This window comes from Lysobacter sp. P5_C4 (assembly GCF_054049695.1).
Window position 1 is genome coordinate 331,534 of the sequence record NZ_JBFULX010000004.1, and the last position, 55,659, is coordinate 387,192.

Annotated in this window: 55 protein-coding genes (2 of these 55 cut by a window edge); 20 read left to right on the forward strand and 35 right to left on the reverse strand. The window is 67.6% G+C overall.

Annotation, left to right across the window (positions count from 1 at the left end; all coding sequences use genetic code 11):
* A protein-coding gene (locus ACXJJ8_RS11950; RefSeq protein ID WP_499030287.1) for an efflux RND transporter permease subunit crosses the window boundary here: on the reverse strand, nucleotides 1-254 show its beginning. Its footprint begins 2,887 nt before the window's first position; 254 of the gene's 3,141 nt are visible here — the first part of the coding sequence; the start codon lies at nucleotides 252-254; its stop codon lies off the left edge, out of view.
* Nucleotide 255: 1 nt separating this feature from the next.
* Nucleotides 256-1,338, reverse strand: a complete 1,083-nt coding sequence (locus tag ACXJJ8_RS11955) for an efflux RND transporter periplasmic adaptor subunit (RefSeq protein WP_499030289.1) — start codon at nucleotides 1,336-1,338, stop codon at nucleotides 256-258.
* A gap of 221 nt (nucleotides 1,339-1,559) precedes the next feature.
* Here ACXJJ8_RS11955 and cysK point away from each other — a divergent pair, with 221 nt between their 5' ends.
* Nucleotides 1,560-2,513 carry a cysteine synthase A gene (gene cysK / locus ACXJJ8_RS11960; RefSeq protein ID WP_499030291.1) on the forward strand — a complete coding sequence of 318 codons (954 nt, stop codon included), beginning with the start codon at nucleotides 1,560-1,562 and terminating at the stop codon, nucleotides 2,511-2,513.
* A gap of 3 nt (nucleotides 2,514-2,516) precedes the next feature.
* Here cysK and ACXJJ8_RS11965 read toward each other — a convergent pair whose 3' ends face one another.
* Nucleotides 2,517-3,047: a hypothetical protein gene (locus tag ACXJJ8_RS11965; protein WP_499030293.1), complete on the reverse strand. Its 531-nt coding sequence runs from the start codon at nucleotides 3,045-3,047 to the stop codon at nucleotides 2,517-2,519.
* A 191-nt stretch (nucleotides 3,048-3,238) separates the two neighbouring features.
* On the opposite strand from ACXJJ8_RS11965, the gene ACXJJ8_RS11970 reads away from it, so the two are divergent.
* A complete protein-coding gene (locus ACXJJ8_RS11970) occupies nucleotides 3,239-3,757 on the forward strand; it encodes an O-acetyl-ADP-ribose deacetylase (protein ID WP_499030295.1) in 519 nt (172 codons plus the stop codon).
* Nucleotides 3,754-4,419, forward strand: coding sequence for a DUF6498-containing protein (locus ACXJJ8_RS11975; RefSeq protein ID WP_499030298.1), 666 nt, complete (start codon nucleotides 3,754-3,756; stop codon nucleotides 4,417-4,419). Before ACXJJ8_RS11970 ends, ACXJJ8_RS11975 begins: the two co-directional genes overlap by 4 nt.
* A 7-nt stretch (nucleotides 4,420-4,426) precedes the next feature.
* Here ACXJJ8_RS11975 and ACXJJ8_RS11980 read toward each other — a convergent pair whose 3' ends face one another.
* The 3 genes from ACXJJ8_RS11980 to pyk form a co-directional block, all read right to left on the reverse strand.
* Complete coding sequence (locus ACXJJ8_RS11980) at nucleotides 4,427-5,440, reverse strand: class I fructose-bisphosphate aldolase (protein ID WP_499030300.1); 1,014 nt, start codon at nucleotides 5,438-5,440, stop codon at nucleotides 4,427-4,429.
* 70 nt (nucleotides 5,441-5,510) lie between these two features.
* Complete coding sequence (locus ACXJJ8_RS11985) at nucleotides 5,511-6,065, reverse strand: hypothetical protein (RefSeq protein ID WP_499030302.1); 555 nt, start codon at nucleotides 6,063-6,065, stop codon at nucleotides 5,511-5,513.
* 111 nt (nucleotides 6,066-6,176) lie between these two features.
* Complete coding sequence (pyk, locus tag ACXJJ8_RS11990; RefSeq protein ID WP_499030305.1) at nucleotides 6,177-7,649, reverse strand: pyruvate kinase; 1,473 nt, start codon at nucleotides 7,647-7,649, stop codon at nucleotides 6,177-6,179.
* Between the two features lie 32 nt (nucleotides 7,650-7,681).
* On the opposite strand from pyk, the gene ACXJJ8_RS11995 reads away from it, so the two are divergent.
* The gene (locus tag ACXJJ8_RS11995; RefSeq protein ID WP_499030307.1) at nucleotides 7,682-8,191 is read left to right on the forward strand and encodes a GNAT family N-acetyltransferase; all 510 of its coding nucleotides are present in this window, start codon (nucleotides 7,682-7,684) and stop codon (nucleotides 8,189-8,191) included.
* Here ACXJJ8_RS11995 and ACXJJ8_RS12000 read toward each other — a convergent pair.
* The 3 genes from ACXJJ8_RS12000 to gap form a co-directional block, all read right to left on the reverse strand.
* Nucleotides 8,170-9,366, reverse strand: a complete 1,197-nt coding sequence (locus ACXJJ8_RS12000; protein ID WP_499030309.1) for a phosphoglycerate kinase — start codon at nucleotides 9,364-9,366, stop codon at nucleotides 8,170-8,172. The genes ACXJJ8_RS11995 and ACXJJ8_RS12000 overlap by 22 nt on opposite strands.
* 74 nt (nucleotides 9,367-9,440) lie before the next feature.
* Nucleotides 9,441-11,174, reverse strand: a complete 1,734-nt coding sequence (locus ACXJJ8_RS12005; protein ID WP_499030311.1) for a sensor domain-containing diguanylate cyclase — start codon at nucleotides 11,172-11,174, stop codon at nucleotides 9,441-9,443.
* A gap of 157 nt (nucleotides 11,175-11,331) precedes the next feature.
* The gene (gene gap / locus ACXJJ8_RS12010) at nucleotides 11,332-12,336 is read right to left on the reverse strand and encodes a type I glyceraldehyde-3-phosphate dehydrogenase (protein WP_499030313.1); all 1,005 of its coding nucleotides are present in this window, start codon (nucleotides 12,334-12,336) and stop codon (nucleotides 11,332-11,334) included.
* 94 nt (nucleotides 12,337-12,430) lie between these two features.
* Between gap and ACXJJ8_RS12015 the strand changes: the two genes are divergently transcribed.
* From ACXJJ8_RS12015 to ACXJJ8_RS12025, 3 genes are read left to right on the forward strand one after another with little or no spacing between them, the layout of a single operon-like run.
* Complete coding sequence (locus ACXJJ8_RS12015) at nucleotides 12,431-13,318, forward strand: S1/P1 nuclease (protein ID WP_499030316.1); 888 nt, start codon at nucleotides 12,431-12,433, stop codon at nucleotides 13,316-13,318.
* A gap of 19 nt (nucleotides 13,319-13,337) precedes the next feature.
* On the forward strand, nucleotides 13,338-14,201 hold the full coding sequence (locus ACXJJ8_RS12020; protein ID WP_499030319.1) for an MBL fold metallo-hydrolase: 864 nt from the start codon (nucleotides 13,338-13,340) through the stop codon (nucleotides 14,199-14,201).
* 14 nt (nucleotides 14,202-14,215) lie between these two features.
* Nucleotides 14,216-14,968, forward strand: coding sequence for a sulfite exporter TauE/SafE family protein (locus tag ACXJJ8_RS12025; RefSeq protein ID WP_499030322.1), 753 nt, complete (start codon nucleotides 14,216-14,218; stop codon nucleotides 14,966-14,968).
* Between the two features lie 15 nt (nucleotides 14,969-14,983).
* Here ACXJJ8_RS12025 and tkt read toward each other — a convergent pair whose 3' ends face one another.
* From tkt to ACXJJ8_RS12090, 13 genes are all read right to left on the reverse strand, one after another.
* Nucleotides 14,984-16,975 carry a transketolase gene (gene tkt / locus ACXJJ8_RS12030; protein WP_499030324.1) on the reverse strand — a complete coding sequence of 664 codons (1,992 nt, stop codon included), beginning with the start codon at nucleotides 16,973-16,975 and terminating at the stop codon, nucleotides 14,984-14,986.
* Nucleotides 16,976-17,060: 85 nt separating this feature from the next.
* Nucleotides 17,061-18,368, reverse strand: a complete 1,308-nt coding sequence (locus ACXJJ8_RS12035) for a dicarboxylate/amino acid:cation symporter (protein ID WP_499030326.1) — start codon at nucleotides 18,366-18,368, stop codon at nucleotides 17,061-17,063.
* A 55-nt stretch (nucleotides 18,369-18,423) separates the two neighbouring features.
* Nucleotides 18,424-20,076, reverse strand: a complete 1,653-nt coding sequence (locus ACXJJ8_RS12040; protein ID WP_499030328.1) for a BatD family protein — start codon at nucleotides 20,074-20,076, stop codon at nucleotides 18,424-18,426.
* Complete coding sequence (locus tag ACXJJ8_RS12045) at nucleotides 20,076-21,863, reverse strand: vWA domain-containing protein (RefSeq protein WP_499030330.1); 1,788 nt, start codon at nucleotides 21,861-21,863, stop codon at nucleotides 20,076-20,078. Before ACXJJ8_RS12045 ends, ACXJJ8_RS12040 begins: the two co-directional genes overlap by 1 nt.
* Nucleotides 21,860-22,870, reverse strand: coding sequence for a vWA domain-containing protein (locus ACXJJ8_RS12050; protein ID WP_499030332.1), 1,011 nt, complete (start codon nucleotides 22,868-22,870; stop codon nucleotides 21,860-21,862). Before ACXJJ8_RS12050 ends, ACXJJ8_RS12045 begins: the two co-directional genes overlap by 4 nt.
* On the reverse strand, nucleotides 22,858-23,304 hold the full coding sequence (locus ACXJJ8_RS12055) for a DUF4381 domain-containing protein (RefSeq protein WP_499030335.1): 447 nt from the start codon (nucleotides 23,302-23,304) through the stop codon (nucleotides 22,858-22,860). The genes ACXJJ8_RS12050 and ACXJJ8_RS12055 overlap by 13 nt, the downstream gene beginning before the upstream one ends.
* Nucleotides 23,305-23,311: 7 nt before the next feature.
* Nucleotides 23,312-24,226 (reverse strand): DUF58 domain-containing protein, encoded by a 915-nt coding sequence (locus ACXJJ8_RS12060; protein ID WP_499030337.1) that lies wholly within the window; start codon nucleotides 24,224-24,226, stop codon nucleotides 23,312-23,314.
* 2 nt (nucleotides 24,227-24,228) lie between these two features.
* Nucleotides 24,229-25,233 (reverse strand): AAA family ATPase, encoded by a 1,005-nt coding sequence (locus ACXJJ8_RS12065; RefSeq protein WP_499030340.1) that lies wholly within the window; start codon nucleotides 25,231-25,233, stop codon nucleotides 24,229-24,231.
* Between the two features lie 122 nt (nucleotides 25,234-25,355).
* A complete protein-coding gene (locus ACXJJ8_RS12070; protein ID WP_499030342.1) occupies nucleotides 25,356-27,248 on the reverse strand; it encodes a type IV pilus secretin PilQ in 1,893 nt (630 codons plus the stop codon).
* Nucleotides 27,249-27,260: 12 nt separating this feature from the next.
* Nucleotides 27,261-27,794 (reverse strand): pilus assembly protein PilP, encoded by a 534-nt coding sequence (locus ACXJJ8_RS12075; protein ID WP_499030344.1) that lies wholly within the window; start codon nucleotides 27,792-27,794, stop codon nucleotides 27,261-27,263.
* Nucleotides 27,794-28,480, reverse strand: a complete 687-nt coding sequence (locus ACXJJ8_RS12080) for a type IV pilus inner membrane component PilO (RefSeq protein ID WP_499030347.1) — start codon at nucleotides 28,478-28,480, stop codon at nucleotides 27,794-27,796. Before ACXJJ8_RS12080 ends, ACXJJ8_RS12075 begins: the two co-directional genes overlap by 1 nt.
* Complete coding sequence (locus ACXJJ8_RS12085; RefSeq protein ID WP_499030349.1) at nucleotides 28,477-29,145, reverse strand: PilN domain-containing protein; 669 nt, start codon at nucleotides 29,143-29,145, stop codon at nucleotides 28,477-28,479. Before ACXJJ8_RS12085 ends, ACXJJ8_RS12080 begins: the two co-directional genes overlap by 4 nt.
* On the reverse strand, nucleotides 29,145-30,203 hold the full coding sequence (locus tag ACXJJ8_RS12090) for a pilus assembly protein PilM (protein WP_499030351.1): 1,059 nt from the start codon (nucleotides 30,201-30,203) through the stop codon (nucleotides 29,145-29,147). Before ACXJJ8_RS12090 ends, ACXJJ8_RS12085 begins: the two co-directional genes overlap by 1 nt.
* A gap of 220 nt (nucleotides 30,204-30,423) precedes the next feature.
* Between ACXJJ8_RS12090 and ACXJJ8_RS12095 the strand changes: the two genes are divergently transcribed.
* Nucleotides 30,424-32,916, forward strand: coding sequence for a penicillin-binding protein 1A (locus ACXJJ8_RS12095; RefSeq protein ID WP_499030353.1), 2,493 nt, complete (start codon nucleotides 30,424-30,426; stop codon nucleotides 32,914-32,916).
* Between the two features lie 95 nt (nucleotides 32,917-33,011).
* Entirely contained in the window at nucleotides 33,012-33,659 is a 648-nt protein-coding gene (locus ACXJJ8_RS12100) for a hypothetical protein (RefSeq protein ID WP_499030355.1), read from the forward strand.
* 44 nt (nucleotides 33,660-33,703) lie between these two features.
* On the opposite strand, the gene ACXJJ8_RS12105 is transcribed toward ACXJJ8_RS12100, so the two are convergent.
* From ACXJJ8_RS12105 to ACXJJ8_RS12145, 9 genes are all read right to left on the reverse strand, one after another.
* Entirely contained in the window at nucleotides 33,704-34,993 is a 1,290-nt protein-coding gene (locus ACXJJ8_RS12105) for a citrate synthase (RefSeq protein WP_499030358.1), read from the reverse strand.
* Between the two features lie 247 nt (nucleotides 34,994-35,240).
* On the reverse strand, nucleotides 35,241-35,486 hold the full coding sequence (locus ACXJJ8_RS12110) for a type B 50S ribosomal protein L31 (protein WP_499030360.1): 246 nt from the start codon (nucleotides 35,484-35,486) through the stop codon (nucleotides 35,241-35,243).
* Between the two features lie 119 nt (nucleotides 35,487-35,605).
* Nucleotides 35,606-36,535, reverse strand: coding sequence for a nucleoside hydrolase (locus ACXJJ8_RS12115; protein ID WP_499030362.1), 930 nt, complete (start codon nucleotides 36,533-36,535; stop codon nucleotides 35,606-35,608).
* 18 nt (nucleotides 36,536-36,553) lie between these two features.
* Nucleotides 36,554-38,662, reverse strand: a complete 2,109-nt coding sequence (gene recG, locus ACXJJ8_RS12120; RefSeq protein ID WP_499030365.1) for an ATP-dependent DNA helicase RecG — start codon at nucleotides 38,660-38,662, stop codon at nucleotides 36,554-36,556.
* A gap of 17 nt (nucleotides 38,663-38,679) precedes the next feature.
* A complete protein-coding gene (locus ACXJJ8_RS12125) occupies nucleotides 38,680-39,063 on the reverse strand; it encodes a RidA family protein (protein WP_499030367.1) in 384 nt (127 codons plus the stop codon).
* Nucleotides 39,064-39,110: 47 nt separating this feature from the next.
* The gene (locus ACXJJ8_RS12130; RefSeq protein ID WP_499030370.1) at nucleotides 39,111-41,294 is read right to left on the reverse strand and encodes a RelA/SpoT family protein; all 2,184 of its coding nucleotides are present in this window, start codon (nucleotides 41,292-41,294) and stop codon (nucleotides 39,111-39,113) included.
* Between the two features lie 70 nt (nucleotides 41,295-41,364).
* Entirely contained in the window at nucleotides 41,365-41,664 is a 300-nt protein-coding gene (gene rpoZ / locus ACXJJ8_RS12135; RefSeq protein ID WP_498961106.1) for a DNA-directed RNA polymerase subunit omega, read from the reverse strand.
* 105 nt (nucleotides 41,665-41,769) lie between these two features.
* On the reverse strand, nucleotides 41,770-42,387 hold the full coding sequence (gene gmk, locus ACXJJ8_RS12140) for a guanylate kinase (RefSeq protein ID WP_499030550.1): 618 nt from the start codon (nucleotides 42,385-42,387) through the stop codon (nucleotides 41,770-41,772).
* Nucleotides 42,388-42,392: 5 nt separating this feature from the next.
* Entirely contained in the window at nucleotides 42,393-43,253 is an 861-nt protein-coding gene (locus ACXJJ8_RS12145) for a YicC/YloC family endoribonuclease (RefSeq protein WP_499030372.1), read from the reverse strand.
* A gap of 86 nt (nucleotides 43,254-43,339) precedes the next feature.
* Between ACXJJ8_RS12145 and rph the strand changes: the two genes are divergently transcribed.
* From rph to ACXJJ8_RS12170, 5 genes are all read left to right on the forward strand, one after another.
* The gene (gene rph, locus ACXJJ8_RS12150; RefSeq protein ID WP_499030375.1) at nucleotides 43,340-44,071 is read left to right on the forward strand and encodes a ribonuclease PH; all 732 of its coding nucleotides are present in this window, start codon (nucleotides 43,340-43,342) and stop codon (nucleotides 44,069-44,071) included.
* A gap of 5 nt (nucleotides 44,072-44,076) precedes the next feature.
* Complete coding sequence (gene rdgB / locus ACXJJ8_RS12155) at nucleotides 44,077-44,670, forward strand: RdgB/HAM1 family non-canonical purine NTP pyrophosphatase (protein WP_499030378.1); 594 nt, start codon at nucleotides 44,077-44,079, stop codon at nucleotides 44,668-44,670.
* 14 nt (nucleotides 44,671-44,684) lie between these two features.
* Entirely contained in the window at nucleotides 44,685-45,845 is a 1,161-nt protein-coding gene (gene hemW, locus ACXJJ8_RS12160) for a radical SAM family heme chaperone HemW (RefSeq protein WP_499030380.1), read from the forward strand.
* Between the two features lie 137 nt (nucleotides 45,846-45,982).
* On the forward strand, nucleotides 45,983-48,496 hold the full coding sequence (locus tag ACXJJ8_RS12165; protein WP_499030382.1) for a DUF1631 domain-containing protein: 2,514 nt from the start codon (nucleotides 45,983-45,985) through the stop codon (nucleotides 48,494-48,496).
* On the forward strand, nucleotides 48,493-48,843 hold the full coding sequence (locus ACXJJ8_RS12170; RefSeq protein ID WP_499030384.1) for a PilZ domain-containing protein: 351 nt from the start codon (nucleotides 48,493-48,495) through the stop codon (nucleotides 48,841-48,843). Before ACXJJ8_RS12165 ends, ACXJJ8_RS12170 begins: the two co-directional genes overlap by 4 nt.
* 35 nt (nucleotides 48,844-48,878) lie before the next feature.
* On the opposite strand, the gene ACXJJ8_RS12175 is transcribed toward ACXJJ8_RS12170, so the two are convergent.
* Both ACXJJ8_RS12175 and ACXJJ8_RS12180 read right to left on the reverse strand, forming a co-directional pair.
* Complete coding sequence (locus tag ACXJJ8_RS12175) at nucleotides 48,879-49,238, reverse strand: helix-turn-helix domain-containing protein (protein ID WP_499030386.1); 360 nt, start codon at nucleotides 49,236-49,238, stop codon at nucleotides 48,879-48,881.
* Entirely contained in the window at nucleotides 49,235-49,537 is a 303-nt protein-coding gene (locus tag ACXJJ8_RS12180; protein ID WP_499030388.1) for a type II toxin-antitoxin system HigB family toxin, read from the reverse strand. Before ACXJJ8_RS12180 ends, ACXJJ8_RS12175 begins: the two co-directional genes overlap by 4 nt.
* Before the next feature lie 98 nt (nucleotides 49,538-49,635).
* Between ACXJJ8_RS12180 and pepQ the strand changes: the two genes are divergently transcribed.
* The 3 genes from pepQ to hemE are packed head-to-tail and all read left to right on the forward strand — an operon-like array spanning nucleotide 49,636 to nucleotide 52,344.
* A complete protein-coding gene (gene pepQ, locus ACXJJ8_RS12185) occupies nucleotides 49,636-50,970 on the forward strand; it encodes a Xaa-Pro dipeptidase (protein WP_499030390.1) in 1,335 nt (444 codons plus the stop codon).
* A 29-nt stretch (nucleotides 50,971-50,999) separates the two neighbouring features.
* Complete coding sequence (locus ACXJJ8_RS12190) at nucleotides 51,000-51,257, forward strand: WGR domain-containing protein (RefSeq protein WP_499030392.1); 258 nt, start codon at nucleotides 51,000-51,002, stop codon at nucleotides 51,255-51,257.
* 37 nt (nucleotides 51,258-51,294) lie between these two features.
* Nucleotides 51,295-52,344 carry a uroporphyrinogen decarboxylase gene (gene hemE, locus ACXJJ8_RS12195; protein WP_499030552.1) on the forward strand — a complete coding sequence of 350 codons (1,050 nt, stop codon included), beginning with the start codon at nucleotides 51,295-51,297 and terminating at the stop codon, nucleotides 52,342-52,344.
* Here hemE and ACXJJ8_RS12200 read toward each other — a convergent pair.
* A complete protein-coding gene (locus ACXJJ8_RS12200; protein WP_499030394.1) occupies nucleotides 52,341-53,444 on the reverse strand; it encodes a M23 family metallopeptidase in 1,104 nt (367 codons plus the stop codon). The genes hemE and ACXJJ8_RS12200 overlap by 4 nt on opposite strands.
* Nucleotides 53,445-53,621: 177 nt before the next feature.
* Between ACXJJ8_RS12200 and ACXJJ8_RS12205 the strand changes: the two genes are divergently transcribed.
* Genes ACXJJ8_RS12205 through ACXJJ8_RS12215 form a run of 3 tightly spaced genes read left to right on the forward strand, consistent with a single transcriptional unit; the run spans nucleotide 53,622 to nucleotide 55,544 of the window.
* On the forward strand, nucleotides 53,622-54,341 hold the full coding sequence (locus tag ACXJJ8_RS12205) for a YceI family protein (protein WP_499030396.1): 720 nt from the start codon (nucleotides 53,622-53,624) through the stop codon (nucleotides 54,339-54,341).
* Between the two features lie 47 nt (nucleotides 54,342-54,388).
* A complete protein-coding gene (locus tag ACXJJ8_RS12210) occupies nucleotides 54,389-54,994 on the forward strand; it encodes a cytochrome b (RefSeq protein ID WP_499030398.1) in 606 nt (201 codons plus the stop codon).
* Complete coding sequence (locus ACXJJ8_RS12215; RefSeq protein WP_499030400.1) at nucleotides 54,987-55,544, forward strand: YceI family protein; 558 nt, start codon at nucleotides 54,987-54,989, stop codon at nucleotides 55,542-55,544. Before ACXJJ8_RS12210 ends, ACXJJ8_RS12215 begins: the two co-directional genes overlap by 8 nt.
* Here the strand turns inward: ACXJJ8_RS12215 and ACXJJ8_RS12220 are convergent, their stop codons facing one another.
* Nucleotides 55,545-55,659: the 3' portion of a glutaredoxin family protein gene (locus ACXJJ8_RS12220; protein ID WP_499030401.1), read on the reverse strand. The gene runs 110 nt beyond the window's last position; only the last 115 of its 225 coding nucleotides appear in the window; its start codon lies off the right edge, out of view; the stop codon is at nucleotides 55,545-55,547. It lies immediately after the preceding gene.

The window sequence follows — 55,659 nt, forward strand, 5'->3', positions numbered from 1 at the left end:
ACGCTGCTCGACTGGATGGTCTCCACGCCCTCGATGCCCGACAGCGCATCTTCCAGGATCTGCGTGACGCGGGTTTCGACCACCTGCGCCGAGGCGCCGGTGTAGTTCACTTCGACCGAGACGATGGGCGGATCGATGGCGGGCAGTTCGCGCAGCGTCAGGCGCGTGAACGCCATGATGCCGAGCACGATGAGCAGCAGGCTGATGACGGTCGCGAAGACCGGCCGCTGGATCGAGATATCGGAAAGCCGCATGTCAGCGTTGCGCCGTCGCAGGGGCCGCGGCGGCCGTGTCGGCGATCTTCGCGCCGGGGCGCAGCTTGCCGGTGCCATCGACGACGATGCGGTCGCCCGCGCGCAGGCCCTTCAGGATTTCCGCCTGGCCATCGGTGCGCGTGCCGATCGAGACGTCGACCTGTTCGACGCTGCCATCGGGCTTGACGCGATACACGAACGTGCGGTCGCCCACCTGCACCACGGAGATCTCCGGCAGCAGCAAGGCGGTGCGTTTTGCGCGTTGCAGTTCGACGTTGACCAGCATGCCGGGGTGCAGCTTGCGTTCGCCGTTCGGGAAATCGGCGCGCACGGTGACCGAACGCGTGGTCGGATCCACGCGCGCTTCCACCGTCGTCACCGTGCCGGCCAGGCGTGCGTCGGGATACGCGGCGGTGCGGCCGAACACCTGCTGGCCCGTTGCAAGTTGCGAGAGCGCGGCTTCGGGCACCGGGAAGTCGACGTACATGTGGGCCAGGTCGTCGAGGGTCGCGATGGGGGTGCCGGGCGTGACCAGCGCGCCGGGGCTGACCTGGCGGATACCGAGTACGCCGGCGAACGGCGCGCGAATCGAACGATCGGCGAGCTGCGCGCGCACCTGGTTCACCTGCGCCTGCGCCTGGTCGCGCGTGGCGCGTTGCGTGTCCAGTTGCGAGGTGGCGATGAGCTGCTGTTGCGCGAGCCCCTGCTGCCGCGCGTACATCGACTGCGCTTCCTTCGCCGCGGCTTCGGCTTGCGCGAGCGCGGCTTGCTGCTGCTGCCCGCTGAGCGTGACGAGCACGGCGCCCTTGCCGACTTCCTCGCCGCTGTCGAAATGCACCGCCTGCACGATCTCGCTCACCTTCGCGGTGACGGTGATCGAATCGCGCGCACGCGCCGTGCCGATGGCGACGATCGAATCGGCGAAGGACCTGGGTTGCAACACCGTGGTGGTCACGATGACCGGCGCGTTGGCCGCGTCCTTGCCGCGATTGGAAGCGGCGGCTTCGTCCTTGCCGCAGGCCGACAGGCCGGCCGCGAGCGCGAGCAGGGCGATGAGCGGGAGGGAACGAGGGAAATGCGTCATGCGCGAATTCTAGGCCGTCCGGTGCGAGGGTTCGGTTACCGCGGGCACGAATAGTGCGTGCTTTCCCGCGAACCCGTCGGGAACGCTTGCGCGGGCCCCGGGTTGACCCGGGAAGGGCATCGATGTTCCATGACCAATGCCAGTGGCGCGCGGCGTTCGAGCGGCCTGCGGTGCGTGATCTTCGCGTTGTCCTTTCCATCCCCCGACGAGAGTCCGACCCCATGCGCCATGACAGCATCCTCGACACCATCGGCCACACGCCGGTCGTCCGCCTCCACCGCATCGCGCCGAAGAACGTCACGTTGTACGCGAAGGTGGAGTCGTTCAATCCGGGCGGCTCGGTCAAGGATCGCCTCGCGATCGCGATCATCCTCGACGCCGAAGCGCAGGGCTTGCTCAAGCCCGGCGACACGGTGATCGAAGCGACGTCGGGCAACACCGGTGTCGCGCTCGCGATGGTGTGCGCAGCGCGCGGTTACAAGTTCGTCGCGGTGATGGCCGATTCGTTTTCGATCGAACGCCGCAAGTTGATGCGCGCCTACGGCGCGAAGGTGATCCTGACGCCGGCCGCCGAACGCGGCAGCGGCATGGTGCGCCGTGCCGAGGAACTCGCGAAGCAACATGGTTGGTTCCTCGCGCGCCAGTTCACCAATCCGGCGAACCCGGCCTATCACCGCCAGACGACCGCCGCGGAAATCCTGCGCGATTTCGCCGGCGACCGCCTGGATCACTTCGTCACCGGTTGGGGCACGGGCGGCACGCTCACGGGTGTCGGCGAAGTGCTGCGCGTGGCGCGCCCGGAAGTGAAGATCACGACGTGCGAACCGGCGGGCGCTGCGTTGTTGCAGGGCGCGGAGTTCGTGCCGCACAAGATCCAGGGCTGGACGCCGGACTTCGTGCCGGAAGTGCTCAACCGCGATGTCGCCGGTTCGCTGATGAAGATCGACGAGATGCTCGCGCGCGATGTCGCGCGGCGCCTGGCGCAGGAAGAAGGCTTGTTCGTCGGGCTTTCGGCCGGCGGCACCGTGGCCGGTGCGTTGGAAGTGGCCAAATCAGCGAAAGACGGCGACGTGATCCTGGCGATGCTGCCGGATACGGGCGAACGCTATTTCTCGACGATCCTGTTCGAAGGCGTCAACGAGGGATCGGACGACGAGTGGCTCGCCGGCCTCTGACGGTCAGGCGACGAAGGTCCCGCCCTCGGTCGCATGCGGATCCACCCGCCCCTGGCAGATCGCCATGACGCGTTTGCGCATGCGGCGCGGGTTGTCGAAGGACTGGATGGCGAGCGCGGCCATGCTCATCGCGACGGTGAAGTTGGCCAGCGCGGTTTCGCCGTTGGCGGCGAGCATGCTCGGCGTCAGGGCGGCGGCGACGGTCAGCGCGACGGAGACGAAGACGTACTTGCGGATCGCCGACCAGGCACTCTGGTCGACACCCTTGCCGTGGAACCCGCGGCGATACGGCAGGCCCATGACCTTGGCGAGCGAATCGGCCAGGCGGATTTCGTACAACGTGCCCGCACCCTTGATGATGAAACCGAGCAGCGTGGCGCTGAACCCCGCGAGCGKGACCCACGAGGGCAGCCCCATGCCCTTCGGCATCGTGACGCAGACGCAGGCCACGACGAACAACACCATGCCGAGGCGATGGAAACGTGCGGCGACATCCACCTTCGATTGCAGGCGGTCGACGTTGAGGAATGTCATGGGCGACTTCATGGAAGGACTGACGTGTTGAGCGCGCGCGCGGTTGCAGGGGCGAGGTTCGCAGCGATGCCGGCGCGCCGCCGGGCGGCGCGTCACAGCTCGGAATTTCCCCACGTGGCGCGCATTCCACCACGATTTCACGCCATCCTCATGAATGCGCTGGTAGCGGCCGTTCGGCCCGGGGTGGCGGCATGAAGATCGAAGTGCTGGAAGGCGACATCACCGCCCTGGCGGTCGATGCCATCGTCAACGCGGCCAACCACGCCCTGCTGGGCGGCGGCGGGGTGGACGGCGCGATCCATCGCGCCGCAGGCCCGGGATTGCGTGAGGAATGCGAGGCCCTGCCCGCCTACGTGGCGGGCATGCGCTGTCCCACCGGCGAGGCGCGCATCACGCACGGGCACGACCTGCCGGCGAAATTCGTGATCCACACCGTCGGTCCGGTCTGGCGCGGCGGCCGCGGCGGGGAGCCGGCGCAGCTGGCCGCCTGCTACAACGCCAGCCTCGCACTGGCGGCCGATTACGACGTCGCGTCCATTGCCTTCCCGGCGATCAGCTGCGGCGTGTTCGGTTATCCGGTCGAACTCGCGGTGCCGATCGCGGTGCGCACCGTGCGCGCGTGGAAAGGCGGCAACCCCTCGCGCGTGGTGTTCGCGTGTTTCGATCCCGGCATGGCGGCGCGCTACCGAGCGATGCTCGCGCTCGCATGAGTCCGTCGACGCGCGCGCTGCTGCTGTCCAATGTCGCGACGCTGGTCGCGGCGTTGATGTTGCATTGGCCGCCGGGCTGGCTGCTGTGGCCCTACTGGATCCAGAGCGTGGTGATCGGCTGGTATGCGCGCAAACGCATGCTCGGGTTGTATCGCTTCAGCACCGAGGGGTTCACGTCGAACGACAAGCCCGTCCCGGAAAACGCGCAGGGAAAACGCTCCACGGCGAACTTCTTCACCCTGCACTACGGGTTCTTCCACTTCGGTTATCTGATCTTCCTGTGCGCCGAACATCCGCTGGCCGCGCGCTGGGACCTGCTCGTGCTTGGCGCGTGCGCAGCGTCGTTCGTGCTGTCGCAGCGGCAGACGTACGCGGTGCAGCACGACGCCGACCTGCGCGGCAGGCCGAACCTCGGAACATTGATGTTCACCCCTTACCTGCGCGTGTTGCCGATGCACCTGTCGATCATCATCGGCACGGCGATCGGGGGCGGGACCGGGTTGCTGGTGTTGTTCACCGTGTTGAAGACGGCGAGCGACGTGGGGATGGATGTCGTCGATCGGCGCATGGCGGAAAAGCACGCCGATCGCGTCGAAGCGGAGGAAGGGGTGTCGGACACCGGACCCTCTCCCCAACCCCTCTCCCACAGGGAGAGGGGCTAAAGCGGAGTTACGCGGCTTTCTTCGACCACTGGCCCAGCGCGGCCAAACCGTTGTCGCGGGCGCGGGCGTAGACCGTTTCCTGCGCCTTGCGCACGTTGTTGACCAGGTCCTGCGACCAGATCTTCAGCGCGGCCGACTGCATCGCGCGGCCGTAGGAGAACGACAGCGGCCACGGGTTCGGGCCCATGCGGTTCATCGCGTCGAGGTGCGCGGTGGCGGCCTCGTCGCTCTGGCCGCCGGAGAGGAACACGATGCCCGGCAGGATCGCCGGCACGGCGGTCTTGAGGCACATCAGGGTGTTCTCGGCGACGTCTTCGACCGACACGTCTTCACCGCTGTCCTTGCCCGGCACGATCATCGAGGCCTTGAGGATGGTGCCTTCGAGCATGACGTTCTGGTTGTACAGCGCGTCGAACAGCGAGCGCAGCGTGACTTCGGTGACTTCGTAGCAGGTCTGGATGTCGTGGCTGCCGTCCATGAGGACTTCGGGTTCGACCATCGGCACGATGCCCTGTTCCTGGCACAGCGCGGCGTAGCGCGCGAGCGCGTGGGCGTTGGCTTCGATGCAGGTGCCCGAGGGGATGTCGTCGCCGATGTTGATGACCGCGCGCCACTTCGCGAAGCGGGCGCCGAGCTTGTAGTACTCCTCCAGGCGCGCGCGCAGGCCGTCCAGGCCCTCGGTGATCACTTCGCCCTGGAAGCCGGCGAGCGGGAAGGTGCCCTTGTCGACCTTGATGCCCGGGATGATCCCGTTGTCCATCATGACCTTGGTGAAGGGCACGCCGCCCTTGGTCGACTGGCGCAGCGTTTCGTCGTAAAGGATCGCGCCGGAGATGTAGTCGCCGAGCTTCGGCGTGGTCAGCAGCATCTCGCGGTAGGCGCGACGGTTTTCCTCGGAGTTCTCGATGCCCACGCCGGCGAAACGCTTGGCGATGGTGGCATTGGATTCGTCGATCGCGATGATGCCCTTGCCTGCGGCGACCATGGCCTGGGCGGTTTCGGCAAGCTGTTCGATGCTCATTGGCGTCCTGACGGCGTTGGGGAAAGGCGGAATTATACCGCCCCTCCCCCGTGACGCCGGCGCCGTGGTCCTAGTACGTGTTGGCGCCGCCGTCCAGGTCGAGGTCGTCGAGCACATCGCCGGTCGCGGTGCGGCGGTCGCGCGAGGCCTTCAATTCCCGCAGGCGCGCGACGAGATTGGGAACCGCGCATTTCGAACGCTGCTGTGCCGCCGCGCCCGGGCCGTTGCCGAAAACGAACGTGGCCACCGTGTAGACGGGCTTGGCCTGCGCGACTTCGGGGCGTGGTTTGAAGCGCCATTGTTTCAGCGCGTCGGCGGCCGCTTCGGCGAACGCGGACCAATAGCCGGCCTCGGGTTCGCCGGCGCCTGCGCTGGTCCAGCCTTTGAGCAAGGCGAAGTCGGCGGTCGTGCCGTCGGGTTTGAGCAGGTAGCCCACGCCGATGCACACGGCGTCGTGCCGATGCGCGAATTGCGCCGGATATTGCGGCACCGCGAGCGGAACCCCCGGTGCCAGCATCCAGTGGTCCCGGATGCCCCCTTCGTTCACCACTTCGATGCGATCGACCGCGCTCGCGGGCCACGCGAGGGCGAGCATGAACAGGACCGAGAATCGGAAAGCACACATGGCCGAACTCCCGTCGGAGTCTGCGTGCGTCCGGAATAGCACCGGCGGTTGCGGCCCACAACGACCGCCTGTCGGGAACCCGCTGGAGCCACGCTCCCGGGGGATTGCCGTTCAGAGATCGCCGAGGCCCTCGGCGCTGCCGTCCGGCCCGACCTTGAGGATGCGCAGCGTGTTGGTCGCGCCGTGGTGTTCCATGTGGTCGCCGCTGGTGAACATCACGCGGTCGCCGACGTCGAGGTGGCCCTGGTCGTACAGCAGCTTCAGCGCCTTGCGGGCCGCGTCGCGCGAGGCGAGCCCGCGGCTGTCGAAGGCCACCGGGAACACGTCGCGCATCATCGTCATGCGGCGCCGCGCGCGCACGAAGCGCGACAACCCGTAAACCGGCGCCGGCGACCGGAAGCGCGAAAGGAAGCGCGCGGTGCCGCCCGATTCGGTCATCGCGATGATCGCGCGCAGGCCGATGTGTTCGGACAGGAACATCGCCGCCATCGCGATGGCCTGGTCGACGCGCTCGAGGTTGCGCGGCGCCTTTTCGAAATCCGTGTCCATTTCGAACTGGCGCTCGGCGCCCAGGCAAATGCGCGCCATCGCCTCTACCGCACGCAGCGGATACGCACCGGCCGCGGTTTCCTGCGAAAGCATCACCACGTCGGTGCCGTCGATGACGGCATTGGCGACATCGAGCACTTCGGCGCGCGTCGGGATGGGGCTTTCGACCATCGATTGCAGCATCTGCGTCGCGGTGATCACCACTTTGTTGCGCAGCAGCGATTCGCGAATGATCTTCTTCTGCAGGCCCGGCAGTTCGGCGTCGCCGATTTCCACGCCGAGGTCGCCGCGCGCGACCATCACCACGTCGCTCGCATCGACGATCTCGGCGAGGTTCTCGATCGCTTCGGCGCGTTCCACTTTCGCGACCAACGCGGCATCGCTGCCGTGGCTGCGTGCAATGGCGCGCGCCTCTTCCATGTCGGCGGCATTGCGGCAGAACGAGACGGCGATGAAATCCGCTTCGATCTGCGCGGCCACGGCGATGAGTTCGCGGTCGCGATCGGTGAGCGCGCCCAGCGACAGGCCACCGCCCAGGCGATTGAGCCCCTTGCGATCGGAGAGCGCGCCGTCGTTGAGGATCGTCGTGCGGATGCGATCGCCTTCGATCGCGTCCACGCGCAACTGCAGCAAGCCGTCGTCGAGCAGCAGCGTATCGCCGGCGTGCACGTCGTTCACCAGGCCGAGGTAACTGATGCCGACTTCGCGCGCAGTGCCGGGCGGCGCGTCGGCGCGTGCGACCAGGTCGAACGGCGCGCCGGCCTTGAGCTGCACGCGGCCTTCGGCGAAGCGCTCGATGCGCAGCTTCGGGCCCGGCAGGTCGGCGAGCAGGCCGACCTCGACGCCGACGCGTTGCGCGGCCTCGCGCACGGCCTGCGCGCGTGCCACCTGGCTGGAGGGATCGCCGTGCGAGAAATTCAGGCGTACGACGTCGACGCCGGCCTTCAGCAGCGCATCGAGTACGCCCGGCGGATCGGTGGCGGGGCCGAGGGTGGCGAGGATGCGGGTGCGGCGACGTTGTGTACTCTGGGTCATACCGTGTTCTACCACAGCCACCCGAAGCGGCCATGGCGTTGCATACGTTTTCCACCCCGGGCTTTCCCGTCGTGAAAGGGCAACGCGTCCGCTTGCGTGCGCCGGCCCCCGACGATGCCGCGCCGGTCTTCGCGCTGTTCTCCGATCCCGAAACGATGCGCCACTGGCCGCGTGCGCCGATGCAGGGCATCGATGAGGCGGCGGCGTACATCGCCGAGTGCGCGGGGCATTTCGAAGGCGGCGGGCGCATCGACTGGATCGTCACCCTGCCCCACGCCGACGGGGCGATCGGTACGTGCACGCTGTACGACATCGAAGGCGGGCGCAGCGCGTGGATCGGATACGCGTTGTTGCCCGAACATCGCGGACGCGGGCTCGCGACCGATGCGGTGCGCGCGGCCACCGCGTGGGCCTTCCGCGCGCTGGCCGTCGAACGGATCCAGGCCACGGTCGCACCCGCGAACGTCGCCTCGCAACAATTGCTGGCGCGCGCGGGGTTCGCGCGCGTCGCGCAGGATCGTTACTGCTTGTCGGCGCCCTGAGCGCCGCGCGCCTGCAGCGCCGCGACCGCAGGCAAGGGCTTGCCTTCCAGGAACTCCAGGAACGCGCCGCCGCCGGTGGAGATGTAACCGACCTGGTCGGCGATGCCGTACTTGTCGACGGCCGCCAGCGTGTCACCGCCGCCGGCGATGGAGAACGCATCGGACGCGGCGATCGCGCGCGCCATCGTTTCGGTGCCCTTGCCGAACGCATCGAATTCGAACACGCCCACGGGGCCGTTCCACACCACGGTGCCGGCCTGCATGATCAGCGCGGCGTAGCGCTGCGCCGTTTCCGGCCCGATGTCGAGGATCATCTCGTCGGCGCCGACCTGGTCGACCGGCTTCACCGTCGCCGGCGCATCGGCCGCGAACGCGGGCGCGACGACGACGTCGCTTGGCAGCGGGATGTCGGCGCCGCGCGCCTTCGCATCGGCCATGATCTTGCGCGCGGTGTCGATGAGGTCGGCCTCGAACAGCGACTTGCCGACGCCGTGGCCCATCGCGGCGATGAAGGTGTTGGCGATGCCGCCGCCGACGATGAGTTGGTCGACCTTCTGCGCGAGCGAGCCGAGTAGTTCGAGCTTCGTCGACACCTTGCTGCCGGCGACGATCGCCAGCAGCGGACGCCTGGGCGCTTCGAGCGCTTGCGCTAGTGCGTCGAGTTCGGCCATCAGCAGCGGACCACCGGCGGCGACCTTGGCATGTTCGATCACGCCGTGCGTGGAGGCCTGCGCGCGATGCGCGGTGCCGAAGGCATCCATGACGAACACATCGCACAGCGCCGCGTACTTCTTCGCGAGCGTCGGATCGTCCTTGCCTTCGCCCATGTTCATGCGGCAGTTCTCGAGCAACACGATCTGCCCCGGCTTCACGTCGAAATCCGCGCTGAGCCAATCGCGCACCAGGCGCACTTCGCGGCCCAGGCGTTCGGACAGGCGTTGCGCGACGGGCTTGAGGGAATCGGCTTCGGTGAAGTGCCCTTCGGTCGGGCGGCCCAAGTGGGACATGACCATGACCGCGGCGCCCTGGTCCAGCGCGGCGACGAGGGTCGGCAGCGCGGCGGTGATGCGTTGTTCGGAGGCGACCTGGCCGTCCTTGATCGGCACGTTGAGGTCTTCGCGGATCAGGACGCGCTTGTTGCGCAGGTCGATCTCGGACATCCGGACGATGGGCATCTTGGCGCCTTGGCGTATTGCGGGGGCGCACATTGTAGCGGGGCCGGTGAAGGCGTTCCCGACAGCCCGGGCGCTCAAAGCGATACGCGGTTTCGCCCCGCATGCTTGGCGCGATACAGCGCCGCATCGGCGCGCGCCAGCATCACCTCCGGGTCGTCGCCATCCTCCGGCAGGTTGGTCGCCACCCCGATGCTCACCGTCAGCACGCCCATCGGCGAACCGGCGTGCGCGATGTCGGCATGCAGCACGCTGGCGCAGATGCGTTCGCCGACGCCGATCGCCTGCTCGAGCGTCGTGTCGGGCAGGAAGACGATGAACTCCTCGCCGCCCGGACGCACGATGACGTCTTCACGGTGATAGAGCGCGCTGCGCACAGCGCCGGCGAAGCGCTTGAGCGCGTTGTCGCCGCGCGGATGGCCGTAGCGGTCGTTGTAGGCCTTGAAGTGGTCGATATCGAGCGCGAGCGCCGACAACATGCCGCCCTCCCCGTGCGTGTCGCGCCACAACTGGTTCGCCACTTCGCGGAAACCGCGATAGTTGAGGCAGCCGGTCAGCGCGTCGGTCCGGCTGAGGCGGTCGAGTTCGGCGACGGCGTTGCGCAATTCGGCCGTGCGCTGCGCAATCTCGCGCTCGCGCGCATCCACGACCTGTTCCAGCGATGAACGCAGGCGGCGTTGTTCCTCCAGGCTGCGGCTGGTCGCGCGATATGCATCGGCCATGCGATCGCTGAGCTGGTTCATCGCATCGGCCAGCGGCGCCAGTTCCTGCGGCATCGATTCGGCGGAGATCGGCGAGGACGCGTGCTCGAGTGCGAAACGCTGCATCTGCACCAGCAAACGGTGCACGCTCGTGGAGAGCCGGCGCATCTGCCACCACGCGATGCCGAGCACGCCGGCGGCGACGGCAATGAGCAGGCCGAGCATCGTGGCGATGGTGCGGAACAGTTCGGCATCCAGCGTCGACTTCGGCATCAGCACCAGCAGGCGCCAACCGGTCGCGAGCGGCATCGCGATCGCGTAGGCGCCTTCGCCGTCGTGCAGCACGCCGTCCACGCGTTGCCAGCCGTTGTCCGATGCGCCGGGTTCGACCGCGCGCAAGGCTTTGCCGCCGGGCGTTGCGTCCAGCCTATCCATCGGCGCGAGCGACAGGCCGCTGCTGGCATAGGCGACCTGGCCCTGGCGATCGACCAGCACCGCTTCATAACCGTGCATGCGCAACCAGGCGATGCGCTGGCCGGATTTCTCCACGCGCATCGCGCCCTCGACGATGCCGGCGAAGCGCCCGTTCGCGTGCAGGGGCGCGGCTACGCAGGAGCGCGGGGGCGTGTCGGGCGCCGTGCGGTACACATCCGACATCGTCGGCGCATCCTGGCCTTGCGCGGTGGTGAAGCACGGGCCCGGGTCGGGCGCGCCGCGCTCGGCCGGATCGGTGGCGATGAGGCGCCCTTGCGCATCGAGCACCCGCATCGCAGCGAAGCCCGGGTAGTTTTCGCGCAGGCGACGCAGGTCGTCGGACCAGCGTGCCCGGTCGCCGAGCGTGTTTTCGCTGCTGCGGCGCGCGGCGAGGACCGCGACGACCGCGCCGTGCACGCGCAGGAAATCATCGAAGTCGCGCGCGGTGACCTCCGCGGCCGAGTGCAGGTTCGCGGCGGCATGGGCGCGTTGCGAAGTGGACTGGCTCCAGGCCAGCAGGGCGCACAGGATCAGCGCGGGAAGCACCACCGCCACGACCAGGAGACGCGCAAAGTCTCGCCGCAGCGCCCAGTCGGGGCCTGCCGACCGGATTTCGATGGGAAGCGCCGCCGCCATAACCCTGCAAGCTACCGGGGCCGCGCGGGGTCGGCAACGGGGAAAGCCTCGCCGGGGGCGGCACTACGTCGCAGAAATGCGCGACCCCGCAAAGCGGGGTCGCATGTGAAGACCGGTCCGTGACCCCGTCCGCAGGACGTGAGTCACTGCAGGGCGATCAGCCCTTGGCGATGACCTTGACCATTTCCAGGCACTTGTTCGAATAGCCCCACTCGTTGTCGTACCAGCTCACGAGCTTGACGAAGGTCGAATCCAGCGCGATGCCGGCATCGGCGTCGAAGATCGAAGTGCGCGCGTCGCCGCGGAAATCGGTGGCGACCACCTTGTCTTCGGTGTAGCCGAGGATGCCCTTCAGCGCGCCTTCCGATTGCGCCTTCATCTCGGCGCAGATCTCGGCGTAGGTCGCCGGCTTCTCGAGTTCGGCGGTCAGGTCGACGACCGAGACATCGGAGGTCGGCACGCGGAACGACATGCCGGTCAGCTTCTTGTTGAGCTCCGGGATCACCACGCCCACGGCCTTCGCCGCACCCGTGCTCGACGGGATGATGTTCTCGAGAATGCCGCGGCCGCCGCGCCAATCCTTGTTGGACGGGCCGTCGACGGTCTTCTGCGTGGCGGTGGCCGCATGCACGGTGGTCATCAGGCCGCGCTTGATGCCCCACTTGTCGTGCAGCACCTTGGCCAGCGGCGCGAGGCAGTTGGTGGTGCATGAAGCGTTCGAAACGATCGCCTCGCCCTTGTATTTCTGGTGGTTCACGCCAAAGACGAACATCGGCGTGTCGTCCTTCGACGGCGCCGACAACAGCACCTTCTTCGCGCCGGCATCGATGTGCTTCTGCGCGGTGGCCTTGTCGAGGAACAGGCCGGTCGATTCGATGACGACATCGGCGCCGACCTCGTCCCACTTGAGGTTGGACGGATCGCGTTCCTGCGTCAGGCGGATGGTCTTGCCGTTGACGACGAGCGCGCCGCTTTCGACTTTCACGTCGCCCTTGAAGCGGCCGTGCACGGAGTCGTACATCAGCATGTAGGCCAGGTAATCCGGCTCCAGCAGGTCGTTGATGGCCACGATCTCGATGTCGTTGCCGAAGTTCTGCACGGCAGCGCGCAACACGTTGCGGCCGATGCGGCCGAAGCCATTGATGCCAACCTTGATCGCCATTTCGACTCCTGGAGCTGGGGAAGGGTGCGTCCGCGGTGGCCCGCGTCCGGGAAAGCCCGGTATTTTAGAGGAACCCTCCCCCACGGCTACCGTGATGCCCCGACTTCCGCACGCCCTGCTCCCCCTCACCCTGCTCGTGGGTGCCCTGCTCGCGGCCCCGCAGGCCCGGGCCTGGAGCGCGCTGGGGCACCGGATGGTGGGGGAATTGGCGCAGCGCCACGTCCAACCGGCCACGCAGGCGCAGATCGACGCGCTGCTGGCGGGAGAGAAAGACCCGACCCTCGCCGGCGTGGCCACCTGGGCCGACGACCTGCGCAACAGCGACGGTGCGCGGTTCAAGGCCACGTCGCGCTGGCACTACATCAACACGAACGACGGCACCTGTGACTTCGACCTGGCGCGCGACTGCCCGGACGGCCAGTGCGTCGTCGGTGCCATCGACACGCAGCGGAAAATCCTGGCCGATCGCACGCAGCCGCTCGCGGCGCGCCGCGAAGCGCTGAAGTTCCTTGTCCACTTCGTCGGCGACGTCCACCAGCCGATGCATGCGTCCAACCATCCCGACAAGGGCGGCAACGATTACCAGATCAGCCTGTCGACGAAACTCGAGCCTGAGGCCTATGCAAAGAAGAACTACGTCGACGGCGTAATGGGCACCAACCTGCATTCGATCTGGGACTACTACATCCTCGGCGAGGTCGGCGTGGACCGGAAGGGCCATCCGGGCCTCGGGCTCAAGGGCTACGCCGATCGCCTCGATGCATTGCCGTGGCCGCCGGAATCCGGCCCGGTGAGCCCGCCGATGGCGTGGGCCGGCGAGTCCTGCCGCGCCGTCGATGGCCGTTCGTTGTATCCGAGCGGACACAAACTGGATCGGACCTACCTCGACGCGATGCGCCCCTTCGCCGAACAACGCGTGCGCCAGGCCGCATGGCGGCTCGCGCACCTGCTCGATGAAACATTGGGCACGCCCACGCCCTGACTTTCGCAGGAGCATTCCCATGCGCCCCGACGTCGCCCCGTTCCACGACCCCGCCACCGGCACGTGGACTTACGTGGTATCGGACCCGGCGACGCGCGTGGCGGCGATCATCGACCCGGTGCTCGACTTCGACGCGAAGTCCGCGCGCACGACGCACGCCTCGACGCAGAAGCTGCTGGATCACGTGCAAGCCAACGCGCTCGACGTGCGCTGGCTGCTCGAAACGCATGCGCACGCCGATCACCTGTCCGATGCGCAGTGGCTGCTCGAACACTGTCCGCGCGCGACCCTCGGCATCGGCAGCGGGATTGCGCAGACGCAGCGCAGCTTCGCGCCGGTGTTCGGGTTCGGCGACGAGGTTGCGCTGGATGGCTCGCAATTCGGACGCCTGTTCGAAGCCGGCGACAGGTTTGCGATCGGCGAGATCGACGCCCACGTGATGGGCGCACCGGGCCACACGGCCGATTGCGTGGCCTATCGCATCGGCGATGCGCTGTTCTGTGGCGATACGCTGTTCATGCCCGACGCAGGCACCGCCCGGACGGACTTCCCGAACGCGGACGCGGCCACGTTGTATCGCACCATCCAATCGTTCTATGCACTGCCCGACGACACGCGCGTCTTCGTCTGCCACGACTACGGCCCGGACGGCCGCGCCGTTGCCTGCCAAACCAGCATCGGCGCGCAGAAACGCGACAACATCCACCTGCGCGCCGACACCAGCGAAGCGGCGTACGTCGCGCTGAGAAAAGCGCGCGATGCGACATTGCCGATGCCTGCGTTGATCCTGCAGTCGTTGCAGGTCAATCTTCTCGCCGGCGCGATGCCGCCACCATCGGACAATGGCGTGCGTTACCTGCGTATTCCGCTCAACTGCGTGTAAGGAAACCTCCAGGCATGACGTCAGTCGAATGGGTCGCAGCGGCCCTGTTGTTCATCGTCGCCACGCTCTATTCCTCGGTCGGGCACGCAGGCGCAAGCGGCTACATCGCATCGATGGCGCTGCTCGGTTTCGCACCCGCGCAATTGCGGCCCACGGCGCTTGCGCTGAACCTGCTGGTCGGCGGGATCGGGCTCGTGCGTTTCTGGCGCGGCGGACAGGTGAAGTGGCGCAACGTGTTGCCCTTCGTGCTCGCGTCCGCACCGGCTGCATTCTTCGCCGCGCAAATCAAGTTGCCGAAGGAAACCTACTCGGCGCTGCTCGGCGTCGTCCTGCTGGTTGCGGCGGTCGGGATCTTCCGCAGCGCCTCGCATGCGACGCAGGAAGATGCGTCCGCCGAAGGCCGGCGCGTGCCCTGGATTCCAGGGCTGTCGATCGGTGCCGCGATCGGTGTGTTGTCGGGGCTCACGGGCACGGGTGGCGCGATCTTCCTCACGCCGTTGCTGTTGTTCGCGCACTGGATGCCGACGCGCGAAGCGAGTGGTACGTCCGTTGCTTTCGTCTGGATCAACTCGCTGACCGGTCTTGCGGGATTGCTGCATGCCACGGGAACGCTGCCTGCAGCGTTGCCCGCATGGTTGGTCGCAGTCGCGATCGGCGCCCTGCTCGGCACGCAACTCGGATTGCGCTGGCTGCCCGTCCATCGATTGCGCCAGGCTTTGGGCGTGGTGTTGTTGATCGCGGCAGGAAAACTGTTGTTCGCTGCCTGACCAGGCGCGCGCGACTTACGCGAGCGCCTGCGCCACCTTTACCACGTTCTCCACCGTGAACCCGAAGTGCGGGAACAGCTTCTCCGCCGGCGCGCTCGCACCGAAGCGGTCGATGCCGACCACGGCGCCATCCAGGCCGACGTACTTGCGCCAGAAATCGCTGACGCCCGCTTCGATCGCCACGCGGCGGCGGCAGGCATTCGGCAGCACCGCTTCGCGATACGTCGCGTCCTGGCGATCGAACACATCCGTGCTCGGCATCGAGACCACGCGCACGCCGTCGCCGAGTTGCGCGGCGGCCTGCATCGCGAGTTCGACTTCCGAACCGGTGGCGATGAGGATCAGCTGCGGTGCGCCCTTGCTGTCGCGCAGGATGTAACCGCCGCGTCGGATGTCGGCGACCTGCTGCGTCGTGCGCGGCTGGTGCGCAAGGTTCTGGCGCGTGAACACCAGGCACGAGGGGCCGTCGTGTTGTTCGATCGCCGCGCGCCAGGCGACGGCGGATTCGACCGCGTCGCACGGGCGCCACACGTCGTTGCCCGGGATGTAGCGCAGGGATGCGACGTGTTCGATCGGCTGGTGCGTCGGGCCGTCTTCGCCCAGGCCGATCGAATCGTGCGTATAGACGTGGATGGCGTGCGCACCCATCAGCGCGCTCATGCGCACGGCGTTGCGCGCGTAGTCGCTGAAGACGAGGAAGGTCGCGTCGTACGGAATGAAACACTCGTGCAGGCCGAGACCGTTGCTGATCGCGGTCATCGCGAACTCGCGCACGCCGAAGTAGATGTAGTTGGCGTTGGCGTCGTCGCTGGTGACGGACTTGCTGCCCTTCCACAACGTGAGGTTGGAATGCGCGAGGTCCGCCGAGCCGCCGATCAATTCCGGCAGCAGCGGGCCGTACGCTTCCAGCGCCATCTGCGACGCCTTGCGCGACGCGACCACCGGGCCTTCGGCCTGCAGTTTCGCGATGTAGGCATCGGCCGCGGAGGCCCAGTTGTCCGGGAGTTCGTTGCGCGCGCGGCGCACGAGTTCGTCGGCGAGTTCGGGGTAACGCGAGGCGTACTGATCGAACAGCCGATTCCACTGGTCTTCGCGCACGAGGCCCGCGTTGCCGGCGCGCCAGCCGTCGCGAATGTCCTGCGGGATGTCGAATGCTGCGTTCGGCCAGTTCAACGCGGCGCGCGTTGCGACGATTTCATCCTTGCCCAGCGGTGCGCCGTGCGCCGATTCCTTGCCGGCCTTCGCCGGCGAACCGAAACCAATCGTCGTACGTGCGCAGATCAGCGTCGGCTTGTCGTTCGAGGCGAGCGCTGCATCGACCGCGCGCTTGATCGCGTCGGCGTCATGGCCGTCGACGCCGCGCACCACGTTCCAGCCATAGGCCTCGAATCGCTTGCCGGTGTCGTCGGTGAACCAGCCCTGCGTGTCGCCGTCGATGGAGATGTGGTTGTCGTCCCAGATGGCGATGAGCTTGTTCAGGCCCCACGTGCCGGCGAGCGACGCGGCTTCGTGCGAGATGCCTTCCATCAGGCAGCCATCGCCCAGGAACACCCACGTGTGGTGGTCGACGACTTCGAACTCGGGGCGGTTGAAGCGCTGCGCGAGGAGTTTTTCGGCGAGCGCCATGCCGACGGCGTTCGCGAAGCCCTGGCCGAGCGGGCCGGTCGTGGTTTCCACGCCCGGCGTCATGAAGTTTTCCGGGTGGCCCGGCGTCTTCGATTCGAGTTGGCGGAACGACTTGAGGTCGTCGATCGTCAACGCGTAACCGGACAGATGCAGCAGCGCGTAGTGCAGCATCGAGCCGTGGCCGTTGGACAACACGAAGCGGTCGCGGTTGAACCACGACGGGTTGTTCGGGTTGTGGCGGTAATAGTCGTTCCAGACGACTTCCGCGATGTCCGCCATGCCCATCGGCATGCCCGGATGGCCGGACTTCGCGGCCTCGACCGCATCGATGGCGAGGAATCGGATGGCGTTGGCGAGGTCGCGGCGGCTGGGCGTCGGCATGGCGGGGGCGGGGTCGGAAGCGGCGGGCAGGGGCGGAATTGTCCCATGCCCGGGCGACGCGGTGCTCCCCTCCCGCAGGAGGGGCTTACGGCGCAGCGGCTGTTTCGCCGGCGCCCAAATCCGGTTCACCCGCGGCCACGAGCGTGGCGAGCGTGAGATCCCCGGTGACGTTGAGCGTGGTGCGGCACATGTCGAGGAAGTGGTTGACGCCCAGGATCATGCCGATGCCGACGGGATCCACGCCCACCATCGCGCAGATCAGCGCCACCACGGGCAACGAACCCGACGGGACGCCGGCCGTACCGATGCCGCCGAGGATGCAGACCAGCATCACCATCGCCTGTTGGCCGAGGCTGAGGTCCACGCCGAAGAACTGCGCGAGGAACAACACGGTCACGCCTTCGAACAGGGCCGTGCCGTTCTGGTTGGCGGTGGCGCCGACCGTGAGCACGAAGCGCGCGATGCGCCGCGGCAAACCCAGTTCCTCTTCGGCCACCCGCAGCGCGGTGGGGAGCGTCGCGTTGCTGGAGGCCGTCGAGAAGGCCATCACCATCGCTTCCTGCGCGCCCTTGAAGAACTTCACCGGCGAGTGGCCGGCCAGCTTCAACGCGACCGAATAGCTGACGAACTGGTGCAACGCGAGCGCAAGCACGACGACGCCGACATACGCACCCAGGCGGAGGAGCAAGTCGAATCCGAAGATCGACACCAGGTTGAACATGAAACAGAACACCGCGATCGGCGCAAGGCGGATCACCAGGCCGATCAGCGTCATCGAGATTTCGAACAGGCCTTCGATGCCGCGCTTGAGCACGTCGGTCTGCGGGGTACGCGTGAGCACCAGGCCGATGCCGAACATCACCGCGAAGAACATCAGCGACAGGATCGTGCCGTTGCTCGCGGCCGCCGCGATCACGTTGTCGGGCACGATGGACACGAGCATGTCGATGCCGCGCGGTTGTTCGCCGACGCTGGCGACGATTTCTTTCGCACGGTCGGCATTGTCGGCGAGCAATTGCTGCGCCAGCGCGGGATCGACGCCGGCGCCGGGCTTGAGCCAGTTCACCAGCACCAGACCGAGCAATACCGCCACCGCCGACAGCAGCACGGTGTAGAACAAGGTCTTCCAGCCGATGCGGCCGAGCGCGCGCACGTCGCCCATTTCCGCGATGCCCACGACCAGGGCGGAGAACAGCAGCGGCACGATCAGCATGAAGATCAGCGCCAGGAAGATCTTCGAGAACGGCGTGGTGACGTAAGTCGTGAAGATCTGCACCCACGCCGCATCACTGCCGGTGGCGTGGACCACGAGGCCCGCGGTGATGCCGGCGATGAAGCCGATGGCGATCTTCGTGTGCAGCGGGAGGCGCTTGCGCGCGGTGGGCGTGGCCATGCGGGTGTCCTTGGCCGCGGACCGCCCGCGGAACGGGGCGACTTTAACGCGCGGCTCAGGCCGGCGGATAGAGCGGCGGCAGCGGATCCGGCACGGTTGCGGCGGGCTGCGCCGTGGCGACACGTACGCCGCGGGTGAAGGCGCGGCGCAGCGACTCACGCGCGGCGCGTGGATCCCCGCCTGCCCAACGCGCGCGCTGCAACGCGTCGAGGGCGGCGCGTTGGTCGGTATCGGCGATGCGCGCGCGCAATGCATCGATGTCGGCAGCGGGCGGACTAACGCAGGCGCAGAGCGTTTCGGCAATGTCGCCCAGGTCCCCGTCGGCCAGCGCGCGCTTGAGGTCGGGGCGCGCAGCGACGGGCTTGCCTGGCGAAACAGCATCCGGTGCGCGCTTCGGGTGGTGGCCCAGGAACCACAACAACGTGAACAGCCAGAGGAGCGCGAATGCCGCCGCTGCGGCGGCCCACGGCAGGACGCGGCCCTGGATGCCGGGAATCGAGATGCGGCCGTCGCCAGTCGGCGTTGCGTCGGCGACGTCAGCAGGCACGCCCGCGTTCGGCGCGTTGTTCGCATTCACGCCCGTGCCTGGTGCGACCTGCAATTCGATCGGCGGCAAGGTCGCGGTGCGCGCGACGCCAGCGCGCACGTCCCACCATTCCAGGCGCGGGGGATCGATGCGCAGCGCACCGGCGCGCGTGGGCACGATCGAAAACGTGCGCGACAAGGTCGTGCGCGGTCGCGCTTCGCTGAAGGATTCGTCCGCCTGCAGGGCCGCGGGGAAGATCTGCGCCGCACCGGTGGAGGCGAGTTTCAGTTCGGGCATTTGCGCGGCGACGGCGCCATCGGCGACCGCTTCGATCTGCACGGTCGCCGATTCGCCGGCGCGCGCGGCATGCGGCAAGGCGACGTAACGCAGGCGCAGATCGCTCAACGGTAACCACGGTTGCGGTGCATTGGCGGGGATTGCGCGCACCTGCAGGACGCGATCGGGCGCGTCGGCGGCCAATGGACGCCGACCATCGCCGAGCAGATCGTCGAAGAATCCCCCGACGCCCTGCCCGCGGAACCGCGCACCGGGCAACACCACGCGCCCGCTGCGCTCGCCGATGACGAGGAAGCGCCGCTCGATCACGTTGTAGCGTCGCCCGCCCATTTCCTGCGCGTACTGCAGGTCCTGGCCGACCTTGCGCAGCGTGGCGCCCTCCGGTTCGGATTGTTCCAGCGCACCGGACACCAACGGCACGGCGGTGTACAGGCGCACTTTCAGTCCGACCGCCTGTTGCACCCACGGATCGCCGTCGTCGAGCTCCGATTCGATGAACGTATCGTCGCCCGCCTTGGTCGGCACGCGGCTCAGCGGTGCGACGGTGAGCGTGAGCGGCGGGGTGGTTTGTCCACCGATTTGCAGCGACGGGATCGTGATCACGCCTTCGCGCCGCGGTTGCAGCACCACCGAGTACTGCGCGCTCACGGTGATGCGGCCGTTCTCGGCGCGCGCGCTGCGCGCACTGGAATGGCCGCTCAGGATGAAGTCGCGTTCGAGCGGCGCATAGTCGGGGCCGCCTTGCGCGGAATCGGCCGCGACGTTGAGCGTCGTCGTTTCGCCGGCTTCGATGCGGTCGCGATCCAGCCACGCGCGCACCTGCGCCTGCGCGGCGGGTGCGAGCAACGCGAACAGGACGAGCACCGCGACAGTCCACTTGCGCATCATTCGCCGCCCTCCAGTTGGCGGCGTTCGTATTCGAGTCGGAATTTGGCGCGCAGCAGGCCGCCCGGATCGTCGGGGACGCGGCGCAGCCACGCTTCGTTCGCGAGACGTCGTTCGCGTTCCTGCGGGGTTTCCGCGCGTGCCTGGGACTGGCCCTGTTTCGGCTTGCCATCCTTGCCCTGGCCGAGCGCGCGCTGCATGCGTTCGCGTTGCGCGGCGTCGGCGGCGCGTTGTGCCTGCGCTTGCTTCGGCGATTCGGGTTTGGCTTGCGCTTGCTGCTGCGCTTGGCCCGACCCCGGCGACGGCTGCGGTTGCTGGCCGGAACGTTGCGGCGATTGCGAGGGCTGCGGTTGCCCGCCCTGTTGCGCGGATCGTGGCTGTTTTTGTTGTTGCTGCGCCCGTGCCGCGCCGGATTGCGGTTGTTGCTGCTTGCCGTCCTGCTTGCCCTGCGCACGGGGATCGTTGCGCTTGGAATCGCCGGACGGGGGCTTGCGCTTCATCGCAGCGGCGACGGCCTTTCGATTGGCGATGGCGTCCTGCATGTCCGGCCTGGCGCGCAACGCGCGATCGTAGGCAGACAGCGCCTCTTCGTACCGACCCTGCTTCGCGAGCGCGTTGCCGAGGTTGTATTGCGCATCGGCGCCAGGCAGCCCGTCGTACGCATTTTCGGCCGCGTCGAACTTGCCTGCGTGATACGCCGCCTCGCCCGATTCCATGCGCTGCGCGGCGATCTGGTCCGCACGTCGCCAGAGCGTCCCTTGCGGCGTCTCCTGCGCGTGCGCCAAACCCATCGGCACACACAACACCACCAGCATCGCCGCGACACCCGCACCGCGACGGAACGCGAACACCGCCAGCAACATCAAGGGCGGAATGAGCCAGTAACCCGCGTCTTCCCAACTCCGGCCCGCGCGCCCCTGCGTGGATGTCGCGCCCGCGGCATCGGCATGCAGCACGCCCAATGCACGCAAGTCCGAATCGTCGATGGACACCGTCGCATAGCGCCCGCCGCCCGCATTGGCGAGCGCTTTCAACGACGCCGGATCGAGCGAGACGCGCGAAATCCCGCCGCCCACCTGTTGCACGACCGTGCCCTGCTCGCTGCCCAGGCCGAGGGCCGAAACGCGCATGCCCTGCCTGGCTGCCTGCGCGGCGGCGGCATTGGCCGCGGCGTCGCCGTGATCGGTGAGCACGAGGATGTCGCCGCGGTCGAAGCCGGCCTGGCGCATGAGGTCGACCGCGCGCGCGATTGCGCGATCCGGGCGATGACCGTCGACCGGCATCACGTCGGGCGCCAGCGTGTCGAGGAAGAGGGCGACATTCGCGGCATCGTCGGTGAGCGGCGCGACGGTGTAAGCGTCGTCGGCGAACGCAAGCAGGCCCACCTGCCCGCCGGCGCGTTCCTGCAGCAGCGTGGCGAGTTTCGCGCGTGCCTGCAGCAAGCGCGATGGCGGAAGGTCGGCCGCGAGCGCGCTGCTCGACAGATCGAGCGCCACGATGAGCGGCGTGCGACTCTGCCACGCAGGTTGCGCGACCTGTTTCCATGCCGGTCCGGCGAGCGCGAGCACGGCCAGTGCGAACGCGAGCAGCACGGCAACGAGCGTTCCGCGAGTGCGCGCGTTCGACGCCGGTTCGAGCAACCACGGAAGCAGATGCGCGTCGACAGACGCACGCCACACATTGTCGCGCCGCCCGCGCTGCCACCACAGCCATGCGATCAGCGGCAGGGCGAGCAACACCCACAACCATGCGGGGCGCAGGAAATGCAGCATCTCCACGCCACTCATGCGCGCCTCCGCAAGGGCACGGCGCCCAGGGCCGCGAGGCCGAGCGCGATCGCCAGCGGCAGCGGATAGCGCTCGATGCGCGGACGCACGGCCTGTCCGGGACGACGGATCGGTTCGAGACGATCGATTTCCGCGTAGATGCCCGCGAGGGATTCGGTATCGCGCGCGCGGAAGAAGCGACCGCCGGTGATCTGCGCGATGCGCTGCAGGCCCGCTTCGTCGATCTCCGAGTCGCCCGCGCCGGGCAGGCGGAAACCGAACAGCGACACGCCGCCTTCGCCGCCGAACGCGATGGTGTGCACGCGCACCTTCGCGTCGCGCGCGAGTTCGGCGGACTTCGCCGGATCGAGCACGCCGGCGGTGTTCACGCCATCGGTCAGCAGGATCACGACGCGTTGTTCGGCCGGTTGCGACTGCAGGCGCTTCACCGCGAGCGCGATGGCATCGCCGAGTGCGGTTTCGCGCCCGGCGAGGCCGACGACGCTGTCCTGCAATTGTTGGCGCACCGTGGTGAGATCGAGCGTCAGCGGAGTGAGCGTGTACGCGCGCTGGCCGAAGACGAGCAGGCCGACGCGGTCGCCGCCGCGACGATCGAGGAAGTCGGCGAGCACGGCCTTCGCGGCGGTCAGCCGATCGACCACGTTGCCGCCGAGTTCCATGTCCTCTTCGCTCATGCTGCCGGACAGATCGACGGCGAGCATCAGGTCGCGCCCGACTTGCGGCGGCGCGATGGGCGGGCCGAGTTCCTGCGGGCGCGCGCATGCGAAACACAACGCGATCCACGCCAACCACGCGAGCAATCCCGCACCCCGGCCGCGCAATGCGTGGCCGCTGCCGGCTTGCGCGACCTTGTCGATGTGCGCGCCGTAGGGCACGCGCAGCGCGGCGGCCGCCGAACGCCGGCGCGGCAACAACCAGCGCACGAGCAGCGGCAAGGGAATCGCCAGCAGTGCGAGCGGCCAGGCGAATACGGACCACCACTGGGCGAGCGCGTTCACCGCATCCATTCCAGGTAGCGGCGGCGCGCGCGACCGCGGAGGTCCTCGACGGCGGCCGGATCGACGTCGCGACGAAAAGCGCCCTCGAGCAGCACCGTGCCGGCTTGGCCACGAAACAGCGGCTCGCGTGCGTCGTGGTCGAGATGCGCGCGCCAGCGGTCACCTTCATAGCGATCGGCATCGGGGTTCCTGCGACGAGCCGCGCGACGCAGGAGCTCGGAAATTGCGGCGACTTGCGCCGGCGGTGTGGTCGCCCGGTCGAGCATGTCGTCGAACACGCGCGCGATCGCGCGGCGACGCGCACGCTTGCGATGGGCGATGAATGCAAGGGTCAGCAGCATCGCGACGAGCGCGGCGAGCACGAGCCACCACCCCGGCGCGAGCGGCCACCACGGCGTCGCGGGAGCGGCGTGGACATCGCGCAACACCAGGTCGGGCGTCATGCGCATCTCAGGCCACGCTCGCCTGCGGACGGCCCCACGCACCCAGCCATGCGTCGCTCGGCGCATCGGTTGACAACACGTCCACGCGGACGCCGCGCGCGGGCAGCGCCTGCAATGCGGCTTCGATCGGCGCGACGAATTCGCCGCGCCAGCGCTGGCGTTGCGGTGCACTCGCAAGGTCCAGTTCGACGCGGTGATCGCCCGTCGCGAACGGCAGCGCCGCTTTCGGCGGATCGCGTTCGAGCGGATCGACGAGCAGCAGCACGGTCGTGTCGTGATGCAACGCGAACGCCGGCCAACGATGCGGATCGATCGCCGCGATGCTCGCCGGATCGGCGAGGACGATCAGGCGCGAACCGGGACGAAGCACGCGTTGGGCGTGATCCAGGGCGACGTCCAGGCCCGCGTCCTCCTCCGGTGGCGCGGCATACCAGCGCACGAGCGCATCGAGCACCCGCAGGGCGCCGCGTGGCCCGCCCGCCGGTGGAATCGGTGCTTCGCGCTGGCTGCCGCGCAGGGCGGCGACGCGGTCGCCGTCGCGCAACGCGGCCCATGCTGCGATCGCGCCCGCGCGCGCGGCCTGCACCGACTTGAAGCGCACGCGCGTGCCGAAGTACAGCGTCGGCGCGGTGTCGGCGATGAGCAGCGTGAGGCGTTCGCGTTCGGCCTGGAACAACTTTGTGTGCGGGCGGCCGCTGCGTGCGGTGAGGCGCCAGTCGATGTGGCGCGCGTCGTCGCCGATGGCGTATTCGCGCGATTCGGCATATTCCATGCCGCGCCCGCGCATCGGCGAAAGCGCCTGCCCGGTGACGCCGTGCCGGCCGCGACGCGGCGCACGACGGCCGAGTGCGAGCGCACGCAAGCCGACGAGTTCCTGCAGCGTGGGCACGATGCCTTCCTGCGGCGGCACGGCACGGGGCATGGTCAGGGCAAGGGCACCTTGTCGAGCAGCGCGCGCACGAGGCGATCGCCGTCCCAGCCTTCGGCGGTGGCTTCGTAGCTCGGCAACACGCGATGGCGCAACACGTCCGGCGCGATCGCGCGCACGTCTTCGGGCGTGACGAAGTCGCGTCCGGCGAGCCACGCACGCGCACGCGCGCAGCGCTCCAGCGCGATCGAACCCCGCGGGCTCGCGCCCCACGCGATGCGACGCGCGAGCGCGGCGTCGTAACGCGTCGGCTCGCGCGAGGCGAGGACGAGTTCGATGAGGTAACGCTCGACCGGCGGCGCCAGGTGCAGGTCGAGCACCGCGGCACGCGCTTCGAAGACGGTGTCGATGGGCATGCGCGCAATCGCCTCGCCCGTCGCCTGCAGCACGTTGCGTGCGCGTTCGCGCGCCAGGCGCAGGATTTCGGTTTCGGCCGCCGCGGCGGGATAGCCGATGCGCAGGTACATGAGGAAACGATCGAGCTGCGCTTCGGGCAGCGGGAAGGTGCCTTCCTGTTCGATGGGGTTTTGCGTGGCCATCACCAGGAACAGCGCCGGCAATGGATAGGTTTGCCGGCCGACGGTGACCTGCCGCTCGCCCATCGCTTCCAGCAACGCCGATTGCACCTTGGCCGGCGCGCGGTTGATCTCGTCGGCCAGCAGGATGGGGTGGAAGATCGGGCCGGGCTGGAATTCGAAGCGGCCGTCCTGCGGACGCCAGACTTCGGTGCCGGTGAGGTCGGCGGGCAACAGGTCGGGCGTGAACTGCACGCGGGCGAAGGCGGCGTCCAGGCGTGCGGCCAGTGCGCGGATCGCGCTCGTCTTGGCCAGGCCCGGCGCGCCTTCGACGAGCAGGTGCCCATCGGCGAGCAGGGCGATGAGCAGGCGTTCGATCAGTTCGCCCTGCCCGACGATCTCGGCGGAGAGCTGGTCGCGCAAGGCGGCGAACGCCGCATGCAGGCGGGACGGCGGTGCGGCGTGGCTTTCGGCGCGATTGTCCATGCTGGGGCGGGGGATCCCGGGCGGTGTCGGGCCGAGTTTGACTGGTTCGCGGCCCGTTGGTTCACCCCGAAACGGCAACGGGGCCGTGAGGCCCCGTTGCATTCATGCTTTGGCGAAGAAGATCAACTGCGCTGGGAGACCATCATCACCTTCGGCGTCACGAAGATCAGGAGTTCGGCCTTCTCCTTCGTGCGGCCCTTCTTCTTGAACAGGTTGCCGATCACCGGGAGGTCGCCCAGCCACGGCACCTTGGTCACGTCGGCACGGTCGCGGAATTCGTACACGCCACCGATCACGACCGTCTGGCCGTTGTCGACGAGCACCGCGGTGTTGATTTCGCGCTTGTTGATCTGGGGCACGTCACCGATGTCGGTGTCGATGAAGCCTTCGATCTCGTCCTTCTTGATGGCCATGTTGAGGAACACGCGGCCGTCGTTGGTGATCGTCGGGGTGACCTTCAGCTCGAGCAGGACGTCCTTGAACTGCACGTTCGGGATCGCCGCGCCGGAGCCCTGCTGCTGGGAGATCGTCACGTAGCCGACTTCCTGGCCCTGGCGGATCACCGCTTCCTTCTGGTTGCTGGTGACGATGCGCGGGTTGGAGATCACTTCGCCGCGGCCTTCGGTCTGCAGCGCCGAGAGCTCCATGTCGAGCACGTAGCCGGCGTTGATGATCGACAGCGCGAGCGAACCGGCGGCACCGACGACCGGGAGGTCGACGTTGAGCGACTTCGCCGGCGGGGTCGGGCGCGGCGTGCCGCTGTTGGCGGTGTTGCCCGCGACGTTGCCGTTGAACAACACGTTCTCGTTGGCGCCGGCGATGCCGAACTTCGCACCCAGTTCGCGGGCGAAGGACTCGGTGGCGATCACGATGCGGGCTTCGATCAACACCTGGTCGACGGGCTTGTCGAGCAGGCCGACGAGGCGGCGCACTTCGGCGACCTTCGAGGGGATGTCGATGATCAGCAGCGTGTTCGTGCGGCGGTCGAAGCTCATGCTGCCGCGCGGGGAAAGGAAGCCGCGCTGGGCGTTCGTGCCGCCACTACCGCCACCGGAGCTCGACTTGCTTTCCTCGGTGAGCAGCTTGGCGATGTCCTCGGCGTTGCCGTAGTTGATCGGGATGTACTCGGTGATCATCTCGGCGCGGTTTTCGATCGCGATGCGCGCGTCTTCCTTCGCCTGTTCGTACTTGGCGATCTCGTCCTGCGGGGCGACCCACACCACGTTGCCGTCGCGGCGCTTGTCCAGGCCCTTGGCGCGCAGGACGATGTCCAGCGCCTGGTCCCACGGCACGTTGATCAGGCGCAGCGTGACGTTGCCCGAGACCGTGTCGGAGGCGACGACGTTGAGGTTGGATTCCTCGGCGATCAGCTGCAGGACGGTGCGCACGGGCACGTCCTGGAAGTTGAAGGTCACCGGGCGGCCGCCGTAGACCTTGGCCGGACCGCCGGACGCCGTGGCGCCGACGGCCGCACCCGCGGCCGGTTTGGCGGCGGCGCGCGGCACGACTTCGACCACGTATTCGTTGCCGGTCTGGTAGGCCATCGACTCGAAGTTGCCGTTGGTGGCCAGCACCAGCTTCGTGCCCGCGCCGTCCGGCCGCGCTTCGATGCGCTGCACGGGCGTTGCGAAGTCGGCGACGTTGAGCGGCTTGGCCAGCGAGGCCGGCAGCTTGGCGTTGCCGACATCGATGATCACGCGCGAGCCTTCATTGCGAATGTCCGGGATCGCACCGGACCCGCTGAAGCGCAGGCTGAGCCGGCCGGAGCCGCCGTCGCCGCGCTTGAAGTCGATGTTGGAGACGGAGATCGTGCCGGGCACGTTCTTGCTCGGATCGACATTGGGCGTCGGGGCGGTGGCGGCCGTGGCCGCGGACTGCGCCGCGAGGACGCGCGATGCCTGGGCGGCATCCGCGGCGCCGAAGGCCGTCACGAGCCCGATCGCGAGCCCCAGGGCCCCGGCCCGAAGGAAGGGGCGCCGTGCGGGCCGCATCGGTGTGGCGTTGTGCAAGGTCATCGTCCTTTCCCCTTATTGATCTTCGAGCGCGACGGTCGCAGGGCGTTCCAGCCAGCCGCCCGCGCCATCCGGCACCAATTCCACGAGTTCGATCCGGTCTTCGTAGACCGCGGTCACGCGACCGTCGGACTGCCCCAGGTACACGCCGGGGCGCACGCGATACGTCACCTTGTCCGGCGCCATGACCAGCGCGATGAGGTTGGACCCGCCACCGAGCGTGCCGACCATGTCGAGGCTGTCGAGCGGGAACTGTTCGAGCGTCTGCTTCGGGCGGTTCGGATCCGGCCGCGGGCCGCTGCCGCCACTGATGTCGCTGAAGGCTTCGCTGAAGGGATCGCGCAAGGCCTGGGCGGCGTATTCGAAAGTCTCGAACTGCTGCATCACGGGGAGCGGATCGAGCGGCGGCGCGGGACGCGCCTTCACTTCGGCCACCCACTTCTCGAGGTCTTTCGCCGGTTCCGGACCGCTGTTGACGCTTCGGCCGCAGGCGGCGAGCGCGAGCAGCGCGATCGCAACCAGGACGCGGGAGGTCTGCTTGGAAGTCATTACTTCTTCCCTCCCTTGGGCGGCGGTGCCTTCTTGCCGCCCTTGGCGGGGGCACCGGCACCGGCGGTCTCGTTGTCGTCGAGATAACGGTAAGTCTTCACCGTACCGGCAAGCTGCAGGACGCTGTTCGGGCCGATCTTGGCGCCGGGCGTCGGATTGCGCGGCGTCAGCACGATGTTGTGCATCGTCATGATCACCACCCGCGGCAGCGAAGCCACGCCGCTCACGAACGCGCCGAACTGGTGGTAGGTGCCCACCATGCGCAGCTGGATCGGCTTCTCGGCGTAGAACTCCTTCGGCGCTTCCGGACCCGGCTGGAAGAGCTCGTTGGTGATGCCCGTGGCCAGCGCGGTCTGGGAGATGTCGATGATCAGGTCCGGCATCTCGGTCTTGCTGGGCAGCTGGCGCAGCATCTGCTGCAGTTGCTGTTCCATCTGCGCGAGCTGGAGCTTCAGCGGTTCCAGGTTGGCCGCCTGGCCCTGCTTCTCTTCGAATTTCGCGCGCAGGTCGCCTTCGGTCCGGTCCAGCTCGGCCAGCTGGTCGCGCTGGCCGGTGATCACGAAGTACCAGACCAGGCCGATGATGAACGCCGCGATGAGCGCGCAGAACGCGATCTTGTACGACTGCGGCCACGACGCGGTGTTGTTGAGGTTGACGTCCTTCAGCGCCATCTTTTTCTGGCTCATGGCGCGGCTCCATTCGTCGGGGCGGCGGCGGTGCCGGCACTCGCGGGCGGCGTGACGCCGGTGGGCGGCGCGACCGACGGCGCGGCATCGGGGATGCCGTCCTTGTTCTCGTCCTTCGGCGCATTCGGGTTGGCGAGCTTGACCTGCAGGTCGAACTCGTACGGCAAACCCTTGTTGGTGCCGCGCGCTTCGATCACCGACAGTTCGGGGTTGGTCATCCAGCCCGAGCTTTCGAGGTTGCGCATGTAGGTGGAGACGCGCGCGTTGGACTGCGAGCGGCCCTTGAGCGTGAGCATGTCGCCGTTCTGCTGGATCGAGGCGAGCGTGACGCCGTCGGGGATGGTGCGCACCAGCGAGTCGAACAGGTGGACCATTTGCGAACGGTTGGCCTGCAGCTCTTCGATCACCGTCTTGCGCGCGAGCAGCTTGGCCTTCTTCTCGTCGAGCAGCTTGATCTCGTCGATCTTGGCCTGGACCTTGGTGATCTCGCCTTCGAGGTAGGTGTTGCGCTCGGTCTGGCCGTCGATCTGCGCGTTGTAGAACATGTAGATCAGGAAGGACAGGACGACCGCGCCGAGCGCGGCCGCACCCACCATCGCCATGAATTCCTTCTGGCGCTGGCGCCGGCGCTCGGCACGCCAGGGGAGGAGGTTGATCCGTGCCATCAGTCGAAGCTCCTCATGGCCAGGCCGCAGGCGATCATCAGCGCGGGGGCGTCCTGGTTCAGCGCATGCGCCTGCACGCGCGGACCAAGCGTCATCTGCGCCAGCGGATTGGCCATCACCGTCGGCACGCCCAGTTGCTCTTCCACCATCGCGGCGATGCCGGGGATGGAGGCGCAACCGCCGGCGAGCACGATCTGGTCGACGCGGTTGAATTCGCTGCCGGCGTAGAAGAACTGCAGCAGGCGGCTGACCTGCTGGACCATCGCTTCCTTGAAGGGCTCCAGGACTTCGATGTCGTAGCTTTCGGGCAACCCGCCCTGGCGCTTGGCCAGCCCGGCTTCTTCGTAGCTCAGCCCGTAGCGGCGCATCACCTCGTCGGTGAGCTGCTTGCCGCCGAACACCTGTTCGCGGCTGTACAGGCTGCGGCCGTTGCGCAGGATGTTGAGCGTGGTCATCGTCGCGCCGGTGTCGACCAGCGCGATGATCCCGTCGCGCGGCGCGCTCAGGGTGTCGGCCAGCAGCGAGAAGGCGTTCTCGATCGCGAAGGCCTCCACGTCCATCACCTTCGCGGTGAGGCCGCCGAGTTCGAGGGCGGCGACGCGGGCGTCGACGTTCTCGGTGCGCGAGGCCGCGAGCAGCACCTGCACCATCTCGGTGTTGCCGGGCATCTGGCCCAGCACCTCGAAGTCGAGGTTCACTTCCTCGATCGGGTACGGGATGTAGTTGACCGCTTCGAGCTCGACCTGCGATTCCAGGTCGGTCTCGTCGAGGTCGCCCGGCATCGGGATGATCTTGGTGATCACCGCCGAGCCCGCGACGGCCGCGGCCGCATGCCGGGCGCGGGCGCCCGAGCGGTTGACGGCCCGCTTGATGGCTTCGCCGACGGCTTCCACCTCGACGATGTTTTTTTCCACCACGGCGTTCGGCGGCAGCGGTTCGACCGCGTAGTGCTCCACGCGGTAACGGTTCCCGGATCGGGAGAGCTGCAGCAGCTTGACGGCGGTCGAGCTGATGTCGACCCCGATCAGCGGCGGCTGACTGTTTGTGATCAATCCCACGTTTTCTCCCCTATTCACGGGCGCTTACGCGCACTTCGTGCCCCGAAGCATTAAATAACGGACTTTAAACGATCTGGCAACCTCCCCCACCCCGGGCACCGATCACAAGTCCGACATTCCCCTTGCTGAACGGGCTGGGAGGCCACTTCCGGCCGCCCAGTCGTTCCCCACGCCTCCTCTATACTCCTTGTCCCAAGAAGCCCGCAATCGGATTGGTTTGATGTCTCGTTTTCGTCGTGTGCTGCGTTGGGGTTTGGTGGGTTTTCTCGGTGCGGCCGTCCTGGGGGTCCTGGGACTGGGGCTGCTTTACTTCCTGATCGCGCCGAAGCTGCCCGACGTGGACCAGCTCCGCCACGTCGAGCTGCAGGAGCCGATGTACGTGTACGCGCGCGACGGGCGCCTGATGGCCCTGTTCGGCGAAACGCGGCGCTATCCCATCGAAATCGAGAAGGTCCCGCCGCGCCTGAAGCAATCCTTCATCGCGATCGAGGACTCGCGTTTCTACGAGCACCACGGCATCGACTACAAGGGCGTCGCGCGTGCGGTGTGGCTGCTCGCCACCACCAACGACAAGCGCGTGCCGGGCGGTTCGACGATCACCCAGCAGGTCGCGCGCCAATTCTTCCTGAGCTCCGAATACAGCTACTCGCGCAAGCTCGCCGAGATGATGCTGGCGATGCGCATGGAGAAGGAGCTGACGAAGGACGAGATCCTCGAGCTGTATCTCAACAAGAGTTTCTTCGGCAATCGCGCCTACGGTGTCGCCGCGGCGGCGGAGTTTTATTTCGGCAAGTCGCTGGACCAGCTGTCGCTCGACGAGATGGCCACCCTCGCGTCGATCCCGAAGTTCCCCTCCAGCGGCAACCCGATCACCAACCCCGAGCGCGCGAAGATCCGCCGCGACTACGTGCTGCAACGCATGCGCGAATTGAAATTCATCTCGGCGGGCGAGGAACAGGCGAGCGCCGCGGTGGCGATGCACGCCACGCCGCACGAACGCCCCATCGAGGTGTACGCGCCGTACGTGGCGGAAATGGTGCGGCAGGACATGGTCGCGCGCTTCGGCGGCGACGTGCTCACCAAGGGTTACCACGTCACCACGACGATCGACCCGACGCTGCAGGCCGCCGCCGACCAGGCGATCCGCGACGGGCTGATGACCTACGACCACCGCCATGGTTGGCGCGGCGCAGAGAAACAGGTGGAACTGCAGGCGAACGAATCGCCCGATGCGCTGCGCGCACACCTGCGCGGCGTGATCACGCAGGCCAACCTGTTGCCTGCGTTGGTCACTGGCACCGACGGCACCAACGCGACGGTCATGCTCGGCGACGGGACCGAAATGGAGCTCGACGCCAAGGCGAGCCAGTGGACCGGCAAGTCGCCCGGAGCGCTGCTCAAGCGCGGCGACATCGTGCGCGTGCGCCGCGACATGCCGAGGGCGACGATCGACAAGGACGGCAAGGCAGTACCGCCGCCGGCCGATGCCACGCCCACCTACGCGCTCGACCAGGTGCCGCGCGCGCAATCCACGCTCATCTCGATGGAAGCCGAAACCGGTGCGTTGCGCGCGCTCGTCGGCGGTTACAGCTTCGCGGCGAACAAGTTCAACCGCGCCACGCAGTCGCGTCGCCAGCCCGGTTCGAGCTTCAAGCCCTTCCTGTATGCGGCGGCCTTCGACCGTGGCTACAACCCCGCGTCCATCGTGCTCGATGCGCCGGTCGTGTTCCGCGACCGCGTCGGCCACCTGTGGCGCCCGCAGAACGACTCCGGCAACTTCGCCGGGCCGATGCGCTTGCGCGAAGCGCTCGTGCAGTCGCGCAACCTGGTGTCGGTGCGCCTGCTCGATGCGATCGGCGTGGATTACGCGCGCAAGTACATCAGCCACTTCGGGTTCCCGATCGACCAGCTGGTGCCGAATCTGTCGATGTCGCTCGGCGCCTCGTCGCTGCAACCGCTCGCCGTCGTGCGCGGTTACGCCGTGTTCGCCAACGGCGGCTTCCTCGTCGACCCCTACCTCATCGACGATGTGAAGGACCGCACCGGCAAGGTGATCTTCAAGATGAAGCCCGCCATTGCGTGCCGCGGTTGCGGCATGAAGAACGGGCAGTTGGTCGCCTCCACCGTCATCGACGGCTTCGACCTCGGCAACGCGCCGGCGTCGGCCTCGTCGGTGCGCAGCTCCAAGCCCGCAGAACCGGTGAAGATCGCCGAAGGCACGACGCTCGCGCCGCGCGCGATCGACGAACGCACGGCCTACCAGCTGGTGTCGATGATGCGCGACGTCGTGCAACGCGGCACCGGCACGGCGGCGAAGGTGCTTGGCCGCGAGGACGTCGGCGGCAAGACCGGTTCGACCAACGACCACCGCGATGCGTGGTTCTCCGGCTTCGGCGGCAACATGGCGACCACCGTCTGGGTCGGCCGCGACGACTACAAGTCGTTGGGGTATCGCGAGTACGGCGGCAAGGCGGCATTGCCGATCTGGATCGACTTCATGCGCGTCGCGCTCGATGGTCGCCCGGTGATGGCGAACGACCCGCCCGAGGGCATGGTCGAAGTCGCGGTGGGTCCCGGTGGCCACCTCGTGCCCGGCAGCACCGGCGGCATCACCGAGTGGGTGAAGGCCGAAGACCTCGAGCGCATGGAAAGCTACGTCGACTACGGCCCCGACGACCAGGCGCCGAGCGAAGACACGTACGACATCTTCTGAGTGCGCGAGGCGTGCACGCCGGCCACGGCCGGCGTGACGTTCGGATTGCGGGCCGATGCGATACAGTCGGCCCGGGTCGACTCGGAGCACGCGCCATGCATCACGCCCAGCAGCACGCCGAGACACGCACCCGTGAACGTCGCCGCCGCCTCGCCCACGAGGCCGCGCGCCTGATGGCCGAAAGCGGCATCCGCGATTTCCACCAGGCCAAGCGCAAGGCCGCCGAACGCCTCGGCATCCACGACGACGCATCGCTGCCGCGCAATCGCGAGATCGAAGACGCGTTGCGCGAATACCAGCGCCTGTTCCAGGGCGATGCCCAGGCCGCCGGGCTGCGCGCACGTCGCGACGCCGCACTGCGCGCACTGGAATTCTTCGCGACGTTCGACGCACGCCTTGTCGGCCCGGTGCTCGATGGCACCGCCGATCGTTATTCGCCCGTCGCCTTGCATCTGTATACCGACGATGCCGACGCGGTCGCGCGCGCGCTCGACCAACACGGCATTCCCGCCGAATCGCGCTCGCGCCGCGTGCGGTTCGATCGCGAACGCGCGGGCGACGTCCCGGTGTGGGTGTTCAGCGCGGAAGACCTGACGTTCGACCTCACCGTGCTGCCGCGCGATGCGCTGCGCCAGTCGCCGTTGTCGTCGGTCGACGAGAAGCCGATGAAGCGCGCGTCGCTGTCGCAACTGCGCGAGTTGATCGCCGAAGACGAGATCGCGACCTACCTGGCCGGGCAATAAAAAAGCCCCGCATCGGCGGGGCTTTTTCGTGCGACGTTCGAGGGTCAGCGCTTGCCCAGGTCGACGTAATCGCGCTCGGCGTAACCGGTGTAGATCTGGCGCGGACGGCCGATCTTGGCTTCCGGATCGGTCTGCTGTTCCAGCCAATGCGACACCCAGCCGGCGGTGCGCGCGATGGCGAACATCACGGTGAACATCTCCGTCGGGATGCCCAGCGCCTTGTAGATGATGCCCGAATAGAAATCGACGTTCGGGTAGAGCTTGCGCTGCACGAAGTAGTCGTCCTTCAGCGCGGCCTCCTCGAGCTTCATCGCGACGTCGAGCAGCGGATCGTTGACGCCGAGCTCGCCGAGCACCTGGTAGGTCATCTCGCGGATGATCTTCGCGCGCGGGTCGAAGTTCTTGTACACGCGATGGCCGAAGCCCATCAGGCGGAAGCCCGATTCCTTGTCCTTTGCCTTCGCGACGGCCGAGCCCACGTTTTCCGGACGGCCGATCTCTTCGAGCATCTTGAGCACGGCTTCGTTCGCGCCGCCATGCGCGGGGCCCCACAGCGCGGCGACGCCGGCGGCGACGCACGCGTAAGGGTTGGCACCGGTGGAGCCCACCAGGCGCACCGTCGAGGTCGACGCGTTCTGTTCGTGGTCGGCGTGCAGGATGAAGAGCAGGTCCAGCGCCTTGGCGGCGACCGGGCTGAGCTCCAGCGGCTCGCTCGGCACTTCCTTCATCATGTGCAGGAAGCGCGTGGTGTACTCGAGGTTGTTCTTCGGGTAACGGATCGGCCAGCCGATCGAATAGCGGTAGCACGCCGCGGCGATCGTCGGCACTTTCGCGATGAGGCGGATCGCGGCGAGGCGGCGCTGTTCGGCGTCTTCCAGGTCGAGCGAGCCGTGGTAGAAGCTCGCCATCGAACCGAGCATGCCGACCATCATCGCCATCGGGTGCGCGTCGTGGCGGAAGCCATAGAGGAACGTGCGGAAGGCCTCGTGCATCATCGTGTGATGCGTGACTTCGTGGTCGAAGGCTTCGAATTCGGTCTTCGAGGGCAATTCGCCGTGCATCAGCAGGTAGGCGACCTCGAGGAAACTCGAGTTCTTCGCCAGCTGCTCGATCGGGTAACCGCGGTACAACAACACGCCTGCGTCGCCGTCGATGTAGGTGACCGCCGACTTGCACGCGGCGGTGGCGGTGAAACCCGGATCGTAGGTGAAGCAGCCGGTTTCCTTCGGCAGCTTCGCGATGTCGATGCAGGGCTGGCCGAGCACGGGATGCTGCACCGGCAGCGCGACGTTCTTGTCGCCGGCGGTCAACGTCACCTGGTCGAGTTTGGACACAAGGCACTCCTTCGAATAACGGTACGCCCCGTGCGGCAGGGCGGCGACAAGCCGCGGGCACGCCGCGGAGGGCCGGAATTATTGCATGGGAACCGTTTTCCCGACGCGCGCACCTTCGACGTGCGGCGTTGCACCGAAACTGAGGGAATGCACTAAAAAACAGCACCGCATTGCGCGGGGCCGGAAACGAAAACGGCCGCCCTGGGGCGGCCGTCGCCTGCGTGCATGCCCGGAGGCATGCCGCGTATTACTTCTGGGCGTAACGCTTGCGGAACTTGTCGACGCGACCGCTGGTGTCGACGAGCTTGTTCTTGCCCGTATAGAACGGATGCGTGGCCGACGAGACTTCCACCTTGATGAGCGGATACTCGTTGCCGTCCTCCCACTTCGTCGTTTCCTTGGAGGAAAGCGTCGAGCGCGTGAGGATCTTGAAATCGGAAGTCACGTCGTGGAAAACCACGTCGCGATATTCGGGATGGATGCCGGCCTTCATGGCTGCCACCGGGTCTGAGCTGGGAAAGAGCGGCATTCTAGCCGGGCGGCTGAGCTGGGCGCAAGCCGTGGCAGGCCCAAAATGCTGAATCCCCGCTCCTGCGGCCCAGGCTCGCTGCCCTAACCGGCCGCCAGCGCCGCGGCGACCCGCGCCTCGAATGCCGTCTGGTCGTAACGCAGCAGGATCGCCACGTTGTCCGGCCGGCCTTCCTCACGACGCCAATCCACGATCGTCGCCCCGCGCGTATGGCGTCCTTCGAGTTCGACCGTCATCGGGCGCTCGGCGATTTCGCGTGCGCCCGCGGGATGCAGTGCATGGGCCATCGCGAGGGCGTCTGCCGAATGCCAGTCCCCGCCGCGGCGGTCGGCGGCCCAGTCGCGCGTGCGCCGCGAGATCGCATCGTAGAAGCGCGCGCGGGGCGAAGGCGCCTGCAGCCATTGTTCGAAACGTAGGTGCGGGAAGCCGTGCGCCATCACCGCTTCCCAATCCACCAGCTCGGTGCGCGGGAACGCGGCGAACACGATGTGCGCCGCTTCCGGATCGAAGGCCACGTTGAATTCCGCCGCCGCCGTGATGTTGCCGTGCGCGGTCACCGCGCCGCCCATCACCACCAGGCGCGGGATGCGCGTCGGCAGGGTCGGATCGAGTTTGAGCGCAAGCGCGAGGTTGGTCAGCGGGCCGAGCGCGACGAGCAGCAACTTGCCGGCATGGACGTGCGACAAACGCAGGATCGCGAGCGCCGCGTGTTCGGTTTCCGCGGCGCGTGCGGGCGCGTCGTAGGCGATGTCGCCGAAACCGTCGAGGCCGTGCACGTAACCTGCGTCGCGCGCCGGGTGCAGCAGCGGCGCCTGCGTGCCCGCGAAGACCGGCACCGGATGCTGCGCGACTTCGCACAGCTTGAGCGCATTGCGCACCGTGTGTGCGAGGCCCACGTTGCCCGCGGCGATCGTCAGCCCGACGACCTCATGCCGCGGATCGTCGAAGGCCATCAGCAGCGCGAGCGCGTCGTCGACGCCCGGATCGGTGTCGATGAGAAGGGGAATGGGCATGGGTTCGAAACCTTGTGACTAGGCGGAAGCGTAACGCGCCGCGCCGCCGACCCAACGGTCGATGACGCGATCGGCGAGCGCGGGATCATCGGCGAGCAGGCGATCGGCGAGCGCGCGCACCTGCGGCAGCATCCCCGCATCGCGCGCAAGATCGGCGACGCGGAATGCGGCCAGGCCCGTCTGCTTCGTGCCGAGCAATTCGCCCGGGCCGCGCAGTTGGAGATCCTTTTCCGCGATCACGAAACCATCGTTGGTTTCGCGCATCGTTTCCAGGCGTTGCCTGGCCATCAGCGACAACGGCGACTGGTACAGCAGCACGCACGAGGACGCCGCGCTGCCCCGCCCCACCCGTCCGCGCAACTGGTGCAATTGCGACAAACCGAGGCGCTCTGCGTTTTCGATGATCATCAGCGAAGCGTTCGGCACGTCGACGCCGACTTCAATCACCGTCGTCGCCACCAGCAGGTCGAGCGTACCTTCCTTGAACGCGCGCATCGTCGCCTGCTTCTCGGCGGCCTTCATGCGGCCATGCACGAGCCCGACGCGCACCTGCGGCAACGCGGTCGACAGCATCTCGAAGGTGCTCTGCGCAGCCTGGGCCACCACCTCGTCGGAATCGTCGATCAACGTGCAGACCCAATAGGCCTGGCGCCCTTCGGCGCACGCGGCGCGAATGCGTTCGATCAGTTCGGGACGCCGATCGCTGCTGAGCGCGACGGTCTGCACGGGCGTACGGCCCGGCGGGAGCTCGTCGATCGCGGAGACATCGAGGTCGGCGTACGCGGCCATCGCGAGCGTGCGCGGGATCGGCGTGGCCGTCATCACGAGTTGGTGCGGCACGCTGTCGCCACCGGCGCCCTTGTCGCGCAAGGCCAGCCGCTGGTGCACGCCGAAGCGATGCTGTTCATCGACGATCGCCAGTGCGAGGTCGTCGAACACCACGCCTTCCTGCATCAGCGCATGCGTGCCGACGACGACCTGCGCTTCACCCGACGCCACCGCCGCAAGGACCTGCGTGCGCGCCTTGCCGGTGACCTTGCCCGCGAGCCACGCGACGCGCACGCCGAGCGGTTCGAGCCAGCCGCGCAAGTTGACGAGGTGTTGTTCGGCGAGGAGTTCGGTCGGCGCCATCAGGGCGGCCTGGCGCCTGCCTTCGACCGCGAGCATCGCCGCGAGCGCGGCGACGACGGTCTTGCCGCTACCGACGTCGCCCTGCACGAGCCGCAGCATCGGATGCGGTTGCGCGAGATCGTGCCGCAACTGTGCGTACACGCGCGCCTGCGCGCCGGTCAACGCGAAGGGCAGGGACTTCTGCAGACGCGCCGCGAGCACGCCCTTGCCATCCAGCACCGGCGCACGATGGCGCTGCAAGGCGATGCGTTGCCGACGCAAACTCAGGTTGTGCGCGAGCAATTCTTCGAGCGCGAGCCGCTGCTGCGCCGGATGCGTTCCCGCGAGCAAGGCATTGACGTCGGCATCGCGCGGCGGGCGATGCATCGTGAGCAAGGCCTCGCGCAGCGAAGGCAGGTCGAGTTCGGCGCGCATCGTCGCCGGCAGCAATTCGAGCGCATCGGCATCGGGCAACTTGTCGAGCGCCTGCCCGATCAGTTTGCGCAACGCACCGGGGCCGATGCCTTCGATCGCCGGATACACCGGATCGAGCAATTCGCCCAGCGCGTCGTCGGCATCGCCGACCACGCGATAACTCGGATGCACGATCTCCATGCCCTTCGCGCCCGCGCGCGGCGTGCCGTAGCAGCGCACGCGCGTGCCGGGCGCAAACTGCGCCGCCTGCTGCGCACGAAAGTGGAAGAAGCGGAGCACCAGCGTGCACTGCGATTCATCGCCGATAGCCACGCGCAAGGAAGGGCGAAAGCGGAATCCGCGATCCACCGCCTCGACGATGCCCTCGATCTGCGCCGGTTGACCGGGCTTCAACGCACGGATCGGCGTGAGCGATGTGCGGTCTTCGTACTGGCGCGGCAAGTGCAGCCACAGGTCCTGCAGCGTGAGCAGGCCGCGCGAGGCGAGTTTTTCCGCCACGCGCGGGCCGACGCCGCCGAGCGACGACAGCGGCGCATCGCCTGCGGCGGCGAATCCGGGGATCGGTCGAGCGACGCGCGCCACGCGGTACGTCTGATGGGTCAGCGCAGGGCGAGGATGGCGTCGACCTCGAACTGCGCGCCGCGCGGAAGCCCGGACACCTCGATGGTCGAACGCGCGGGATAAGGCGCGTCGAAATATTCCGACATCACCTGGTTCACGATCGCGAACTGGCCCAGGTCGGTGAGATACAGGCCCAGGCGCACGACGTCGGCGAGCGAGGCATCGGCGGCTTCGCACACGGCCTTGAGGTTGTCGAACGCGCGGCGCGCCTGCGCTTCGATGTCGCCTTCGACGAGCAGTCCGGTGGCGGGATCCAGCGCGATCTGGCCGGAGAGGAACACCGTGTCGCCGGCGCGCGTGGCCTGCGAATACGGCCCGATGGCCGCGGGCGCGCGGTCGGAATGGATGGGCTGGCGGGGCATCGGTCGAGCTCCGTTGAATGAAAGGCGATGCGGAAGTGTAGCGACCTCTACAGGCGCTGCACGCCGTGCACCACGTGCAGGCGGCGTACGCGGCGGATCACGTCGGCCAGGTGCTTGCGGTCGTGCACTTCGATCGAGAACCGGATGGCGCTGATGTTGCTGTCGCGTTCGACGTATTCCACGCGGTCGATGTTCGACTCGGCCTGCGCGATCGCCGCCGCGACCTGCGCGAGCACGCCCGGCCGGTTGTCGACTTCGATCTTCAGCGCGGCCTGGTAGTCGCCGCTGACTTCGCGGTCCCAACCCACGGGCACCCAGCGCTCGGGATTCTTGCGCAGCTCCACGACGTTCGGGCATTCGATCCGGTGCACCACGATGCCGCGGCCGGCGGTGTGGTAACCCATGATTTCGTCGCCCGGGATCGGCAGGCAGCAGTTGGCGAAGGTGATGACGCCGCGTTCGGCGCCGGTGATCAGGATGCGGTCGGTCGAGGGACTGAACAAACTCGCGGCGTCGAGCAGGAGGCTGTTGTCCGCGACGTCGGGCGCGCGGCGCGCGAGCACGTTGGCCACTTGCGACGGCATGCGGTTGCCGAGGGCGATGTCGGCGAGCAGCGCTTCCAGGCGCGGATAGCGATGTTCGGCCAGATAGGTTTCCAGGTGCTGCTGCGGCAACCGATCCAGCGACGTGCCCAGGGTTTCCAGCGAACGATCGAGCATGCGATGGCCGAGCTGCACGGCATCTTCGTGTTCGAGGTGCTTGAGCTGGTGACGGATGGCGGTGCGCGCCTTGCCCGAGACGACGAACTCCAGCCACTGCGGCTTCGGCGTCGAGGATTTTGCGGTGATGATCTCCACCGTCTGCCCGCTCACCAGCTTGGTGCGCAGCGGCACCAGCGCGCGATCCACGCGCGCGGCGACAGCCTTGTTGCCGACGTCGGTGTGCACCGCGTAGGCGAAGTCGAGCACGGTGGCATTGCGCGGCAGCGAGAGGATCGCGCCCTTCGGCGTGAACAGGTAGACCTCGTCGGGGAACAGGTCGACCTTGACGTTCTCGAGGAACTCCAGCGACGAACCCGTCGAACGCTGCGATTCGACGAGATTGGCGATCCACTGGTGTGCGCGACTCTGCGCACTCGTCGGTGTCTCGCCGCCATGCTTGTACGACCAGTGCGCCGCGATGCCGCGTTCGGCGATCAGGTCCATTTCCTCGGTGCGGATCTGCACTTCGATCGGCGAACCGTACGGCCCGAACAACACGGTATGCAGCGACTGGTAGCCGTTGGTCTTCGGGATCGCGATGAAATCGCGGAAGCGCCCGTCGAGCGGTTTGAACGCGGTGTGGACGACGCCGAGCGCGTGGTAACACTCCGGCACGGTGCGCACGACGATGCGGAAGCCGAAGACATCCATCAGCTGGTCGAGCGTTTTTCCTTCCGCGCGCATCTTGGTGTAGATGCTCCACGGCGACTTGATGCGGCCGACCAACCGATACGAGAAGCCTTCCTTCGTCAGCCGCTGCGCCAGGCGCGCTTCGATCTGCGTCAGCGATTCGCGGCGGACGACCGGCTGCATGCGGATGCGCTTTTCGATCACCGCGTGCCGCCACGGGTGCAGGCCGCGGAAGCCGAGGTCCTGCAGCTCGGCCTTGATCAGGTTCATGCCCAGGCGCTGCGCGATGGGCGCGTAGATCTCCAGGGTTTCGGTCGCGATGCGGCGGCGCGCTTCGACACTCTGCGCGCCGAGCGTGCGCATGTTGTGCAGGCGGTCGGCGAGCTTGATCAGGATCACGCGCAGGTCGCGCGCCATCGCGAGCAGCATCTTGCGGAAGCTTTCGGCGGCGGCTTCCTGGCGGTCGCGGAACTGCAGCTTGTCCAGCTTGGTGACGCCGTCGACCAGGTCGGCCACCGTCTCCCCGAACTCCTTGGCGATCGCCAGGCGCGTGAGGGGCGTGTCCTCGATCGTGTCGTGGAGGATCGCGGCGATCAGGGTTTCGACGTCGAGGCGTTCTTCGGCCAGCACCGTCGCCACCGCGACCGGGTGCGTGATGTAGGGCTCGCCCGACTTGCGGGTCTGGCCGACGTGGGCGGCGGCGCCGACGGCCCACGCGCGGCGCAACAGGCCGAGCTGGTCCTGCGGCAGATACGCGGCGGCCTTCTCCAGCGCGAGGACGTACTCGGGGACCACCGTCGACGGCGGTTCGAGCAGATGCGCGGATTCGGGGGACGGCATGGTTGGAGCCTACCGCTTTTGCCTGTCCCCACAAAGGAAAAGCCCCGCTGGGCGGGGCTTTCCGGTGTCCTCAGTCGTCGCCCTTGGACATGTCGTCGTCGGCGACCACTTCGGCGGCGGCCCATTCGAGGGCTTCGCGCTCCTTGCGCTCGCGTTCGGCCTTGTCGACGGCATCGATGTAATCGGTGTCGATCTGGCGGGCGGCGATCTCGCGCAGGGCGAGGACCGTGGGCTTGTCGTTGTTTTCGGTGTTGTCGATGCGGGGCTCGACGCCGTTGGCAAGCTGGCGCGCGCGCTTGGCGGCCATCATCACGAGTTCGAAGCGGTTATCGACCACTTCCAGGCAATCTTCGACGGTAATGCGGGCCATGGGGCTCCGGGGCCTTGCGGCCTGGCTGACTTCAGAAGGGTCGCGATTGTAGGGGGGCGGCTGCTTGCGGCGCAAGCAGGTTGCTTGGAAATCAGTGAGTTAGGTTCACGAATCCGCCAGCAGGGCGGCGATCAGCGCTGCGTGGCGCGCCTGCTGCATCGGCCTGCGCAGGCGACTGGCCACGAAGATCGCGCACATCTCGGCGACCGCGGTCTCGAAGTGCTCGTTCACGATCACGTAGTCGAAGTCCTTGTAATGCGACATCTCTTCACGCGCGGCGGCGATGCGGCGCCGGATCGTTTCCTCGCTGTCCTGCGCGCGCTTGCGCATGCGCTCTTCGAGCGCTTCGCGCGAGGGCGGCAGGATGAAGACGCTCACCGCCTCGGGCATCTGGTCGCGGACCTGCAGCGCGCCCTGCCAGTCGATTTCCAGCAAGACGTCGTGGCCGGCGGCCAGTTGCGGCTCGACCGACTGCTTCGCCGTCCCCTTCCAATCGCCATGCACCAGCGCGTGTTCGAAAAAGTCGCCGTTGGCGACCATGCGCTGGAACGCGTCCGCGCTGACGAAGTGGTAGTGCTCCGCGTGCCGCTCGCCCGGGCGCGGGCCGCGCGAGGTGAAGGAGATCGACAGGCGGATGTTGCTGTCGCGCGCCAGGCACGCGTTGACGATGCTGGATTTGCCGGCGCCCGAGGGCGCGGCAACGATGAACAAGGTTCCGCGCATCTGGCTCATTCGATGTTCTGGATCTGTTCGCGGATCTGGTCGATCAGCACTTTGAGCTCGACGGCCGCATTGGACGTGCGCGCATCGACCGACTTGCTGCCGAGCGTGTTCGCCTCGCGGTTGAATTCCTGCAGCAGGAAGTCGAGCCGGCGGCCCACCGGTTCTTTCTGCCCCAGCGCGCGCTTGAGTTCGGCGACGTGGCTGTCGAGGCGATCGAGCTCCTCGTCGACATCCAGTTTCTGCAAGCCGAGGACGAGTTCCTGTTCGAAGCGCCCCGGATCCACCGGCTGCGCGAGATCGGCCAGGCGCGCTTCGAGTTTCTGCTTCAGCGCTGCACGGATCGTCGGCACCAGGGTGCGCACGTCCGCGGCGATGCGTGCGATGCCGGCGTTACGCTCGGCGATCACCGCCGCGAGGTTGGCACCCTCGCGTTGGCGCGACGCCACGAAGTCGGAAATCACGGCGTCGAGCAGCGACAGGGCTTCGGCGTGCAGGGCGGCGGTGTCGGTCGCGCGGGTGCCGAGCACGCCGGGGAATTGGAGCAATTCGGTGAAGCCGATCTGCAGCGTCGGGAAGCGGTTTTGCAGATCGCGTGCGATGTCGGCCAACTGTTCGACCACGTTCGCGTCGACGCGCAGGGCCTCGCCACCCTCCGGCGCCCGCAGGCGCATGCCGACGTCGACCTTGCCGCGCGAGATGCGCGCGCTGATCCGTTCGCGCAATGCCGGTTCCAGCGCGCGCAAGTCGTCGGGCAGCCGCGTGCCGATTTCCAGGAACCGGTGGTTCACCGAGCGCAGCTCGCACGCCAGCGTGCCCCAGGGCGTCGTGCGTTCGCCGGAAGCGAAGGCGGTCATGCTGCGGATCACGGGGTGTCCTATGGCGTTGCGGCCGGGCGATGGAGGGGCGGATGGTAATCTAGCGGCCCGCATCCTGCGTTCCCCCCGGAATCCTCATGACCGTCGTGCGCCCCAGCGGCCGCATGCCCGAACAACTGCGGGCAGTCTCCCTCCAGCGCGGCTTTACGCGCCATGCCGAAGGCTCGGTGCTCGTCTCCTTCGGCGATACGCGCGTGCTGTGCACGGCCAGCGTCGAGAACCGCGTTCCCCCCTTCCTGCGCGGCAAGGGCGAAGGCTGGGTCACGGCCGAGTACGGCATGCTGCCGCGCGCCACGCACACGCGCTCGGATCGTGAGGCCGCGCGCGGCAAGCAAGGCGGCCGCACGCTGGAGATCCAGCGCCTCATCGGCCGCGCGTTGCGCGCCTGCGTCGACCGCAACGCGCTCGGCGAACGCACCATCACGCTGGACTGCGACGTCCTGCAGGCCGACGGCGGTACGCGCACGGCCGCCATCACCGGCGCGTACGTCGCGCTCGTCGATGCGGTGCGCGGGTTGCAGCAGCGCCGCGAAATCACGAAAGACCCGATCTTCGGCGCGGTCGCCGCGGTGTCGGTCGGCATCTACAAGGGCGCGCCGGTGCTGGACCTGGACTATGCCGAGGACAGTGGCTGCGACACCGACATGAACGTCGTGATGAACGACGGCGGCGGTTTCATCGAGCTGCAGGGCACCGCCGAGGGCCACGCCTTCCGCCGCGATGAACTCGATCGCCTGCTCGCGCTGGCCGAATCCGGCATCGCCGAGTTGTTCGCCGCGCAGCGCGAGGCCCTGGCGCAACAACGGTGAACGCAGTGCGCAAGTTGGTCCTCGCAAGCGGCAACAAGGGCAAGCTGGTCGAACTGCGCGACCTGCTCGCCGATGCAGGCCTTGCCTTGCACGCGCAATCCGAATTCGGCGTGCAGGATGTCGATGAAACCGGCTTGACCTTCGTCGAGAACGCGCTGCTGAAAGCCCGGCACGCCGCGCGCGAGACCGGCCTGCCCGCGCTCGGCGACGATTCGGGCCTGTGCGTCGATGCACTCGGCGGTGCGCCCGGTTTGTATTCGGCGCGTTATGCCGGCGCGCACGGCGATGCGCAGGCGAACATCGCGAAATTGCTGGACGCGTTGCGCGATGTGCCCGACGCGCAACGCACGGCGCACTTCCACGCCGTCGTCGTGTTGTTGCGCACGCCCGAGGATCCGCAACCGATCATCGCCGAAGGCCGCTGGCCCGGGCGCATCCTGCCTGCCCCGCGCGGCGCTGGCGGATTCGGTTACGACCCCGTGTTCCTCGACCCGGTCCTGGCCCGCTCGGCCGCCGAACTCGATGCGGCCACCAAGCACGCGCGCAGCCATCGCGGAATTGCGCTCGCAACATTGCGGGCGCGCCTGCACGAACTGTGATCTGCAATCGCACGATGTCGCTCCTCACCCCCCCGCTGTCGCTGTACGTCCACCTGCCGTGGTGCGTGCGCAAATGTCCGTACTGCGACTTCAACTCGCATGAACAGCGCGGCGTGTTGCCCTTCGGTGCGTACGTCGACGCATTGATCGCCGACCTCGACCAGGATCTCCCGCTCGCGTGGGGCCGCGTAGTGCACTCGGTGTTCTTCGGCGGCGGCACGCCGTCGTTGTTTCCGCCCGAAGCGATCGACGCGTTCCTGCAGCAGGCCAGCGCGCGCCTGCGCTTCGCGCCGGGGCTGGAAATCACGCTCGAAACCAACCCCGGCGCCGCCGAACACGGGCGCTTCGAAGGCTATCTTGCCGCGGGCGTGAACCGATTGAGCTTCGGTATCCAGAGTTTCGACGATGGGTGCCTGCAACGCCTGGGCCGCATCCACGACAGTCGCGAAGCCGACCGCGCGGTCAAGCTCGCGCAGGACGCGGGTTACGACAACATCAATCTCGACTTGATGTACGCATTGCCGGGTCAAACGCTGGCAATGGCGGTGAACGACGTCGAGCGTGCACTCGCGCTGCAACCGGTGCACTTGTCGCATTACCAGCTCACGCTCGAACCCAACACCGTGTTCGCCGCCCGCCCGCCGCAGGGCATTCCCGATCTCGACGACAGCTGGGACATCCAGGAGGCTTGCCAGGCGCGTATCGCGGAAGCGGGCTTCGAACATTACGAGGTCTCGGCCTACGCGCGGCGCGGGCGGCAGTCGGCGCACAACCTCAATTACTGGCGCTTCGGCGATTACCTCGGCATCGGCGCCGGTGCGCACGGCAAGCTCACGCTGGGCGCGTCGCAATCGGTGCTGCGCCGCTGGAAGGTCAAGCACCCGACCGACTATCTGGTGAAGGCCGGCACGCCGGCGTCCATCGGCGGCGACGAAACCCTGACCGCGCAACGCCTGCCCTTCGACTACATGCTCAACGCCCTGCGCCTGCATGAGGGATTCGCGCTCGATGCGTTCGAGGCGCGCACCGGGTTGTCGCGCTCGGCCATCGCGCCCCAGCTGGAGCAGGCGCGCGAACGCGGTTGGCTCACCCTGGAGACCACCGGTCACGTGCGGCCGACCGAGTTGGGCCGGCGCTTCACCAACGACGTGATCGAACTGTTCCTCGCCGACTGACGCCCCGGGTCGGTCCCCGACCCGCCCGGTCGATTCGCGCCGCGCAGCGGCCGGGATGCGGCAGCGCAGCGCAACTGCGAGTGGCGGGCGCAACAGTGTCGTGTTATCTAGCTGGGAACGTACCGCGCGAGCGACCGATGCCCGTTTCGTTCGACCTGCCCGGCACCCACACGCCTCCGGCCACGCTGGCCTCCGCCAACCTGCCGCGCCGCGTGCGCCGGGTGATGGACCACCTCCTCAGCTTCGTCTCCGACGAGATGGCCCGCCATCTGTCGCAGATGCTCAACGAGGCCGAACAGCAACTGTTCCGGCTTGCCGACCATGCGCGCAATCCCGGCATCCAGGCCGGGCACATGGAAACGTTGCGCACGCTGCGGCTGAACCGGGCCGACCTGGTGCCGCGCTATCTGATCGGGCTGGAAGCCGCGCTTGCCGGCATCCGCGACCCCAAGCTCGCGCAGAAACTCGGCACCACCGGCGCCAAGCCGCCGTCGTTCCGCAACCTGAGCCTGGTCGACGACGACTCGATGGACGAGGAATCGGTGCTGCGCGACATCGCGCTGCGCCACGAGTCCCGCGCGAGCCTGCCGCTGCACCTGCTCGGCCAGCGCTTCGGCGTCCTGGCCGGCGCGCCGGCCTTCGACGCCGAGCGGCTCGCCGTCGGCCCGCAGATGATGGGCCGCATCCTGCGCGAGGCCACCAACGCATTGCAGATTGGGCTCGAAGCCCGCCTGCTGCTGTTCCGTACCTTCGACCGCGTGGTGATGGTGCATTACACCCACCTGGCCGAGACAATGAACGCGCTGCTCGAGCGCGACGGCATCCTGCCCAGCCTCGCCTACGTGCCGCTGCGCCTGCGGCCGACCGTGCAAAACGCCAAGCCGCAACCGCGCCGCGAGAAAGGCGCGCCGCCGCAAGGCGGAGGTGGCGGCGGCGGTGGCGGCGGTGCCGACGGTGGAAGTTTTGCCCTCGGCGGCGGCGACGACGCCCCGCATGCAGCAGCGCAGCCGGCCGGCGGCGGCAGCAGCGGCAGCGGCAGCAGCAGCGGCGGCGGTGGAAGCGGCAGCGGCGGTGGCGGTGGCAGCGGCGGTGGGAGCGGCGATGGCGGTGGCGGTGGCGGAAGTTCCGCTCAACCGCGTGTCGGCGGCGGCCGTGGCCGCGTCATGGGCCCGCGTGAGCAACTCCGGCCGCACACCGCGTGGATGGGCGAAGCCGACGGCGAAGAGGCCAGCTACGACGAAGCCCAGGCGTACGCGCTGTTGGAGCAATTGCTGTCCGGTCGTCGCGACCTGATCGGCAAGCTGCGCCCCGGCCGCCCGGAACGGGCGCGCCAGGAACTCACCACGCCCGACCTGCTGCGCGCGCTCGACACGCTGGTCTCCGCACCGGCGACTTCGCCCACCGGCAGCCCGCGCAGCCTGCTCGACATCAAGCAGACCCTGCTCGCGCAGTCGCGCCAGGTACACGGCAAGGGCGCGGCGTTCTCGCGCGAAGACAACGATGCGTTCGAACTGCTGGGCATGCTGTATTCGCAGATCGAACGCGAAGTGCGGCGCGACACGCCGGCCGTCGGCCTGCTCGGCCGTCTGCAGGTGCCGCTGCTGCGCGTGGCGTTGCAGGACCGCGCGTTCTTCGTGCGGCAGCAACATCCGGCGCGCCAGTTGCTCAACGCGGTCGCCGAATCGGGCGCCACCTGGCTCGGCGACGAGGAAGTCGATCCGCAACTGGTGCACTCGCTGCGCGGCGCGGTCGAACACGTCGTCCAGAATTTCCGCGAAGATCCGGCTGCGTTCGACACCGCCAATCGCGAACTGCAAACCAGCCTGCAGCAACTCGCGCGCAAGGCCGAAGTCACCGAGCGCCGCCACGTCGAAGCGGCCCGCGGCAAGGAAAAACTCGAACTCGCCAAGCGCCGTTCCAACGAAGTCATCGAAGCCTCGGTGCGCGACCAGCGCCTGCCGAAGTTCGTGCGCGCGCTGCTCAACCAGGCCTGGGCCGACGTGCTCACGCTGTGCCTGTTGCGCCACGGCGAGGATTCGGAAGAGTGGCAGCGTCAGCTCGACGCCACGCGCCACATCGTCGCGGCCACCACCGGCAAGGAAACGGGCGAGGTCGATCCGCAGCTCACGCAGCAGATCGAAAGCTCGCTGGTCCAGGTCGGTTACCACATCGACGAAGCCGCGGCGATCGCGCGTCGCCTGACGACGGGCATCGCCGAAGACGAAGACGATCCGGCCTCGCGCACCGAACTGGCGATGAAGCTCAAGGCGCGTGCGCGCCTGGGCGAAGACACCGAGACGCCGAAGCCGAAACTCGCGCCGCGCAATCCCGACGAACAGGCCGCGTACGAACACCTGCGCACCCTGCCCTTCGGCACGTGGTTCGAGTTCGTCTCCAACCAGCAGGGCGACCGCGTGCGTCGCCGCCTGTCCTGGTTCAGCCCGATCACCGACAACGCGCTGTTCGTCAACCAGCGCGGCCAGCGCCTGGGCGAGCAGTCGCTCGACAGCCTGGCCCGCATGATCGCGATCGGCCAGGCCTACATCGTCACCGCCGACAAGGGCCGCCTCGTGGATCGCGCGTGGCAGGCCGCGCTCGGTGCGCTGCGCAGTTTCGCCGGCGGCGGGAAGGACAAGGAGGCCGAGGCATGATCGACGAATTCCGCCGTGCCAAGCGACGCAAGGTCGCCGACACGGTGATCGTGGTGGACACGATGGTCGACGCGGTCGTCGGCCGCCTGGGCAATCTGTCGGAAACCGGCATGCTGCTGATGGCGAACACCGCGATGCAGGAAGACGCCCTGTACCAGTTCCGCTTCAACCTCAACGACCCGCAGGGCCGCGAGGCCCCGATCGAAGTCGGCGCGCACTTGCTCTGGCAGGACGCGGCCCACGCATCGGGCCAGCGCTGGAGCGGTTTCCGCTTCATCACGGTGCCCGACGATCACATGAAGCAGTTGCGCGAGTGGATCGACGGGCCGGGCGGCCAGTTCGAATAAGCCAAAGCAAAAAAACCCCGCGGATGCGGGGTTTTTTACGCGCCGATGAGACTCTCCGCCGGAATCCCGAGATTCTTGTGCAGGTTGCGAATCATGGCGACCGTCAGCTTGCGTTTACCGGTGAGCACTTCATACACGCGGTTGACCTTGCCGATGCTGGGCACCAGGTCCTTCGCGGTCAGCCCGCCCTGCTCCATTCGGAAACGGATCGCATCGATGGGATTGGGCGCATCGATCGCGAAGTGCCGGGCCTCGTAAGCCTCGACCAACATCGAAAGAACTTCGAGGTAAGCGCCATCGTCGCTGTCGACCGCCGGATCCAGGTCCACCAAGCGCGACACTTCCTGGAGCGCCTCCCTGTAATCGACCTCGGTGCGAATCGGATTGATGTTCATGCGTGCTCCACGGTTGCCGCATCCACCTTGTCGTATTCGGCATGGGTGCCGACGAACTTGAGGAAGACGACGCCAGTCTTGTAAGCGATGGCGACGATCAGCCGGTAATCATTGCCCTTGATGTTGAAGACAAAGCGGTTGTTCCCGACGATGCTTGCACTGGCGTAGTGCGCCTTCACCTCGGCGGGCATCCGCCACGCGGCCGCCTTCGCTTCGTCGTACCAGGCCTTCAACGGCTGCTCTGTTTCCGGGTGCCTCTCCCAGAATGCTCGCAGCGTCCCTACCGCGATGATTTTCATCGGCCGGGATGCTAGTCCCATTTTGGGACCAGCGCAAACGGTGTCATTGTTTTTCGTTCAGGCCAGAATGAAGCCCCCCTCATCAAGCGCCTTCGCCCATGTCCGCCAATCCCTCCGCACCCGATCTTGCCGGGATGTACGCCGACCACCTCGACACCCTGAAGCGGCGCGCGGATGAAGCGTTGCAGCGCGGCGGCTTCGACGCGCTCGTGGTGCCGAGCGGGCGCCTGCACTTCCAGTTCTTCGACGACCGCGACTATCCCTACGCGGTGAACCCACAGTTCAAGGCCTGGCTGCCGCTGGTGCGCGTGCCCGACAGCTGGCTCGTCTACCAGCCGGGGCAGCGGCCGAAGGTGATCTACCTGCAGCCCTTCGACTATTGGCACGTGGTGCCGAGCGCGCCGTCGGGCGATTGGGTCGAGCACATGGACATCGTCGTCATCCGCAAGGCCGAAGAGGCGTTGCAACATTTGCCGAAGAACGCCGCGCGCTGCGCGATCCTCGGCGAGCCGCAGAGTGCGCTCGGCGAGTTCGTGCCGAACAATCCCGAGCCCGTGGTTGCCTACCTGGAATACCACCGCGCGTTCAAGACGCCGTACGAAATCGAGAAGATGCGCGCCGCCAGCCGCATCGGTGCGCGCGCCCATCGCGCGGCCGAGCGTGCGTTCCGCGCCGGGGCGAGCGAATTCGGCATCCATCTGGCCTATTGCCAGGCCGCCGGGCAGGACGCGAACGATCTGCCCTACGGCAACATCGTCGCGTTGAACGAGCATGGCGCGGTGTTGCATTACACCGATCGGGATCGCATGCCGCCCAAGCCGGTGCGCAGTTTCCTGATCGATGCCGGCGCGAGCCACGATGGCTATGCATGCGACATCACGCGGACGTATTCGCAGGACACCGGCGACGAATTCCAGGCGATGATCGACGCGGTGGATCGCGCGCAGCTGGCGATGTGCGACCAGGTGCGCAACGGCTTCGACTATCGGCAACTGCACCTGGATGCGCATCTGTCGCTGTCGCGCATCCTGAAGGAGTTCGGGCTGGTCACGGTCTCCCCGGAAGTCGCGGTGGAAACGGGCGTGACCTCGGCGTTCTTCCCGCACGGCATCGGGCATGGCATCGGGTTGCAGGTGCACGACGTGGCGGGCTTCGCGGAAAGCGATCGCGGCGGCACGCTGCCGAAGCCGAACGGGCATCCGTACCTGCGCCTCACGCGTGTCCTCGCGCCCGGCATGGTGGTGACGATCGAGCCGGGCATCTATTTCATCGACATGTTGCTCGACCAGTTGAAGGACCGCGGCCTGGGGCCGAGCGTCGATTGGGGCCGCGTCGATGCATTCCGCCCTTACGGCGGCATCCGCATCGAAGACGACGTGGTGTGTACCGACGATGCGCCGCTGAACCTGACGCGGGAAGCGTTCGCGGGCTGACCCCACGGCGGCGCTACAATGCCGGCCCCATGCGCCTGCTCCTGCAAGAACGGCCCACTGGCCGCGAGGCTCCGCGCTTCGTCCAGCTCCAACTCGAGGCCGACCTGCTCGGCGGATGGACGCTCGTGCGCGAGACCGGGCAGATCGGCGGGCGCAGCACGCTGCGCCGCGAGCAATACCTCGACCAGGGCAGCGCGCTGGCCGCGTTCGAACACGCGCGCGACCTGCAACTGAAGAAAGGCTTCCAGTTGATGTTCGTGCAGGGCGCGGAAGCGCCGCGCCCCTGACTTTTCATTTCCTGCGAGAACACGCGTGACCCCGACCCTGAAGAACGATCGCTTCCTGCGCGCACTGCGTCGCGAACCCGTCGACGCCACGCCCGTGTGGCTGATGCGCCAGGCCGGCCGGTACCTGCCCGAATACCGCGCGACGCGCGCCAAGGCCGGCAGCTTCCTTGCGATGGCGAAGAACCCCGACCTCGCCTGCGAAGTCACGCTGCAGCCGCTGGCGCGTTTCGACCTCGACGCGGCGATCCTGTTCTCCGACATCCTCACCGTGCCCGACGCGATGGGCCTGGGCCTGTATTTCGTCGAAGGCGAAGGCCCCAAGTTCGAACGCCCCGTGCGTTCCGCCGCCGACATCGCGAAGCTCGGGGTGCCCGACATGGGCAGCGAACTGCGCTACGTGATGGATGCGGTGTCGGTGATCCGGCGCGAGCTCGACGGCCGCGTCCCGTTGATCGGTTTTTCCGGCAGCCCGTGGACGCTCGCGTGCTACATGGTCGAAGGCGGCGGCAGCGACAACTTCTCGAAGGTCAAGCGCCTCGCACTCGACGATCCGAAGGCGATGCATGCACTGCTCTCGATCAACACCGACGCGGTGATCGCCTACCTGCGCGCGCAGCGCGACGCCGGCGCGCAGGCGCTGCAGGTGTTCGATACGTGGGGCGGCGTGTTGTCGCCGTCGATGTATCGCGAATTCTCGCTGCCGTATCTCACGCGCATCGCGCGCGAACTCGCAGGCGGCGACGCGCCGTTGATCCTGTTCGGCAAGGGCAATGCGCCGTATCTCGAGGAACTCGCAGCAAGTGGCGCGCAAGGCGTCGGCGTGGACTGGTTGATCGAACTGCGCGAGGCAGCGGCGCGTACGCAGGGCAAGGTCGCGCTACAGGGCAACCTGGATCCGGCGATGTTGTACGGATCGCCCGACAGCGTGCGTGCCCGCGTGCGCGAAGCGCTCGACAGCTATGCGGCCGGCAACGGCGGTTCGCGCGAGGGGCATGTGTTCAACCTCGGGCATGGGTTGTCGCCGGATATGAATCCGGAACACGTCAGGGCACTGGTCGACGAAGTGCACAAGCACAGCGCGCGTTAACGCGCCTGGAGCCGCGCAACGTCGCCCGAATCGACGGGGCCCGTGTAACGCGGGCTCCAGCCGGCGCCGGTTTTCACCTGCACATTGGTGAAATACGCAGGCAGCCCTTCCTCCCACTTCGGGCCCGACTGCAGCTGGTAGTGCAGGTGCACGAGGAAGGCGTCGCCCGACATGCCCATCGCACCGATGGTCTCGCCGCTCTTGACGCGCTGGCCTTCGCGCACGCGCATGCTACCCTGCTTCATGTGCGCGAACAGGCTGTACTCACCGTTGCCGTGGTCGAGTACCACGTAGTTGCCGAGGAAGAGCGTCAGGTCTTTCATGATCGCCTCCTGCGCGAACGGCGGTGGCCCGTCCTTGCGGTTGTCGCGCATGCCGTCGCGCATCGCGTGCACCACGCCCTCGCCCGTTGCGTGCACCGGCGCGCCGTAGCCATACCAGTCTCCAGGCGTCGCGCCATCGGTGCGATACAACTTGCCCGAAGCGTCGGCGATCGTGAAGTCGTGGGCGTAGCGCATGAAGTTGGCGCCGATGCCGAAGTGCGTCGTCATGCCACCGGTGATGTCGAGGCGGCGATGGTGCGCGAGCAGGTCGTGGCCGTCGTGCACGAATACTTCGCCATCCAAGGGCAGATGCAACGTGGTCTTCGGTGCGAAGGCGCGCGGTGCGACGCGAATCTCGACACGTTCTTCGGGCCCGTCTCCACTGCCCTGGAAAGTCGCGACGTAACGCAGGTCACCTAGCCAGGCATCGCCTGCAAACGATGCGAAGGGATTGAACACGACCAGCCGCCCCTTCGCCGGCAAGGTGCGATTGGGTGAGGTCGCAAGCGACATCGTCGTCGAATCGCCGTTGCGGTCCAGGCGCCGTTGCGAAAAAAAATGCCCGTCGCGATCGAACAGGGTGACTTCCAGGCCGGTCAGTTCCAGCGCCCGATCGCTGTCGTTGGCGAAGACCAGGTCGAAATTCAGGTGCTGGGCATCGCGCGTGCGTTCGATCAGCGGCTGCGCGGGCAGCGTCGTCGCGGTGGGCGTGCCCGCCAGCGGCGCGGCGGCGAGCGGCGCGGCGGCGAGCAGGAATGCGAGCAACCAGGGGCGCATGGCGGGTTTCCGTCGAAGGGACACCCAGCCGATACCCCCGCGCGGCGGCCGGTTGCAGGGGATGCAGCGTTCCGCACACGATTCACGTCGGCCGGTCTAGGATGGCGCGTCCCGCGGGGTCGAACCTTTCGCGCCACGCGGGCCATCCACCCCTCGTCCCCGCCGAGCAAGCCCGCCATGTTCCTTCGATTCGCGCGCCATGCGGCCCCCGTTGCGCTGGTGCTGGGCCTGCTCCTCGTGTCGTCCCGTGCGACTGCGGCGGACGTGGTGTACGCACTGGATCCGGTGCACACGCGCGTGATGTTCGCGGTCAGCCACGCGGGCTTCTCCAATCCGATGGGCACGATTTCCGGCACCACCGGCACGCTCGTGTTCGACCCCGACGATTGGTCGAGCGCGCGCGTGGAAGCGAAGATGCCGCTTCAACGCCTCGACCTCGGCGACAGGAAGTGGAACGACGCCGTCCTCGACCGCACGTTCCTGGATGCCAGGCACCATCCGGAAGCGACATTCGTGTCCACGCGCATCGAGAAGGTCGACCCCACGCACGCCAAAGTCTTCGGCAACCTCACGCTGCACGGCGTCACGCGCGAAGTGCAACTCGACGTCGTCTTCCACCAGGCCAAGCGACATCCGATGCCGCCGTTCCGCCGCACGGCGGGTTTCTCCGCGACGGGCACGTTGAGCCGCGCCGCATTCGGCATCACGTCCTGGAAGAGCGTCGTCGGCGATGCAGTGGAAATTCGCATCGAAGCGGAAGGCACGCGTACGCGCGAAGATGCCTCCGACGTCCCCGCGGCGGCGACGCACGCCGTGCCGCCGGGAACCTCGACCGTCGCACCGCCATCCAACGCGACGGTCGTGATGCCCGCATCCAACGCAACGACCACGCCGTAACTTCCCGACATTCACCTCCAACGACCCCACTTTCGATGAGCGCTCCGATGCCGATCGCACCAACCGCCCCGCGCCTGCGCAACGTGGACCGTTGGGGCGCCGTCAGCCAGGTGTTCCACTGGCTCGTCGTGATCGGCATCCTGGCGATGGCGGTCATCGGCCTGACGATGGTGGACATGGCCAGCAGCCCGGCGAAGGTGCGGATGTTCGCGCTGCACAAATCGATCGGGTTGACGATCCTCGCGCTGGTGACGCTGCGCCTGCTGTGGCGTTTGTACGCCGGCAAACCGCCGGTCATCACGACCGTGCCACGCTGGCAACACGCGATCGCCAACCTCTCGCACGCCGGCTTGTACGGGCTGCTCTTCGCCGTGCCGATCAGCGGCTGGGTGATGAACTCCGCCTCCGGTTTCCCGTTGTGGTGGTTCGGCCTGTTCCGCGTTCCGGCGATCGCCGCGCGCGACCACGACCTGCACGAGATGACCGAATCCCTGCATGAAGCATTGTTCTGGGCCTTGATCGTGCTGGCGTTGGTGCACGCCGCCGCCGCGATGTACCACCATCTGTTCCAACGCGATGCCACGCTTGCGCGCATGTTGCCGCGCGGATGGCTCCGCGCCCCACTCGCCAACGAGGAGATCCGCCATGGTTGATCGTTCGTATCGCATCGCGCTCGCGCTCGCGTTGGGCACCGCGTCCTGCGGGGCCCTCGCGGCCGATTACGTGCAGACCGCGGGTTCCTCGCTGCAATTCAGCGGCACCTACCAGGGCGATCCCTACGCCGGTAGCTTCCCCGGGTTCACGACGACGTTCCGTTTCGATCCGCAGGAGCTCGCATCGAGCAGGCTCGATGTCGCCATTCCCATCGCAACGGCGACCGTCGGCAATGAGGAAATGGACCCGGAAATGCGCGGTTCGGCGTTCTTCAACGGGGGGCAGTTCCCGCAGGCGCACTACACGGCCACGACGATCCGTACGATCCCCGGCAACCGCTACCAGGCCGACGGCATGTTGACGCTGCGAGGACAGACCAAGCCAGTGACCCTCACGTTCACGTGGACGCCGGGCCCGAAGCCGGTGCTGCAGGGCACGGCGATGGTGAAGCGCCTGGATTTCGGCGTCGGCGGGGGCGAATGGGCCGATGTCAGGCTGTTGCCGAACGACATCAAGGTCACGACGACGGTGGTTTTCACCGAAAGGTGATCAGCCCACGAAGGCGCGCACGCGATCGGCGTCGAAGGGCCAGTCCAGTTCGGCGTCGTTGAGTTCGTCGCGCAGCACCGGCACCCGCGCGCCGTAGCGCGCTTCCAGCGCATCG

Coding starts and splice junctions, on each gene's coding strand:
- ACXJJ8_RS11955 (WP_499030289.1), bottom strand. CDS start 1,338: ATGACGCATTTCCCTCGTTCCCTCCCGCTCATCGCCCTGCTCGCGCTC.
- cysK (WP_499030291.1), top strand. CDS start 1,560: ATGCGCCATGACAGCATCCTCGACACCATCGGCCACACGCCGGTCGTC.
- ACXJJ8_RS11970 (WP_499030295.1), top strand. CDS start 3,239: ATGAAGATCGAAGTGCTGGAAGGCGACATCACCGCCCTGGCGGTCGAT.
- ACXJJ8_RS11975 (WP_499030298.1), top strand. CDS start 3,754: ATGAGTCCGTCGACGCGCGCGCTGCTGCTGTCCAATGTCGCGACGCTG.
- ACXJJ8_RS11980 (WP_499030300.1), bottom strand. CDS start 5,440: ATGAGCATCGAACAGCTTGCCGAAACCGCCCAGGCCATGGTCGCCGCA.
- ACXJJ8_RS11985 (WP_499030302.1), bottom strand. CDS start 6,065: ATGTGTGCTTTCCGATTCTCGGTCCTGTTCATGCTCGCCCTCGCGTGG.
- pyk (WP_499030305.1), bottom strand. CDS start 7,649: ATGACCCAGAGTACACAACGTCGCCGCACCCGCATCCTCGCCACCCTC.
- ACXJJ8_RS11995 (WP_499030307.1), top strand. CDS start 7,682: ATGGCGTTGCATACGTTTTCCACCCCGGGCTTTCCCGTCGTGAAAGGG.
- ACXJJ8_RS12000 (WP_499030309.1), bottom strand. CDS start 9,366: ATGCCCATCGTCCGGATGTCCGAGATCGACCTGCGCAACAAGCGCGTC.
- ACXJJ8_RS12005 (WP_499030311.1), bottom strand. CDS start 11,174: ATGGCGGCGGCGCTTCCCATCGAAATCCGGTCGGCAGGCCCCGACTGG.
- gap (WP_499030313.1), bottom strand. CDS start 12,336: ATGGCGATCAAGGTTGGCATCAATGGCTTCGGCCGCATCGGCCGCAAC.
- ACXJJ8_RS12015 (WP_499030316.1), top strand. CDS start 12,431: ATGCCCCGACTTCCGCACGCCCTGCTCCCCCTCACCCTGCTCGTGGGT.
- ACXJJ8_RS12020 (WP_499030319.1), top strand. CDS start 13,338: ATGCGCCCCGACGTCGCCCCGTTCCACGACCCCGCCACCGGCACGTGG.
- ACXJJ8_RS12025 (WP_499030322.1), top strand. CDS start 14,216: ATGACGTCAGTCGAATGGGTCGCAGCGGCCCTGTTGTTCATCGTCGCC.
- tkt (WP_499030324.1), bottom strand. CDS start 16,975: ATGCCGACGCCCAGCCGCCGCGACCTCGCCAACGCCATCCGATTCCTC.
- ACXJJ8_RS12035 (WP_499030326.1), bottom strand. CDS start 18,368: ATGGCCACGCCCACCGCGCGCAAGCGCCTCCCGCTGCACACGAAGATC.
- ACXJJ8_RS12040 (WP_499030328.1), bottom strand. CDS start 20,076: ATGCGCAAGTGGACTGTCGCGGTGCTCGTCCTGTTCGCGTTGCTCGCA.
- ACXJJ8_RS12045 (WP_499030330.1), bottom strand. CDS start 21,863: ATGAGTGGCGTGGAGATGCTGCATTTCCTGCGCCCCGCATGGTTGTGG.
- ACXJJ8_RS12050 (WP_499030332.1), bottom strand. CDS start 22,870: ATGGATGCGGTGAACGCGCTCGCCCAGTGGTGGTCCGTATTCGCCTGG.
- ACXJJ8_RS12055 (WP_499030335.1), bottom strand. CDS start 23,304: ATGACGCCCGACCTGGTGTTGCGCGATGTCCACGCCGCTCCCGCGACG.
- ACXJJ8_RS12060 (WP_499030337.1), bottom strand. CDS start 24,226: ATGCCCCGTGCCGTGCCGCCGCAGGAAGGCATCGTGCCCACGCTGCAG.
- ACXJJ8_RS12065 (WP_499030340.1), bottom strand. CDS start 25,233: ATGGACAATCGCGCCGAAAGCCACGCCGCACCGCCGTCCCGCCTGCAT.
- ACXJJ8_RS12070 (WP_499030342.1), bottom strand. CDS start 27,248: ATGACCTTGCACAACGCCACACCGATGCGGCCCGCACGGCGCCCCTTC.
- ACXJJ8_RS12075 (WP_499030344.1), bottom strand. CDS start 27,794: ATGACTTCCAAGCAGACCTCCCGCGTCCTGGTTGCGATCGCGCTGCTC.
- ACXJJ8_RS12080 (WP_499030347.1), bottom strand. CDS start 28,480: ATGAGCCAGAAAAAGATGGCGCTGAAGGACGTCAACCTCAACAACACC.
- ACXJJ8_RS12085 (WP_499030349.1), bottom strand. CDS start 29,145: ATGGCACGGATCAACCTCCTCCCCTGGCGTGCCGAGCGCCGGCGCCAG.
- ACXJJ8_RS12095 (WP_499030353.1), top strand. CDS start 30,424: ATGTCTCGTTTTCGTCGTGTGCTGCGTTGGGGTTTGGTGGGTTTTCTC.
- ACXJJ8_RS12100 (WP_499030355.1), top strand. CDS start 33,012: ATGCATCACGCCCAGCAGCACGCCGAGACACGCACCCGTGAACGTCGC.
- ACXJJ8_RS12110 (WP_499030360.1), bottom strand. CDS start 35,486: ATGAAGGCCGGCATCCATCCCGAATATCGCGACGTGGTTTTCCACGAC.
- ACXJJ8_RS12115 (WP_499030362.1), bottom strand. CDS start 36,535: ATGCCCATTCCCCTTCTCATCGACACCGATCCGGGCGTCGACGACGCG.
- ACXJJ8_RS12125 (WP_499030367.1), bottom strand. CDS start 39,063: ATGCCCCGCCAGCCCATCCATTCCGACCGCGCGCCCGCGGCCATCGGG.
- ACXJJ8_RS12130 (WP_499030370.1), bottom strand. CDS start 41,294: ATGCCGTCCCCCGAATCCGCGCATCTGCTCGAACCGCCGTCGACGGTG.
- rpoZ (WP_498961106.1), bottom strand. CDS start 41,664: ATGGCCCGCATTACCGTCGAAGATTGCCTGGAAGTGGTCGATAACCGC.
- gmk (WP_499030550.1), bottom strand. CDS start 42,387: ATGCGCGGAACCTTGTTCATCGTTGCCGCGCCCTCGGGCGCCGGCAAA.
- rph (WP_499030375.1), top strand. CDS start 43,340: ATGACCGTCGTGCGCCCCAGCGGCCGCATGCCCGAACAACTGCGGGCA.
- hemW (WP_499030380.1), top strand. CDS start 44,685: ATGTCGCTCCTCACCCCCCCGCTGTCGCTGTACGTCCACCTGCCGTGG.
- ACXJJ8_RS12165 (WP_499030382.1), top strand. CDS start 45,983: ATGCCCGTTTCGTTCGACCTGCCCGGCACCCACACGCCTCCGGCCACG.
- ACXJJ8_RS12170 (WP_499030384.1), top strand. CDS start 48,493: ATGATCGACGAATTCCGCCGTGCCAAGCGACGCAAGGTCGCCGACACG.
- ACXJJ8_RS12175 (WP_499030386.1), bottom strand. CDS start 49,238: ATGAACATCAATCCGATTCGCACCGAGGTCGATTACAGGGAGGCGCTC.
- ACXJJ8_RS12180 (WP_499030388.1), bottom strand. CDS start 49,537: ATGAAAATCATCGCGGTAGGGACGCTGCGAGCATTCTGGGAGAGGCAC.
- pepQ (WP_499030390.1), top strand. CDS start 49,636: ATGTCCGCCAATCCCTCCGCACCCGATCTTGCCGGGATGTACGCCGAC.
- ACXJJ8_RS12190 (WP_499030392.1), top strand. CDS start 51,000: ATGCGCCTGCTCCTGCAAGAACGGCCCACTGGCCGCGAGGCTCCGCGC.
- ACXJJ8_RS12200 (WP_499030394.1), bottom strand. CDS start 53,444: ATGCGCCCCTGGTTGCTCGCATTCCTGCTCGCCGCCGCGCCGCTCGCC.
- ACXJJ8_RS12205 (WP_499030396.1), top strand. CDS start 53,622: ATGTTCCTTCGATTCGCGCGCCATGCGGCCCCCGTTGCGCTGGTGCTG.
- ACXJJ8_RS12210 (WP_499030398.1), top strand. CDS start 54,389: ATGCCGATCGCACCAACCGCCCCGCGCCTGCGCAACGTGGACCGTTGG.
- ACXJJ8_RS12215 (WP_499030400.1), top strand. CDS start 54,987: ATGGTTGATCGTTCGTATCGCATCGCGCTCGCGCTCGCGTTGGGCACC.